Source organism: Streptomyces sp. NPDC048600 (assembly GCF_055587025.1).
Window position 1 is genome coordinate 1 of record NZ_JBVJGZ010000024.1, and the last position, 55,066, is coordinate 55,066.

Below are 55,066 nucleotides of genomic sequence, written 5' to 3' on the forward strand. Positions count from 1 at the left end.
TTGCCCTTCGCGTGCTGCTTCTCCACGGCACGAGCCGAGCCCGCGTGCGTCGCCTCCTGGACGCGACGCTGGAGATCCGCGAGCTTGCCCGCGGTCGTATGGAGATCGCGGTCGTTCGTCCGCGACGGCTCGACCGTCATAGTTCGCTTCCGTTCTGCGAGCGAGAGGAGACCGGTGTCGACGAGCTCCATCCCTGGCACTGAATTCTGTTATCACAGTACTTAGTACCGAACGGTCGGGCAAGGGGCATCCAGAGGTGTGACCAGCACGTCAGAGACGGGGCAGCCGGCGGGGCCCTGGGACCGCTATCAGGGCCCGACGCGCATCCGCTGGGTGCCGATGGCGGTCAGCAGGGCGAGCTTGCTGTCGGACTCGCTGCCGGGCGCGGCGCTGTACATGACGATGCGCAGGTCGCCGCGCTGGGTGCTGAGGATGTCGCAGTCCAGCTCAAGCCAGACCTCGGGGTGGGTGAGCCTCTTCGGACCCGCGTCGTGCTCGGCGATCTCGTGGCGCTGCCACAGCTCACGGAAGCGGTCGCTGCTCTCGTCGAGCCGTTGGACGAGCTTCCGCAGCGCCGGGTCGTCCGGGTACCGGCCCATGCTGCGGCGCAGGTCCGCGGCCATGGAGACGCCGAAGGCGTCCCGGCCCTCGGGGTCGTGGATCCTGCGCTCCGAGGCCTGGACGAAGTGCAGCCACAGGACGTTGCGCTGCTCCTCCCGCAGCTCGGAGGGGTCGCCCATCAGAGCCGCCCACATCCGGTTCCAGAGCAGCAGGTCCCACATGGCGTCGAAGGCGGCCATGGGCCGGTCGCCGGTGCGTTCCACGAGGCGGCGGAGACTGGCCGGAACGATGCGGTTGACGCGGCCGCCGCCGGTGGCGTGCCCCGCGAGGCGGAACAGGTGGTCCTACTCGGCGTCACTGAGCTGCAGGGCGCGGGCCAGCGAGGCGCACACCTGCGCCGAGGGCGTGGTGGCGCGGCCCTGCTCCAGCCGCACGATGTAGTCCGCCGACACCTCGGCCAGGACGGCCGGCTCCTCCCGCCGCAGGCCGGAGGTACGCCGCGCGGTACCCGTCGGCAGCCCCACGGTCTGCGGCGTCAGCCGCTCGCGCCACGCCCGCAGCACGGCGGCGAGCTCACCGGATGCAGTCATACGTCCATCGTCGCAGCCTGGCGCGCGGACAGCCTGGTACTGCCGTTACCAGGCGGCATCGCCGGCGCCATGCCCGTACAGAGCGGCCAGCCGCGGCAGCCGGCGGGCCATCTCGTCCCGGTCGTCGAAGTCGAAGGACCAGGCGGGGTCCAGTGGCGGGTACCGGACGGTGAACGCGCTCGCAGGGAGCTGATCACCGGTGGCACTGATGTGTGCGTCCCAGGGGATCCCCAGCACGCCCTCGTCCTCGAGGTCGAAGCCGTCGGCTGCGGCGGTCCGCACGACGGCCAGCTCGGCGAGGGTGTCCGGATCGGCGACCACGCGCTCGAAGGCCTGCCGCCCCTGGGCGATCAGCCAGCCGCGGAAGTAGTCGAAGCCGTCGTCGGAGCAACCGCCGTTGACGAGGTATGCGGCGGCCCACAACGGGTTGGTGCAGGAGTCGGCCATCAGGTCCCACAGCGTCTGCTCCGCGGCGCGGATGGTCCCGGCCGGACGGTCGGCGAGCAGCGAGGTGGCCCGGCGAACGACCGACTCGCTGTCGGAGGGGTCGACGACCTGGTCGCGGGCCGTCTCGATGAGCTGCCAGAACTCCTGCTTGTCCATGGTCGCCGAGCATGCCACCCGGCACTGACATCGGATGCTGTCGCTCAGGTGCCCCGATGCCGGTCCCGAGCCCTGCGGGGCCGCCCGGGGCGGGCGGGCCGCCCGCCCGAGGGCGAGCGGGCGGCCCTCCTTCTCACCTGCCGGGGCACTCCTTCCATGCCATGTGGTACACGGTGCTGATGTCGCCGTCGGTCGAGTCCATGGTCATGAAGCTGACCTTGTCCGGCGAGGTCGTCCCCGCGTTCACGCGGATCTCCGTGTTGATGTTGAAGTTGCGCTGGACCCCGCACGGCGCCCAGACGAGCTGCGCCCAGTCGGTGACGTCCGTGGCCTGCCAGTTGTCGTTGTAGGCGCCGTTGAAGGGATGGCTCTTGAACGCCGTCTGCGAGGACCCCTGGAAGTAGTACGAGGCCCGCTGGACGGCACTGGCGCCGGGCTGGAGCGAGGCGAAGCCTCGGTAGTCGGCGCTGGCGATGGCGTACGTGAAGCCGTGCGGGACGTGGACGATCAGGTTCAGCTGGCAGTTCTTGCGGAAAGCCGTGGGGGCGGAGTTGCCGCCGGCCTGGGCGAGGTATTCGCTGTAGGTCACCGTGAAGGCGGTGTTGTCCTCGGAGACGGCGACGGCCGCGGTGCCCGCGGGGCAGCCGGAGCCGTTCACCGTGGCGACGTCGATGACGATCTTGTCCGGGGGCGGGTCGACGATCCCGCTCGACGGGCTGTGCGCGGGCAGAACGGCGGCGGTGAGAACGGCAGCAGCAGCGCCGCTCAGGAGCAGCCCACCTGTCATGGTCTCTCCCCTTCGCTCGGATCGGTGGGGGGTGGAAGCGTCCGAGCTCTCCTCAGCGTGGACAACCAATGAAGGAGCTGTGAAGAACCGGAGCGTTCGCATCCTAGGAACGGCCCGGTTGCCCGCCCAGAGAGAACTCCGGCCATTCACCTCGGCCCGTTCACACCACGGCTCCCGACGGCAACACGGCCCGAAGGGCCGCCGCGTCGGGCCTTGCTCGCCTTGCCGGCGAGGCGCCCGCCGCGCTTCACGCCAGGCGGAATCCGGGAGACAGGCGTGAGCGCGTCAGGTGCACGCCGCTGCCGTGGATCAGGGACTACTCGTAGACGGTGGCAGCTCGCAGAGCTCGCGCGAAGAAGGTCCAGTCACCGTCGGCGGGCAGGTCGCGGCCGGTGTTGCTGTACCAGCCGTCCGCGTCGTCGATCCAGGCGGCCAGGGCCTCCAGGAAATTCCCGAGGTCCGCGTTCTCCCATGAGTCGCCCCCCTCGGCGTGGCTCCGGTGGAGGGCCCGGACGAAGGCCGCCAGGGCTTCTCTGCCGTCGACGTGTTCAGGAGAGGTGGTCATGAGTGGCACCTTGCCACCTCTCCGGACCATCTACCGTTTCTGGCGGGTCAGTTCGCACCTCCCAGCCGCGCACGACCGTCGCAGTCGGCCCGCCGAGACCGTCTCCATGAGGCCGATCGCCCAGCACATGGGGCAGCCGCGCAGGGCGATCAGGCCGACCGGGGCCAGGAGCAGGCTGATCGGGCCGGTGACCGGCAGCAGGGCCAGGGACGCGGCGAGCGCGCCGAACCCGACGGCGCCACGGGCCAGATGGCGTGGCACGGTGGCGCTGGCGAAGCCGCCCCGTGCGGGGGCGTCGGGCGGTGTCGTCGTGGCCGGGTCAGGCGTCATCGCCGGCTCCCGTCGTCCGCGCCGGTTCGTCGCGCAGCGACTCGCGGACCGTCGAACGGGCCCTGTGCAGCCGGGACTTCATCGCGGCGGTGCTCAGGCCGAGCCGGTCGGCGACCGTGCGGCCGGGCAGGCCCTGGATGTCCCGCATGACCAGCACCCGACGCTGGTCGGCGGGCAGGGCGGCGACCGCGGCGGCGACCCGTTCGGCCTCCAGGCGCAGAAGGACGTCCTCCTCGGCGGACCGCACCGGGTCACCGGTCGTGTCGGGTCCCTCGGAGTCGGCGGCCGGGCCGCGGTGGACCAGCGCACGCGTGCGGCGCAGGCACTCGTTGCGGACGATCCGGAACATCCATGACGCCAGCGCCCCGGAGGCGCGCAACATCCCGATCTTGCGGTACAGGATGATCAGCGCTTCCTGCGCGGCGTCCTCGGCGTCCTGGGGGGTGGCGCACAGCGTGTGCGCGAAGCGGTGCACGTGCGGGTAGGAGCCGTACACCAAGGCGGTCAGTGCCTCGACGTCACCGCGTTGCGCCGCGGTGACCAGGGGCGCGCCGGGCCAGGTGTGGTCAGCCACGCTGACGCCTCCGGCGGCGCAGCAGCGTGACGGTGCACGCGCAGATCAGCAGCGCGGCGGCCGCGACGATGACGACGGTGGTCATGGGTACCTCCCGTAGGTGCGGGGCGGACTCGTTCGTCCGCACACCTATGAGAGGCGGGGCGGCCGCAAAAGGATTCTCCCCGGGTCGTGGCTCAGTCCTCACCTCGTACGACGTTCGCGTCGGCCCCCTGCCGCGGCCGGGCGGCGTTGCCGTCGGTGATCGCGCGGACGCAGGTGCGGATGCTGTGCCCGCGCAGGCGGCGTGCCCTCGCCCAGCCCGTCTCGGGCGGGCGGGCGACGGTCGTGATGTCGGCTTCCACGGCCACTGCTGTTCATCTACTTTCCGATTCGACTGTCGAGGCCCGGTTCGTCTCCCGTGCCCCGGTGCTTGCCGCCCTCCCGGGTGTCCCGCCGGGCGCGGCACGAAACGCCGCGCCCAGCCGTGGCGGCCGGCCCGCGCGAAGGGGTGAGGCGGCCGTTCAGCCGCGCAGCCGCTTGCGCAGCGCGGGTTGTGAGGCGTGCTCCCACAGGGCGGGCAGCTCCCGCTCCCTCTTCTCCGCCACGGCTTCCTCCCTGCCGTACAGCAGGCCCCAGGTGAAGCCGGTCTCGTGCGCGGTGCGGGCGGCCGTGGCGAGGTCCCTGAGCGTGTCGCGGGCGACGACGCTGTCCTGGTGGTCGCCGAGGGCCTTCTGCACCGCCTTGGCGCGTTTGCCCAGGCGCCGGGCCGGGTCGCCGAGGGCGGGACGAGCCGCCTCCGCCGCGTAGCGCACCTTCTTCGCCGACTTGCGGGCCTCGTGCAGGGCCACGTCGCGCCCGGAGCCCGGCGGCAGGGACAGGGCCTCGGTCATGCGCCGGGCGAGGCGGTCGTACTCCTTGCGGACGGCCCTGGCCATGACCTTCTCCGCCTTCTTGCCCGCCTTGCCCCGCAGGGGCGGCCGCTCCACGAGCCCGGTGAGGGTGTCGAGCAGGGCCAGATAGCGGCCCGAGTGCAGGGCGTCGAGCGTGCGCCGGTGGTCCTCGGCGTGGCGGGCGACGTCCCACACCTGGAGCCGTGCGGCCACAGGGCCGAGGACCAGTTCCCCCGGAAGGGTCCCGACACCGTGGGAGATGCGCTCCATCAGTACTTCCTGATCGCGTTCGGGGCCCAGTTCACCGGCCAGCCACTTCAGCTCCCCGCGGATCTCGTCGGTGACCTCGCGGTCCAGGACGGAACGGTAGGAGCGCAGACAGCTGCGCAGGCGGCGGCAGGCGACGCGCATCTTGTGGACGGCGTCGGGCCGGTCCCGCCGCGCGGCGGGGTCGTAGGAGGCGAGGCTGTCGATCTGGGCGCGCAGGTAGGCGAGCACCTGGTCACCGGCCGGGCCCGTGGGCGGGTGCGGCGCGCCCGCCGGGGCGGCCGCCGTCTCCTCGACAGCCCGGGCGAGCTTCGACGGCGCCTGCGCACGGGCGAGGCCCCGTTCGCGCAGCATCTCGTCCACGGCGTCCAGAACCGCCGTGTCGGCCTCCTCCTCGGCCAGCTCCACTTCCAGTTCGCGCCACGCGGTACGCCCGCCCTGCGCGCGCAGGGACTCCGCGTGGACGGCGTCGACGCTCAGCTCCGCGCGGACGGTGCCCTCGGGGCGTTTGGTGTCCACGAGCGGCCACACCTCACGGTGTGTGCGCAACCGGACCACCGGAGTCAGCTCGGCGCCCCGGGTGCGGGACAGCGTCAGGTCCAGCAGTTCGCCGGGGATGTGCTCGGCGGGCGCCGTCCGGATCTCCTCCCGGCTGTCCCCCGGCAACGGCAGCTTCAGATGCCATCCGGCGTCGGCGCCGCCGCTCCTTCGCCGCAGGGTCACCGAGGAGCCGAGCAGCCGGAGGTCCTCGGTGTCGTAGTAGACCGCGTCCAGCTCCTCGGAGTGCGGGTCGGCGACCCGCGTGACCCCGTCCAGCCTCTTCAGCCCGGGCAGCCAGGAGATGTCCTCGAAGGGAGGAACGTCGTACTTTCGCTCTGTCTCGCGCGTCGACCCAACCATGACTCCCGGGTGGGCACTCCCCGGCCGTTCCAAACCACGGACCGGGGGGCGAGAGCCCGCTCCGGCCCCGGACGGCGCCCCGGACGCGGGCCGGCGGGGCTCACCGGCGGGTCCGAGCAGCACGCGACCGGCACCACGCGGGCGTGCCGGCGGCCCACCAGGACACGGGCCGCGTGCGGGGCGACGAGCCCCACGAGGCCGAAGGTGCCCGCGGCGGTCGCGCTGAGCAGCACACCGAGGACGAGGAGGGCGAGGCGGCCTCGCACCGGGTTCAGACCGAGGAGCCTCGGCGTGTCCTCGTCGAGCGGGACGAGGTCGAGCTCGGTGCGCCGCGCTTTCGCACCGCCCCCAGGACGTCAACCGCCCCTGGACGTCACCCGCCCGCGGCCGCGCGGGTTGCGGTCCTGGGCCGTTCGGCCCGGCGGAAAGGACGTCCAGGACCTGTCGGACCGTCCGCGGTCGTCCGAGTCTGGAAGAGGGCCGAGGTCGAAGGGCCGGCCCCGAGGTGCCTGTCCGAGCCCCGAGCCGAGGAGTGCCGCGTCATGGTGCGATACGTGTACGACTTCCGCGAGGGCCGTCGGGAGATGGCGGACCTGCTGGGCGGCAAGGGCGCGAACCTGGCCGAGATGACCCGGCTGGGCCTGCCGGTCCCGCCGGGCTTCACCGTAACCACCGACGCGTGCCGGGCCTATCTGGCCACCGGCACCGAGCCGCCGGGCCTGGCGGCGGAGGTCGACCGGCATCTCGCGGCGATCGAGGAGGAGGCCGGCCGGCGGCTGGGGCAGCGGGACGACCCGCTGCTGCTGTCCGTCCGCTCCGGGGCACGGTTCTCGATGCCCGGGATGATGGAGACGGTGCTCGACATCGGCCTCGGCGACGACTCCGTGGCGGGCCTGGCCAAGGTGTCGGGCAGCGACCGCTTCGCCTGGGACTCGTACCGCAGGCTCGTCCAGATGTTCGGCAGTACGGTCATGGGCGTCGACGCGGCTCTCTTCGCGGGCGCGCTGGCCCGCCTGAAGGAGGAACGCGGGGCGGCCGACGACACCCGGCTGGACGCGCACGACCTGGCCCGCCTCGTCGGGATCTACCAGCGGATCATCCTCGACGAGACCGGGGAGGAGTTCCCGCAGTCCCCCGCCGACCAGCTGCGCCGCGCGATCCTCGCGGTGTTCCGCTCCTGGAACGGCGACCGGGCCCGGCTGTACCGGCGGCGCGAGCACATCCCCGACGACCTCGGCACGGCCGTGACCGTGCAGCGCATGGTGTTCGGCAACCTCGGCCCCGACTCCGGCAGCGGCGTCGCCTTCACCAGGGACCCGGCCACCGGCCGGCCCGGCCTGTACGGCGACTATCTGCCCGACGCGCAGGGCGAGGACGTCGTCGCCGGCATCCGCAACACCATGCCGCTCACCGAACTGGAGCGGCTCGACCCCCGCTCGTACGCGGGCCTGCGCGAGCACATGACGACGCTGGAGCGGCACTACCGGGACCTGTGCGACATCGAGTTCACGATCGAGCGCGGCACGCTGTGGATGCTCCAGACCCGGGTCGGCAAGCGCACCGCCGAAGCCGCCTTCGCCCTGGCCGCGCAGCTGACCGACGAGGGGCTCATCACCCGCGACGAGGCCCTGGTGCGGGTCGACGGCGACGGGCTGGCCCGGCTGATGTTCCCGGCCTTCGACACGTCCGCCGCGGGTGAGCCGCTGGCCCGGGGCGTCGCCGCGTCCCCGGGCGCGGCTGTGGGCGCGGCCGTCTTCGACTCCGCCGAGGCGGTACGACGTGCCGCCGCCGGCGAGAAGGTGGTCCTCGTCCGCCAGGAGACCACCCCCGACGACCTGCCGGGCATGATCGCGGCGCAGGCCGTGCTCACCAGCCGCGGCGGCAAGACCAGCCACGCGGCCGTGGTGGCCCGCGGCATGGGCAAGGTCTGCGTCTGCGGCGCCGACGGCCTCGACGTGGACACCGTGGCGCGGCGCTTCACCACAGGGGGTGCGGCCGCGGTCGAGGAGGGCACCGTCATCTCCGTGGACGGCTCCTCCGGCGCCGTGTACGCGGGGGCCGTGCCGCTGGCCGACTCGGCGGTGATGCGGTTCCTGGAGACCGGCGAACGTTCGGCGGGCGTGGTCGACGCGGTGGCCGGTGCCCTCGAACACGCCGACACCGTAAGGCGGTTGGAGGTGCGGGCCAACGCCGACACCCCCGAGGACGCGGCCCGCGCACGGCGTTTCGGCGCACAGGGCATCGGGCTGTGCCGTACCGAGCACATGTTCCTCGGCGAACGCCGCAAGCTGGTCGAGCAGATGATCCTGGCCCGGGACGACGCCGGGCGCGAGCGGGCGCTGGCGGCGCTTCTCCCCCTCCAGCGGCAGGACTTCACCGACATCCTGGAGGCCATGGACGGCCTGCCGGTCACCATCCGCCTGCTGGACCCGCCGCTGCACGAGTTCCTGCCCGACCGCACCGAACTCGCCGTACGCGTCGCGTCCGCCGAGGCGCGCGGCGAGGAACCCGACCCGCACGAGCGGGAGTTGCTCGACGCCGTCGGCAGGATGCACGAGGAGAACCCGATGCTCGGCCTGCGCGGTGTGCGCCTCGGACTGGTCGTGCCGGGCCTGGTGGCCATGCAGGTACGGGCCGTCGCGGAGGCCGTCGTGGCCCGGACCCAGGCCGGGGGCGTACCACGCGCCGAGATCATGGTGCCGCTGGTCGGTGCGGTCGAGGAGCTGCGCATCGAACGCGCGGAGGTCGAACGGGCCCTGGCCGAGGTGTCGGAGGAGTCCGGGGTGCCCGTGCACTGCCCCGTCGGCACGATGATCGAACTGCCCCGGGCCGCGCTCACCGCCGGCCGCATCGCCGAGGAGGCGGAGTTCTTCTCCTTCGGCACCAACGACCTCACCCAGACCACCTGGGGCTTCTCCCGCGACGACGTCGAGGCGGCCTTCTTCTCCGCCTACCTCGACAAGGGCGTCTTCCCCGCCTCACCGTTCGAGACCCTGGACCGCGACGGCGTGGGACGGCTGGTCGGTATCGCCGTCGCCGAGGGCCGCGCGGCCCGGCCCGGCCTGAAGATCGGTGTCTGCGGCGAGCACGGAGGCGACCCCGAGTCCGTGCACTTCTTCCACACGGCCGGCCTGGACTACGTGTCCTGCTCGCCCTTCCGTGTCCCGGTGGCACGCCTGGAGGCGGGCCGGGCGGCGCTGTCGGAAACGGAGGGGAGCGACAGCAGGTGACCGGTCCGGTCCGTTCATGGCCGCCCGCCCACGCCCGCCCCGGCCCCGGACCCCGCTCCGGCGTACGGCTCCTCAGCTCGTCCCGGGCCGGACGATCACCACGGGGCAGCGGGCGTGGTGGGCCACGTGCTGGCTGACGGAGCCCAGCAGGGCACGGGCGAAGCCGCCGCGCCCCCTGCTGCCGACGACCAGTGCCTCGGCCCCCTCGGCCGCCTTGAGCAGCACGTCCACGGGGTTGCCGCGCACCAACAGCGGTCGCACCGACCCGGCGGACTCGGCTCCGAGGACGTTCTGCAGCTCCTGGGCCAGCGCCTGACGGGCGATGTCCTCGTCGACGTCGGCGTCCACGGCGGGAGCGGACCAGGTGTGCGCCCCGGGAAGATCCCAGGAGGCCACCGCGTCCACGGTGGCGCCCGTCAGCCCGGCGTAGCGGACCGCCCAGCGCAGTGCGGCCGCCGAGGACGGCGAACCGTCGACCCCCACCACGACCCGCGCCCCCGCAGCAGCCTCGTCCATCCGTCTCACCTCTCCTGTGGCCTGCACCTTCTTCCACGCTGCGCGACCCGGGGCGCGACCGCATCCCGGCGAAGGCCGTCACGGACCGCGCCCGGGGACCGGTGCGCCGGTCCGCCCCGGGACCCGTCCTCGGGCCCGGTCTCCTCGTCCCGGCTCGGCCAAAAGGGTGTGGCGAGTTGTGGGACGCGTGCTCCCCGGCACGCGCGTCGGGGCGGGAAGGGGTGTATCCAGAACGTATGGCCCCCGCACGCCCCAGCCGTCGCCTCCCGTCACTGGAGCCACGCCGTGCGCTGCTGGCCGTGCCGATCGTGCTGATCGTGCTGGTCACCGTGGTCGACATCCTCGCGCCGTCCAGGGTCCACCTCGGGCCGTTCCTCGTCGCGGCACCCGCCGTCACCGCCTCGTTCGCCGGGCCGCGCACGACCGCGTTCATGGGCGCGCTCGCCGTGCTCGCCCAGCTCGCCGTGGCGAGTGTCCGTACCAGTGCCGTCGATCTGAACCACACCTTCCAACTCATCACCCTCGTCCTGATGTCGGCATTCGTGACGTCCTTCGCCGCGCGCCGGGAACGCCACGAGAGGGAGGTGAGCCGGCTGCGTACGGTGGCCACGGCCGCCCAGGAGGTGGTGCTCAAGCCGCTCCCCCACCGGATCGGCCCGTTGCGCATCGCCTCGGTGTACCTGGCCGCCGAGTTCGAGGCGCAGATCGGCGGCGACCTGTACGCGGCGGCCCGCACGGAGCGGGGAACGCGGTTCATCGTCGGTGACGTCAGGGGCAAGGGCCTGGCGGCCGTGGGAGACGCCGCGCTGCTTCTGGGCGCCTTCAGGGGCGCGGCGCACCAGCAGGCCGATCTGCCGATGCTGGTGGCCTTCCTGGAGGGCACGGTCGCGTCCGACCTGGACGACCCCACGGCGGTGGACGCCGTGGCCGAGGACCGCGGCGAGGCGTTCATCACCGCCGTCCTGCTGGACGTCCCGGACGACGAGCCGGTGCTCCACCTGATCAGCTGCGGCCACCCGCCCCCGCTGCTCCTGCGCGGCGGCCGGGTCGGCACGCTGGACACGACCCGTCCGGCACCGCCCCTGGGCGTCACGGGCTTCACCGGCCCCGACTACCGCGCCGCGACGTTCACCTTCGAACACGGCGACATCGCCCTGCTCTACACGGACGGCGTCATCGAGGCCCGCGACGAGCACGGCACGTTCTACCCCCTCGAGGAACGCGCGGCCCACCTGGCCGACAAGGGCCCCGACGCCCTCCTCTCCCACCTCCGCAAGGACCTCCTCCGCCACGCAGGCGGCCACCTGGGCGACGACGCCGCGATGGTGGCTATCGCACGGGTGGATCCGTGGGGCGGGGATGCGTGACCGTCCGGCGCGGCCGCCGACCGTACGGCCGCCCCGTTCTGGTGTACTCAGACGTCGAGGTCCACGTCGGTCAGGGGGTAGGCGACGCAGGCGTGGGTGTGGCCGGACCTGGCGTCGGAGAGGCGTAGGCGGGCCTCTTCGGCCGTGTGGACGGTGCCTTCGAGGACGCGGACGCGGCACAGTCCGCATTCGCCGGAGCGGCAGGCCGACTCGGGGCGGATGCCCTGGTCCTCCAGGGCGTCGAGGAGGGGGCGGCCGCGGGTGGTGGTGAAGGTGCGGCCGCGCGCGGTCACGGTGACCTCGCCGGACGGGTCGGTGCCGCCGGGCCAGTGGGGCTGGGCGGTGGGGTCGGCCGGGGCGCCGTTCGCCTCGAAGCGAACGCGGCGGCGGGGATGGCCGAGCGCGGCGAGCCGGCCGAGCGCGTACGGGTAGAGGGCCTGGGGGCCGCACACGTACACCATGCGCCCGTCGAGCGGCCCGGCCAGAGTCCTGATCAGGTCGGCGGTGAGGAATCCGGTCGGTCCCGTCCAGTCGGGGTCCGGTTCGGTGACGACGTGGTCGACGCGGAGGTTCGGGTGGCCGGCGGCAAGGGTGTCCAACTCCTCGCGGAAGAGGATGTCGTCGGCCGACCGGGAGCCGTAGATCAGGTGGAAGCGGCGGTCGAGTCCACCGTCGACGATGTCACGGATCATGCTCATCGCCGGTGCGACGCCGGATCCGCCGGCGAGGAACACGACGTTCTCGCCGTGGAAGAGCGGGTTGTGGTGGAAGGTGCCCATCGGGCCGGTGGTGGTGAGTGCGTCCCCGGGCCGCACCGTGTCGACGAGCAGGTTGCTGATCCGGCCGCCGGGCACCCGGCGCACCGTGAGGTCCCAGTGGTCGTGGCGGGCGGGGCTGGAGGAGATCGCGTAGGGGCGATTGGTGCCGTCGGTGAGGACGCCGACGTACTGCCCCGCGAGGAAGGGCGGCAGGTCGCCGCCGTCGGTCCGTACGAGCCGGAAGGTGCTGGTGCTCGGTGTGTCGGTGCGGACCTCGGCGACGGTCAGGTGCAGCTGCTCGGGGTGCAGGGCGTCGACCCGGCGCGCGGTGTCGGCCGGGGGCCGCGGGACCCGGCCCGCGATGTCGGCCGCGACGTCCTCGTGGCCGTCGAAGAGCGGGGCGAGGGAATGCGTCACTGCTGTCTCCCGGATCGGTTCAGGCGGCCTTGCCGCGGATCAGTCGCCGGGCCACGCGGACCCCGGCTTCGAGGGTGGGCTGGAAGCCGCCCATCGCTGCCCAGGAACCGGCCAGATGCAGGCCCCGCACATGCGACTCGCGTTCGTTGTTCCGGTACAGCCAGCCCTCGGTGCGGTCCTGGTCGTAGCCGTAGAACGCGCCGCCGGGGTGGCCGAGGTAGCGGGCCATGGTGAGCGGTGTCGCCACGTCGACCTCCTCGATCGCGTCACGGATGCCGGGCGCGATCACCTCGACCCGGTCCAGGAGCTTCTCGGCGTAGCGGAACTTGGCGCGGGAGTACTCCGCGGCGGGTATCCGCTCCCAGACGTCGCCGTACTGGAGGGTCATGAGACTGACATGCGTCGCGCCGGCGGGGGCGAAGCCGATGGGGGCCACGTCGTAGGAGCTGACACAGATCCCTCGCGGGGCGTCGAGGGTGCGTGTCGCGGCGTACGTCGCCTCGTGGTCGAGGCCGGTGTTGACGAAGCTGGTGCTGGTGGTGAAGCCGAGTTCGGCCGGGGTGGCGTCGAGGCCCATGTGCAGCACGAAGCCCGAGACGCCGATCCGGCGGGAGGCGAGATCGTCGCGGACGGCCGTCGGGACGGCGGCCTCGCCGAGCATCGCGTACGTCAGCGGCAGCGAGGCGTTCGAGACCACGTCCTGCGCGGTGATCTCCTCGCCGTCGTCCAGCCGGACGCCCTTGACCCGGCCGCCCTCGCTGAGGATGCCGGTGACGGCCGTGTTGAACCGGATCTCGCCCCCGGCCTCGAGGAACACGTCCAGGAGCGCGCCGGACATCGCCTGCGAACCGCCCCTGATGTGCCAGGGCTTGAACTCCAGGTACGCGTAGAGGGTCAACGCGAGGTCCTGGAAGGCCAGTCGGGACGGCGGCTGCCCGAGGTACGACCAGTACGTCGCCAGCACCGACTTGAGCCCGGAGTCCTCGAAGTGCTCGTCCAGGACGTCCCGGACGGGCCGCAGCCCCTGCCGGAAGAGGACGGGGTCGAGCTCCTCGGCCGGCATCCTGCGGCGGGCCGCGATCTGCCAGAAGGTGACGTTCCTGACCAGGTCGAAGAAGCGCGTCAGCCGGTCGCGGTTGCCGGGGAACGCCGCCTCAAGCGCGTCGACGGCCGCCTCCCAGCCGGCCGGCACGGTCACGTCGTACTCCCCTGGCACGACCGCCCGGTACAGGTCGTGCTCCTCGACGAACTCCAGCCGCTCGGCGACCCCCAGCCCGTCGAGCAGGCCGCGCAGCGGTGCCTCCTCGCCCTCGCGCCCGATGCCGGACAGCTGGTGCAGGGCCACCTCGAACTCGAACCGGCCGCGCCGGAAGGAGGTGGCGCAGCCGCCCGGGACGTTGTGGCGCTCGACCAGCAGGGTGCGCACTCCGGCGCGCTGAAGGCTGGCGGCGGCGGTGAGTCCGGCGTTCCCGGCCCCGATCACCACGGCGTCGACGTCGGTCATACGCATGCACACCTCACTCAATCGAGTATTCAAAAAGTTGAGTATCAGTAGCTTGGAGCGTACGCCTCGCGATCCCCCACCGCCACCCCGCGGGCAGCTCGGCATGGACAACTTGTCCGGTGGTCGAGGTGAACGCGAGAAGACGGCCGGTCATGCGAGGCGTCGCACCGCCCGCCGGGCGCGGCCGACGAGAGCGGGACAGCGGACACGGTGGACACGGCGCACACGTGTGCTTCCCGCACGGCACATAGGATCACCACATGACCACATGGAGCCGCTGTCTGGACGCCGCGGGAATCCGTGAGCCGGAGTTGCGCGAGGCCTACGGCGCCCAACGTGCCCTGGTCAGGCGCTACCGCCGCAGCTCCTACATCGCGGCGCGGCTGCTGTTGCCGCCCGGTGTACAGCCCCATGTCGTGACCGCCACCGCGTTCATGCACCACGGGGACAATCTCCTGGACACCGGCCCGAAGCCGCAGCGGATCAGCGCGTGGGCGGACTGGGAGCAACGGGTGCGCAAGGCCCTGGACTCGGGCCGGTGCGACGACCCGCTGATCCGCGCGCTGCTGCACACGGCCTCGGCCCATCCGCGGCTCCGGACGGCCGTGGAGGCCTATCTCCCCACCGCGGTTGCCGAGTTGGAGTTCACGGGCTTCGCCACCGAGGACGAATACCGGGCGTACCTCGACGCCTACTCGGTCCCCGCCTTCATGCTGATCGGCGCCTTGCTGGGGCCGCAGGGCGACGACGCGGGGTTCCGTACGGCCTGCCGCACACTCATCGACGGAAGTCAGCGGCTGGACTTCGTCAACGACCTCGCCGAGGACCTGCGTGAGGACCACCTCGGCATCCCGGAGGAGACCCTCCGCCGCTTCGGCCTGACCGCGCAGGACCTCGCGACGGGCCACAGGAGTGAAGCCGTGCGAGAACTGATTATCCATCAGGTAGCCACGGCCCGTGCGTCCCTGCACGCGGCCAGGGAGGTGGCGACCCTGGCCGCCACCCCCTGCCGGTCCCTGCTGACAGCTGTGGTCGACATCGAACTGCTCACCGCGGACGCGGCCCTCGCCCGTGGCGCCGGGCTGCTGAGCGGTTCGGCCGGGCCACCGCTGACCGGCGTCCTGCGAACCCTGCTGCGCGCCCGGCGGAGTGCCTGACCTGAGAGCGAGTCGGCGGCCGGGAGTGCACCCGAGGGCCCAGGGCCCGGCGTTCACCGGGACGTCAGGCCCTGCGGACGTGCAGTGTGGAGGCGCCGAGGGAGAGCGGTGTGTGGCCGAGCAGTTGGAGACCGCACTCGCCCAGCAGCCGGGCGTAATGGTCCGCGGTGCGCTCGCGGCCGCCCGTGTTGCACATCATGTGGAGGTCCCACGCGGTGGCGAGGGACGGGGTCGCGTCGGCCGGCAGCAGGCGTTCCACGACGAGGAGGTCGGCGTGTGCCGGCATGGCGTCGGCGCAGTGACGCAGGATGCTCCGGCAGCGGTCGTCGTCCCAGTCGTGCAGGACGCGGGAGAGCAGATAGACGTCACCGTCCGGGGGTACGTCGGCGAAGTCGCCGGGGCGGTAGTCGCAGCGGCCCTCGGCGGCGGTGGCGGCGAGGCGGGTGCGGCCCGCGGCGAGGACCTGAGGGCGTTCGAGGAGGACGCCTCGCAGGGTGGGGTGGGCCGTCAGAACGCGGAGCAGGAGTTCTCCGGTGCCGCCGGCGATGTCGACGACGGTGCGCGCGCGGGCGCCCGGTACTCCGGCCGCGGAGGCCGCGGCGGTGAGGACCGGGTGGGCGGGAAGCCCGTCGAAGATGGGGGCGCTGGACACCATGGAGGCGTCGAACAGGGTGGCCAGTTCGGGATCGCGGGCGAAGTGGTCGAAGTGGTTCTCGCCGTAGAGGTGCTCGAAGCCGGGCTGCCCGGTGCGCACGGTGTGCACCAGGTGGGCGAAGGACTGGTAGAACGGGCCGCCGTACATCAGCGCCAGGGGCCGCATCGAGCCACGCGCCCGCGCGGTCAGCAGCTCACCGACACGGGTGAGACGAAGGCCCTGCGAGGTCCTCGACACCACACCCACCATGGCGAGATACCTCAACAGCGTCGCCAGGCTGTCCCGGTGGGCCCCGACGGCCTCCGCAAGGACGTCGATGTCCGCGCCGGGGTGCTCGTCGATGGCCTCCGGCAGCCGCAGTTGGGCGCACGTCGCCAGGGCCTGTGTGGTCCAGGCACCGGTGAGCAGCCGCAGGAGCGTTTCCGCTGACCGCTGTTCCTCCTGCCGCGAGGCGAGGTGCTCCGCCAGCACGTCACGGTGATCGCCGCTCGCGTACAACTCCAGTCGCCGGTACGGCGTCTTGGTGCCGGGAGGCGCGGTGAAGTAGAACACCGTGCCGTCCTCGTGCGGGTTGTAGCCGCCGCCGTCGGCCGCCGCGCCCAGCCGAACGAAGCTCGCCAACAGCCCGCGCAGCACCAGCGGATCGGGCCGCGTCACCTCGAAGGCGAGGTGCGCCTCGTGGTCCCGTCGGCGTTCGAGGGCGGCGATCCCGGCCAGCCCGGAACCCGGCGGAACGGTGAGCGCGAACACCTCCACCGCCCGCCGTTCCCCGCCGGGGCCGGACAGCGTGGGGCGGAGAATCCTTACGTCAAGATCAGCGGCAGCCCGCCCGTGACGGGCGGCGAGGCGTTCACGGACGACGACACTGGGCTGAGCCACCGCGTCGGCGTTCAGCCCGCACGCGGCGAGTCGCTTCCGCAGTGTGTGTTCGTCGGGCGGGAAGACCAGCACCGCGGCATGTGCGAAGCGGCACCGGTCCGTAAGGGCCCGCAGTTCGGGGCCGTCGAGGCCGGGCAGTACACGGGAGAGCAGGACGGCGGTGTCCTGCTCTCGGACGAACGCGGCCGTGGTGCTCAGCCGTGTCGCGTCGTCGGCCTCGTTCGGGGCGATGCTCGTCGCGGTCGTCGTGGGCGTCGTGGGCGTCGTCAAGGAAACCTCGCAGTGCATTCCAGGTCCGTATCGAAGGAGAAAGGTGCGCGGGTCGGGGCAGGCAAGTGCGCGGGCGCGCACGGGCATGCGCGGCCCCGGGCGGGCCAGGGGCGGAGGAAGGGGAGCAGTGAAGGGTGGTCGCGCGCGTCAGACGCCGACGTAGTTCTCGGCGAACCAGTCCTGGTGGGTGCGCGAGTCGCGCAGCGATGCCATGCGGGAGCGGCGCAGGCGCTCCTGGAAGTGCGAGGACTCCTCGGGATCCTGCGTTCCGTGCAGCAGGCGGATCATCCAGTGCGAGAACTCCTGCGCACGCCAGATATGTTCCAGGCATCGCTCCGAATAGCGGGCGAGCGGTTCGAGGTCGTGCCGGGTGAGCGCGTCGGTCAGGGCGCCGGCCAGGATCTCGGCCTCCAGCACCGCGAGGTTGGCGCCCTTGGCCGCGGACGGGCTGATCAGGCCCGCGGCATCGCCCACCAGGAACAGCGACCCGTACCGCAGCGGTTCGAGCACATCGGATTCGAGGTCGACGACCGCACGCTGCACGACCCGGCCCCTGACCAGGGGACCGTACTCGGATGCCCGCATACGCAGGGCGAGTTCGTCCCAGATCCGCTCGTCGCTCCACTCGTCGGCCAGGGTTCCCCGCGCGCACTGCAGGTAGTAGCGGGTGATCTCGGCGGAGCGGGCCATGTGCCCGGCGAATCCGTGCGGGTGGACGGCGTAGCCCACGGCGTCCAGACTCGGGGGCGCCTCGGCGAGCAGGCCGAGCCAGGTCACTCCGTGGTCGCGGCGATGACGGCGTACCGCGCCCGGTGGCAGCGAGCGCCGCCCCACCCCGTGCCGGCCGTCGCAGGCGGCGACGAACCGGGCCCGCCAGCGTGCGGGACGCCCGTCCTCCTCACGTACCGTCACCGAGGGTGCCGGGCCGTCCGCACCACGCACGGCGACCGCTTCGGTGCCGAAACGAATGCGCCCTCCGGCCGCGACGAAGCACGCCAGCAGATCGGAGACCAACTCGTGCTGCGGATGCACGGTGTGTGTCTCACCCCGGCCCAAGTACCGGTAGTCCAGGCGGAATCGGCCGTCCCCGGTACGGAACTCGCAGACGCTGTGCTCCTGTCCCCGCAGCCGGATCCCCTCGTCCAGGCCGTGCCGCTCCAGGACGCGCACGGTGTGCGCGGCGAGGTAGCCGGCCCGTGCCCGGTTCCGGATGTGCGCGCTCGCGGCGCGTTCCAGGACGACACAGTCGACCCCGTCGCGCTGGAGGAGGTTTCCGAGGACCAGCCCGGCCGGACCGGCACCGATGATGACCACGTCGGCTGAGTCCTGGGCGACCTGGGCGTACTGACTCTCTGTCACAACGGTGGATCATAAGCATCGATTACCGGATGGATCGCCGAAGATCACCCGAATGCCCCGTCTGATGAAAAACGACTTCTCCGCCGGTCAGTTGAGGCATGGCGTCGCCACCCCGGGCGCCCGGTCGGCCACGTGAGCCGTCAGCCGTGCCACACGTCCGCGACGGCCTCCCGAGACCTCCCCCGGCCGCGTCAGACCGTCTTCACCACCGTCCCCAGGCCTTCGAAGGCGGCCACCTCGTCCGGGGGTGCCGTGGTGTCGGTGACGAGGGTGTGGAGGAGGGTGGACGGGCCGACGTGGGCGTGGGCGGTGTGGCCGAGCTTGCTGCCGTCCGCGGCGGCGATGCTGCGGCGGCTGGAGGCGATGATCGCCTTCTTCACCGCGGCGTCGTCGAGGTCGTAGGCGGTCAGGCCGTCCGCCGCGGTCAGGCCGCAGCAGCCGAGTACGGCGGTGTCGAACCGCAGAGCGGAGAGGGACGCGAGGGTGAGGGGTCCCGTCAGGGCGCCCTCGGCCGCGCGGGGCTGCCCGCCGGGCACCAGGAGCGTGGTCGGGGTCGGCGAGTCGCCCAGGACGCGGATGGCCTGGAGGGACAGCGGCATCACGGTGACCGGCCGCCCGCGCAGCAGACGGGCGACCTCGAGGCAGGTGGTGCCACTGTCCAGGAGGACCGTCTCACCGTCGCCGATGAGCGCGGCCACCTCGGCGGCGATACGCCGCTTGGCGTCGACGGCCTCGTGGGCGCGTAGCGCGAAGGGCGGTTCCTCGCCCCGGAGCAGCACGGTGCGCGCCCCGCCCCGGACGCGTTCGAGTACGCCCTGCGCCGCCAGCGTGTCGAGGTCGCGCCGGATGGTCATCTCCGAGGCGCCGGTCAGTTCGGCCAGTTCCAGGACGGTGACGCTGCCCGAGTCCCTGACGGCCTGCGCGATCAGCCGGTGACGGTCTGCGTTGCTCATACCGCGATTGAAACACCCCCCACAATGATCGTTCAATCTGTTCGAAGTCACGCTGTTCGAACATGGAACTTGTTCGTTATGGTGGCGGCGTGAACAACCCAACGCTGCGAGCCGCCCGTGTGGCGACCTTCGCCTACTTCATCCTCAACGGCACCCTGCTGGGCCTGTGGGTGGTGCAGATCCCCGCGATCGAGGACCGCGTGGACATCAGTCACGCGACCCTCGGGGGCTTTCTGGTACTGCTCGGAGCCGGGGCCTTCGCCGGTATGCAGGTCGCGGGCCGGCTGGCCGACCGCCACGGCACACGGGTCGTGGTGCCCGCCGCCGGCGCTCTGTGCAGCGCGACCCTGGTGCTGCCCGGCCTCTCACCCGGCCCCTGGACGCTGGCGGGCGCGCTGCTGCTCTTCGGCTTCGGCAACGGCTGCCTGGACGCGAGCATGAACGCCCATGCCGTCCACGTGGAGAAGGCGTACCGGCGGCCCGTGATGTCGGCCTTCCACGCCACGTTCTCCGTGGGTGGCGTCATCGCCGCGCTGGCCGGCGCGGGTGCCGCGAGTGCCGGTGCGGGTCCCGCAGAGACGCTCGGCGCCGCGGCGGCCGTGGGGACCGTGATCGCCCTGGTCCCGGCGCGGGCGCTGCTGCCGGGCCCGCCGGAGGCCGACACGGCCGTCGTGCGCACGGACACCGCCATTGCGGAGACGCATGCCGCCGCCGCGGAGTCGGATGCCGGCGCCGCGGAGGACGACGGGCGTCCGGGTGCGAAGCGGCGGCCCGCCCCGGGGCGCATCTGGATTCTCGCCGTCCTCGCGCTGATGATCATGCTGTGCGAGGGAGCGGCCAACGACTGGAGCGCCCTGCACCTCAAGAGCGTCCTCGGCACGCCCGCGGGCGTCGCCGCCTTCGCCTACGGCACGTACGCGGCGACGATGACCATCGGCCGGCTTCTGGCCGACCGCGTCTCGGCCCGGTTCGGCCCGGTGGCCATCCTGCGGTACGGCTCGGTCACCGCCGCCGTCGGCATCACCGTCGCCGCCGTCTCGCCGTGGGTCTGGGCGGCGTTCGTGGGATGGGCCCTGTTCGGCCTGGGGCTGTCCGGCTGCATACCCCAGCTGTTCAGCGCGGCGGGGCACGCCGACCCCGCCGCGGCCGGGACCAATGTCTCGCGGGTCGCCGGACTCGGCTACCTCGGCATGCTGGCCGGGCCCGCCGTCATCGGCTGGCTGACCCACGTCACGGCACTGAACCACACGTTCCTGCTGCTGACGCTGCTGTGCGCGGTCACCGCCGCGAGCGCCGGAGTCCTGCGGACCGGCCCCGACCGTGCGCGGGAAACGGCGGGGAGCACTCACTGACCGGGCGGGGTCGCGCGGGGCACGTGGGCCGTACGAGTGACCGTCCTTCCCTTCACTCGTTTGACGCAACGCAAGAGCATCTCGTCATCGGGCCCGGAAGGCACGCACTCCATGCCCCTTCTCTCGTTCCGTCGGCAGGCCGGCACCTCGGCCGCCCCGGCGGTGCTGCATGCCGAATCGATTCTGGTCGAGCAGTACGCCGCCCTCGTACGGCTCGCTCATCTGGTCCTGCCCGCCTCGATGGGCCGCCATCGCCGGGTCCTGGTGGCACACGGCATCGTGCAACGCGCCCTGCCCGGCGGCCCCGTGGCACGCCACGGCCCGGCTGTGCCCGCGCCGCGCCGTGCCACGAGCCCGGCCGACGAGGCCCTGCGGCGGCTGCGCGTCCGGGTGGTGCGCGACGCCCTGGCCCATGCCCGGCGCGGGGCACGGCTCCCCCGGCTGCCCTTCGTGGTGGGGCTGCGGCTGTTCCCGAGCTCGGGTGGGGCGCAGGAGTCGGCGCTGGCCCCCGCCCTGGCCGAGCTCTCCGCGCCGGGCCGGGCGGCCTTCGCCCTGCGGCGGCTCGACGGGCTGCCCGAGGCGGCGGTCCGCGAACTGCTCGGCGCGGCCGGCACCGGTGACGTGGACGCCGCGCTTCGGGAAGCGGCCGGTCTCGACGCCGGGGCGGACGGGGGCGGTTCGCGGCTGTTCGACGCCTGCGCGATGCAGGCGGGCCCCACCGATCTGCTGCGCCGCAGACGTCTCGGCCGGCTGGCGGCTGCCGTGGGGGCGGCGCTCCTGGTCACCGGGGCGGTGCTGGCCGTGGCCCGGCCCGCGGGCACCGGCCCGGCGGACCCGGACACCGCTCGCACCGCGGTGGTCGCACCGGGCGAGCTCACACGCACACCGGCGGACGCCTGGGCCGACACCTCGCGGGTGGACTTCACCGCCTGGCCGCCCAGAGGAGGCCGCGTGCGGGACGAGGCCCTCCTGAACCGGGCCCTGACCGCCTGGTCCGCCCCGCGCGAAGGCACCCGCACGGCCTACGCTCCCGCCACCGCGCACGGCGCACCGGCCCAGCCCCCGCAGTTGCTGTACGCCGGTGAGGTCGCCGGCCGGGCCCTCGTCCTGCTCTTCGACGGACTGCGCCTCGCGCGCTACGGCGAGCCCCTGCGAGCGGCGGTCGGGAGCCCTGACGCCGGCACGGACACGCTCGACGTCGCCCGCGCCGACGACGCCGACGTGACCGGCGCGGCGGCGGTCACCCTCCACGTCCGGGACGGTGCGGCACGCTATCTCCTCGCTCCCTGGGTCGCGGAGGCCGCCACCAGGGACCTGTTCCGCCCCGACGTCCCGGCCCGTCCGCTGGGCATGTCGCCGTCCGGCGTCACGGAACCCGTGCGCGTCATCCCCACGAGCCCGGGCTGCCCCGCCGAAGGAACGGTGCTGCAACTGCGTTCCTCGGCACGGATCGTGGAGGACCACAGCTTCCTGCTGGCCGGGACCGGCGACCTGTCTCCCGTGCATCTCACCTACACCCCGCCGCCCGGCCACGGCACACCACCCGCCCGTCAGCCGCGCGAGGCGACCGGCCCGGCCGCCCTGGTGGCCTGGTCCCGGCTCGGCTGCCGACTCGGCTCGCTGCACGGCACCGGCGTCAGCGCCGTCAACGCCTGGGACTTCGCCGAGCAACGGCTGCCCGACGGCGGCGGCCCGGCGGTGTGGACCTGCTCGCGGGCCGACACCTGGCGGGGCGCCGGAGACGTGACACTGACGCTGCGCACGGCCGGAGAACCGGTGCGGGTGACGGGCACTCGGCGCTCGACAGCCGCGTGCAGCCGCTTCGGACAGCATGTGGCCACCGCCGCTCCCTGGCGCTCACCGTCCGGCCACTCCTACGTCCTCGCGGCAGGCAGCCGAGCCGTCACCGGGCTCACGGTCACCGGGGACGTGAACACCTCCCGCGACGGCCGCACCCTCGCGGTACGCGCCCCGAAGGACGCGGCGGCCCGGGTGACCGCGAGGCTGACGACGGGCGAGACGCTCACCGGAATCACCGGCTGAGCCCGGCCCGTCGGAGCCCGACCGGCCGACGGCGGGCGGAAGAGAACCGGGATCCGATGCTCCGCCTCACGCAAAGCACACATTCCCACCATTGCGTCATTCGAGGGATCGTGGCACAGCAGCGCAACCACGCACCCCCGGCCACGCGACTCAACGGGCAGACAGGCACACCAAGCAAGGGAGTACCGCCGTGAACGCAGCCAGCGACACGCTCGTCCCGACCGCGGACGTCTGGCCGATCTGCGACCCGTACCTCTACTCGTCCCCGGGCCACCCGGCCGATGGAGACACTCTCGGCCTCGCCGGATACGACGGAGGCGGCGACTTCCTGCTGCCTCCCCCGGACCCGGCCCAGCGTCTGAACATCCCGGTCAGCCCGGCGGACCAGCGCCGGCTGGACCTGCACGCGGCGCTCACCGTACGCGGCATCGCCCCCCGGCCGGGCGACCAGGACGCCATCGCCGCGATCAGCTCCCTCGGCGACACGATCACCGACTCCGTCCTCCGCTGGGTCACGAACCCCGACCGGCAGGGCCTGTCGTAGGGCCTGCGACGCCCCGGACGGCACGAGAACCCGGACCGGCAGGGCTGGTGGGGCCCCAGCCCGCCCTTCCAGACTCAGACTCAGAGTCCGGCTCTGTCCGTCGTCCGGGCGGGCCGCCGCATTCCCGTGAACGAGCCGGGTCCGCGACGATACGCTCCCCCACGAACACCGCCGCAGGGCGGTGAGACGCCTGTGGGGGGCAGCATGCGGAACGCCGACGACGTCCTCGTGGAACGGGTCGTGCTCATGGTCGACGCGTCGGCCCGGGTCGTGGCACCGGAGGAACACGAGGATCTGTTCGAGGAGTTCGCCGAGGACCTGCGCGCGAGCGGACGGATCCCCGGCGCGGACTCGGGGCCCGTCGACGAGGCGGACTCGGGCATCGCCGACACCCATGTGTTCCTCGGGATCGGCCTCACCCTGCTCGGTCAGATCGCGCTGAAGGTCGTGTCCGTCGCGACGGACATGGCCCTGGAGCGGGGCATCCGGGAGGCGGGCGCCTACGTCGTGAGGCTGTTCCGCCCGGAGACGGCCGACGAGGACGAACCCACCGACTCCGGCGGCTGCAACGACCGGGCCGACCAGGCCGACCGGGCCGACCAGGCCGGGAACGAGGCACCCGGCACGCCGGACGCGACGTCCGACGCCCTCGCACCGAACGCCGACGCCGACGCCGACGCCATCGCCGACGCGGTCGCCGCCCACTTCGCCGGGACGCCGGAGCTCGACACCGACGAACTGCGTCTCGTCGTCCGCTCGCAGCTCGAGGCCTGGTCCGCCGGCGAGTCCCGGCAAGCGGATCGGGCCTGACGTCCCATGGAGGAGGCGCAGGACCGCGCCACCGGCACCGTCGCCCCCCGGCCCGTGGACCGCTCGGCCCAACTGCGGCTGCTGCGCCGGGCACGCCGCCTCGCGTGGGGCGTGCTCCTCGCGCCGTACGCGCTGTTCCCGCTGTCCGTCGTGGCCGTCGCGGGGTCCGAGGTCTCGGGCTCCGGTCCTGTGGCCGTCGCCCTGGTCGTCCTCGCGATGGGCGCTCTGCCTTTCGTCGTGGTACTGGTTCTGGTCAACCAGGCGTGGCTGCGGCACTCGTTCGAGCATCGTCACCCGCGCGACGCGATCGACGCCGTGGACTGGTCCGACGACAAGTGGGACCGGGTCCGGGCGGTCTTCGAGGCGGCGGGAGTCGACGCGCGGCAGGTGCGGGCGATGACCGTCTGGGACGACCGTGCGAATCTGGCGGCGCGCCATGTGGCCCGTCCGACACCCGGGCGCCTGAGCCTCGCGATGTCCGACTGGAGTGCCGTACGCCGACGGCCGCTGATCACGGTCGGCGCGGTGCTCGGCGTGGGTGCGGCGGTGTTCGAGGACAGTCTCACGGATCTGATCGGCCCGTCGGTGGCGACCGGCCTTCTCGTCGCCCTGGGGCTGCTGATCGTGCCGCTCGCCTGGCGGCACATCTCCCATCAGGTCCGGCTGAACCTCCTGGATCCGCAGACCGTCGTACTCATCCCGAAACGGTGGCGCTCGCAGCTCAGGAGACGGCCGGAGGCGGCGGCGCAGCTGCTGCACGAGATCGCCCATGTCCGCCACAACGACCCGGTCGCGCTGCGCTTCCTCGCGGTGTGCCCGGGCGTGGCCACCGGTCTGGTGTTCTTCGGCACGGCCCCCGTCCTCGCGGCGGAGGGCGGTGAGGGTCTTCTGTTCGCGGTGTTCGCCGTCACGGCGGCGGTGGGCATGACCGCCGTGCGGCGGGCGGCGGCACTGGTGCCGGTCGTCCACGAACTGCGCGCGGACGCCACGGCGTGCCGGGACACCGTCATGACGTCCACACTGACCGACTTCCTTCAGGCGTTGCAGGACAAGCACCCCACCGAGGTGAAGGCGCTCCGTCTGGCCGCGCTCGCGGCCCGTGGACAGGTACCTGGCCTGTCGCGCCGGCTGGTGCCGCCGGTCGCCCTGATGACTCTGTGGGTCCTGACAGTCGCGGGTGCGGCCGTGGCGGAGCTCGTGGGCGTGGTGACTCTCGCGCCCTGACGCGGTGAGGTCTCGGTCGGGTGACTCGTTGCGGGCCGGGTCGGTGTCAGGCGGTGCGGCGGCGGTGGACTCGGGCCTCCCACGGCCTCAGGGTGACGCGGTCGGCGAGAGGTGAGGGGTCGGGGACGTTGGTGACGAGTGTGTCGCCGTGTTCCCAGCCGTCGGGCAGCTCGACGGTGAGTTCGTCCCCGCCGAAGTTGGCGAGCACCAGCAGTTCGGTGGCGGACGCGGCGTGGTGGCGGGTGAAGGCGTAGAGCCGCTCGTGGTCGGGGTGGAGCAGGCTGAAGTCGCCGTGGGTGACGGCGGGTTCGGTGTGACGCAGGTCGATCAGGCGGCGGTAGTGGTGGAGGACCGAGTCGGGGTCGGCGAGTTGGGCCTCGGCGTTGACCTGGGTGTGGTCGGGGTTGGCCGCGATCCACGGGGTGCCGGTGGTGAATCCGCCATGCTCGGTGGCGTCCCACTGCATGGGGGTGCGAGCGTTGTCGCGGCCGCGCTGCCGCAGGCCTTCGAGTACGTCCGCCTCGTCGGCGCCCAGGGCGAGCTGGTCGCGGTGGTGGTTGAGTGACTCGATGTCGCGGAAGTCGTCGATCGAGGCGAACGGGGCGTTGGCCATGCCCAGTTCCTCGCCCTGGTAGACGTACGGCGTGCCGCGGTGCAGATGCAGGACCGTGGCGATGAGCTTGGCGGAGCGGTCGCGGTGGGCGGGGCTGTCGTCGCCGAAGCGCGAGACCACCCGGGGCTGGTCGTGGTTGCTGAAGTACAGGCTGTTCCAGCCCCGCTCCCCCAGGCCGGTCTGCCAGCGGCTGAGGCTGGCCTTGAGGTCGGTGAGCCGCAGCGGGCGGACGTCGAACTTGCCGCCGGGGCCCTGGTCGAGGCCGACGTGCTCGAACTGGAAGACCATGTCGACCTCGCGGCGGGCGGGGTCGGTGAACAGCCTGGCCTCGTCCACGGTGACACCGGGCATCTCGCCCACGGTCAGCAGGGGACGTGTGCGTCCCGCGAACACCTCGCGGTGCATCTCGGCCAGGTGGTCGTGGACGCGCGGACCGCAGATGTAGTGCGCGCTGCCGTCGCCGTGGCGGCTGCCGCCGTGCACCGGTCCGTCGGGCAGGCCCGGGGCCTTGGAGATGAGGTTGATGACGTCCATGCGGAAGCCGTCGACCCCGCGGTCCAGCCACCAGCGCATCATCGCGTACACGGCCTGCCGGACCTCGGGGTTGTCCCAGTTCAGGTCGGGCTGTTTGCGGGAGAAGAGGTGCAGGTAGTACTCGCCGCTCGCCTCGTCGTACTCCCAGGCAGGGCCGGAGAAGAACGAGCCCCAGTTGTTGGGCTCGGCGCCGGGCGTGCCGGGCTGCACGCCCTCGCGGGGCGGGCGCCAGACGTACCAGTCGCGCCGGGGCCCGGCGGGGCCGCCGTCGCGGGAGGAGGTGAACCAGGAGTGCTCGTCGCTGGTGTGGTTGACGACCAGGTCCATCACCAGTTTCATGCCCCGCTCGTGCACACCGGCCAGCAGCCGGTCGAAGTCGGCGAGGGTGCCGAACAACGGGTCGATGTCCTGGTAGTCACTGATGTCGTAGCCGTTGTCGTCGTGCGGCGAGGGGTAGACGGGCGAGAGCCAGAGCACGTCGACGCGGAGTTCGGCGAGGTAGTCGAGTCGCTCGATGATGCCCTGGAGGTCTCCGACGCCGTCCGCGTCGGAGTCGGCGAAGCTACGGGGGTAGATCTGGTAGACGACCGCGTCGCTCCACCAGGAGTCGGCGGGTCCGGCCACGTTCTCGGGCACGTCACAACCTCATCGTGGGTCTCGGGAACCGGGTGTCCTCAGGACGAGGGTAGTCAAGGTCCGGCGGTGTCCTCCCGGCCGAGCGCGCGCTCCCGTCAAGGAAGGCTGTCGAGGACCAGCTTCTCGGCGAGGTGGAAGGCGAGGGCGTTCACCGGGGCGAGCGCGGCGCACAGCCAGTAACGGGCGACGCCCGCGCGTGCCAGGTGGACGGTGAGGTACGCGGTCAGCAGCACGCCGGCGGTGAGGAAGACCGACGCCTCGCCCCAGTAGCGCAGGGACAGCCCGAGCCAGAGCCCTTCTCCCAGTATCACCATCGCGACGGCCGCCCCCGCCACGGCCCGTACATCACCGTGCCCGTGCCGCACGGTCCACCCGGCCCAGCCCAGCAGCGGCCCCCCGGCCAGCCCCGCCGCCGCCCACACGAGGGCGGTGCCGAGCCCGCCGGAGCCGAAGGTGCCACCGAGCGCGGAGGCCGCGTAGTAGCCGACGCAGGCGAGCAGCATCATCAGCGGGCCGCACAGGACCGCCAGGGTCCGAGGCCGGATCAGCGCACCCGCCACCGCGGTCCAGACGATCCACGTCGACACCGAGTTGGTGGCCCGCTCCAGGAACGGGACCGTCCCGTGCAGGCCGTACGTCGCCGATCCGAGCAGCAGGCCGAAGGCGGCGGCCGCAGCGAGGACCAGGGCAGGGGTGTCCCGGCGGGACGTGATCACAGCAGTCATGCCGCGGAACTATACTCACTGCGTATACGCGCGGTGTATACGTGACGGGCACTCCTGGGCGGAGCGTCCGCCGGCACTCACTCACCGTGCCCGTGCGCTGTCCATGGCCGGTGACGGCCTGATTCGGGAGACGAACTCGGGGCATCCGCTCTGGTGTCGATCCGAAGGGTCGGCCTTGGTGTCGATCCGAAGGGTCGAGCCGTCGAGATGACGAACCGGGAGGAGTGACACACATGACCGTGACCAGTGGGCCGACCGCCGCGGCGAGACGCGCGGCCCGAGGGGACGCCGTACGCGTGGCCGCCCGGGCGGGTTTCGTGGGGCGGGGTGTTCTCTACCTGCTCATAGGAGTGCTCGCGGTACGCATCGGTCTGACGGGCGCGCGCGAGCAGGCCGACCGGGGCGGAGCGCTGGCGGAGGTCGCTTCGGCGCCGCTCGGAGCCGTCCTCCTGTGGGCCCTGGGCGCGGGTCTGGCCGGTATGTCGCTGTGGCGGCTGTCGGAGGCGCTGTTCGGTGCCGCCGGGCCGAAAGGCGACAGCAAGGGCAAGCGGCTGATGGCCGGTGTCAGGTTCGCTTTCTACGGCATGACGTCGTTTCTCGTGCTGTCCTTCGCCGCGGGCTACCGGGGCAGCGGCGCGGGCGAGACCGACCGGCAGAGCCAGGACATCACCGGCCGGCTGCTCGGGCTTCCGGGCGGGCCCTGGTGGACCGGGGCGGTGTCCGCAGCCGTGCTGGGCGCGGGGCTGTGGATCGGCGGCCGTGCCGCGCTGCGGAAGTACCGCGAGCACCTGGCGTGGTCCCGCCTGTCGCACCGGCAGCGGCGCTTCATGGACGTGACAGGTGTCGCGGGCGGAGTGGGCCGGGGACTGGTCATCGCCGCCGTCGGATTCTTCGGTGTGAAGGCCGCCCTCACGTTCGACCCGGCCGAGGCCAAGGGGATGGACGACACCATCCGCTCGTTCGCGCACACACCGGCCGGTCCCTGGCTGCTGATCGCCGTGGCGGCCGGGCTCGTGCTGTTCGGCGTGTTCTCGTTCGGCCAGGCCGCGTGGCGCAAGGTGTGAGCCGGGCCCTCACGTCCCGTGCTGCCGGGCCGCGTGGAGAAGGGGCCGCGCCGCGCCCTCACACACCTTGGCGCGAAGCCCGTACCCGACCCCGCGCGCACATGGCACGGTTCATGACTCGCGCCGGGGCAGCCTCCAGCCGGGACGCGGGAAGTGGCAGGTGTAGCCCTCGGGGTAGCGCAGCAGGTAGTCCTGGTGCTCCGGCTCCGCCTCCCAGAAGTCACCTTCCGGCTCCACCTCGGTGACCACCTTGCCGGGCCACAGTCCGCTGGCCTCGACGTCGGCGATGGTGTCGAACGCCTCACGCTGCTGCTCGGCGTCGGTGTAGTAGATCGCGGAACGGTAGCTGCGGCCGATGTCGTTGCCCTGGCGGTCCCTGGTGGTGGGGTCGTGGATCTGGAAGAAGAACTCCAGCAGGTCGCGGTAGGTGGTGACCGACGGGTCGTAGAGCACCTCGATCGCCTCCGCGTGGTCACCGTGGTTGCGGTAGGTGGCGTTCGGGGTGTCACCCCCGGTGTAACCGACGCGTGTGGCGACCACGCCCGGCTGCTTGCGGACGAGGTCCTGCATCCCCCAGAAACAGCCGCCTGCCAGCACGGCTTTCGCGGTCCGGTCAGACATGAGCACTCCAACTGTCAGCGGTACGGCGGTCCGTGCCCGCACCTGGTGTTCGGAACATTTCGACGAGCACTCACCAGCGTAGTCGCACACTCAGGGCCCGCGTCCGGCCACGGTCCGCGAGAACAGTCGGCCACACCCACGGGGGATATCGGCCAGGACTCTGAGCGCGACCACGTCGTCATCCGTACTATCGCTGACACATGACTGTGCGGTAGTAACTTGTACAGCTCATTCAGCACCAGGAAGAAGAGCGATGGCGTTAGACATCGCATATGTCTCGGGCTCACCGACCGCTGGCCGTGGCGCCCGGAAAGGTGGGAGCAGCATGTCCGAATCGCTACTTGGAACCACTGATGTGGCTTCGCAGTACGGCGCGCAGGTGGCAGAGGACCTCGAGCGCAACGTCAAGGAGCAGGAGCGGCTCAGTGGTGAGATCGAGTCTCTGCAGGCGCAGTTGACCGCCCTGCGCAGCGCGCACACGATTCTGGTGAACCTCCGGTCGGTGCTCGGTGAGGACTCGCAGAAGGTCTCGCCGTCCGCGCCCGAGTCCGCCGCGAAGGTGCCGACACCTCGCCGCAGGACCGCTTCCGCTCCGGCCGCCACCGAGCGGAAGAAGAAAGCCACGGCGGGCTCGCGCAAGCGGCCTGGCACGGCCAAGGCCACGAAGCCGGCCGCGGTCACGGCGGTGAAGGACACCTCCGCGAGCAGCACAGCGGCGAAGGCGAGCCCGAAGACCAAGGCGAGCACCGCCAAGAAGAGCACCGCCAAGGCAGCGGCGACGGCGTCGGCCGCGCCCAAGCTCGTCGACCTGGTGCGCGACCATCTGACCGCGCAGAGCGAGCCGCGTTCCGCCGCCGAGGTCGCCGCCGCGCTGGAGAAGGCGCAGCCCGAGCGCACCATCAAGGTGACCGTCGTGCGCTCCACGCTCGAAGGGCTCGTGGCCAGGAACCAGGCTCAGCGCAGCAAGCAGGGCTCGTCCGTCTTCTACACCACCCCCGACAGCGCCGACACGGCCGAGTCCGCGCAGCCGGCCGAGCAGGCCCCGCAGGCCGAAGAGGCCACACAGCAGTCCGACTGACGAGTCGTCAGGCCGAAGGGGACGGCCGAGGGCGGCCGACCGCGGGGCCGGCCCAGAGGCACGGCGACCACGTGCTTCTGGGCCACCGGCCCGTCACAGTGTCACAGGCTTGTGCGCAGACGGCTCCCAGTGCGTCCGAGCTGGTGAAATCCCCGCTCGCATAGGGCACGATCACCGGGACGTTCCGACTCCCGGGGGGCACCTCATGGCCTACGCAGCTCGCTCACGCCGTACCACCGCCGTACTCGCCGCCGTCTCGCTCGGCCTCGTGGCCCTGACCGCGTGCGAGGGTGACACCGACGCGGCCGCGCCCAGCGCCTCGGTGAGCTCGCCCGCCGCCGGTGACACGGGCGCGGACAAGGGCTCCGGGACGCCGTCGACGTCCGACCCCGGTGACGGTGGCACGGGAGGCGGTGACACGACCGGTGGGGGCTCGACCGGCGGCGGTGGCACCTCCGCACCGACCGAGCCGGGCTCCGACGACGGTCAGGACGGCGGCGTGGGCATGTGCGAGACGACCGACCTGACCTATGTGGTCACCGTCGCCTCCAAGCCCGTCAACCACGCGCTGCTGACCGCGACCAACAAGAGCGCCGACTCCTGTCTGCTTCCGGCCAACGAGCTGGTGCTCACCATCCCGACGCTCGATGGGGCCGCCGGGCACATGGGCCCCGAGGGCAAGGACTGGATCCTCAAGACCGGTGAGACCGCCTACGCCGGCATCCTGTTCTCGCACGCCGACACCGCGGGCGGCAAGAGCGCCGACAAGGTGGAGATCGCCCTCACGGCCGCCGAGAGCCCGGCGACCGTGTCGATCGGCGGCGGTCCCGTCAACGTCAACGACCCCGAGGTCACCACCTTCTTCGGCACCGCCGAGGACGCGCTCACGTACTGAGTCCCTCGCGCCGACGCCCGTCCCGGCCGCGTTCGCGGAGGTAGTCCTCCAGCTCCGCCGCCCCGGTCAGCATCGCCCGTCCGCGGGCGGACAGCCGGCCGTGCCAGTCGCGCAGTGCGGCCTGCAGCGGGTCCGGTCCGCCGGCCGCCCGCACCTGGGCGAGCAGCGGGGCGATGCGTTCCAGCGGGTGGCCGCCCCGCCTGAGCTGATGGGCCAGGCGGGCGTCGCGTACGTCGGCCTCGTCGTAGACGCGGTATCCGGTGCGCGGATCGCGGCGGGGTCGCAGCAGACCGGCGCGCTCCCAGGTGCGCAGGGTCGCGGGCCGGAGGCCGAGTCCGGCTGCCAGGAGACCGATGAAGGTGCTGCCCGGGCCGGACGCCGGAGGTGACTCAGGCACCGGGCCGGACCCGGACGCGGCCATGGCCGCCTCCAGGTCGCGCAGAGCGTCCTCCACGGCCCGCAGGGTCCGCCGGTCGTCGAGGAGTTGGGCGTGGCTCTCGTCGATGAGACGGAGTGCCTCGTCGACCGCGTCCTCGTTCACGGCCCGCATGACCGACGCCGCCGCCCGGTGGCCGTGGCCGGGCAGCAGGGCGAGGAACGCACGCAGGGCGGCCGCGTGCAGGGCGGTGTAGGTGCGGTAGCCGTGCGAGCGGCGGCGGGGAGGATTCCGGCCTCCTCGTAGTTCCTGACCGCCTGGGTGGACAGACCGTGCGCGCGGGCCAGGTCACGCCCTTGACCGTCGTCCCCGGCCTCGATGACCCAGCTGCCGCGGGACTGGACCTGGTAGACGCCGGGTCCCGGCAGGCGCAGGGGCAGGTCGGTGTCGCCCTTGCCACGCGCCGCCTCGGCCCACTCGACGAGGTCGTCGTCCAATGCCACCAGCCGTACGTCGCCGCGCCCCCGGTGCCGCAGCACAGCCGGGCCGCCCGGGCCGACGTAGCGTACGAGGTCGCCTCCGCGCCCGAGGACGCTGTCAGTGAACTCCGGTATGGAGTCGACGGGTTCGGCCCAGGCCTGCCACCCGGCCCCGACCGTGTCCCGCAACTCCACCTGGAAGCCGACCACTTCACGGCCGCCCGAACGGCTCAGCGGCACCCCCGCCGCCGCGCCCCGCGCCCGAACAAACCCCCGAGCCCCGCCCAGGAACGCCTGCCCTCGGCCATATGACCACCCCCTTCGTGGTGATCGTAGGGCGGAGCCGGCGGGGTGACCCTGTACGGGGTCGCGGACATTTCGGGGGCTGCGGCAGGGGCTGACGGCGTCACCGAGCCGGAGCGGGCCGCACCCGCGGGGACCTGTCGGCCTCCGGTGCGGCCCTACGCGAAGTCGTACACCGCGAAGTCGGCGATCGGGACGTACCCGAGGCGCCGGTAGAGGGCGTTGCTGGTGGGGTTGGCCGCGTTGGTGAACAGCACGACGTCCGTGGCGCCCGCGGCCAGCGCGGCACGGCTGACCTCGACGGTCACGGCACCCGCGTAGCCGCGGCCGCGCAGGCGGGCCGGGGTGTAGACGGGGTCGACCCGGATCTGGCCGCCGACCATGGGGTTCACGCCCGCCATGGAGACGGGCGTGCCGTCCGGGGTCTCCCAGAAGGTGTAACGCTTCTCGGCGAAGCGGGTGCCGGACCAGGTGGTGGCGTCGATGGTGACGTTCTCGCCGACGTCCGCGGCGAACTCGCGGCACCAGCGCATGAGGTGTTCTTGGTCCCGCTCGCCCAGGCGCCGGCCCCGCCCCGCGGGGAACGGCTCCTGCGGGGTGAGGGTGCCGAGGCGGTGGAGGCGCAGCCGGACGCGGACGCCGGCCGTCGTGCCTGTGCGCCGCCGCCAGGCTTCGGCGAAGGCGGCCGCCGTGTCCTGGTCCGCGCTGACGTAGGGCACGGTGTTGCCGAGGGACAGCAGACGGGCGGCCAGGGTGTCGGCCTGCTCGGGGGTGAGCGCGGTGACGCTGAGGCCGCGGCCCGGGAGGCGGTAGAAGGCGGCGGTGACCTCGCCCGCCTGCTCCAGCCGGCCGTACAGGACGGGTCCGGGGCCGTAGGCGGCGGAGCCCTCGGTGCGCAGCTTCTCGACCGTCGTCAGCTGTGTGGTGTGCAGGGCGGGGCGTGAGCGCAGGAACGCTTCGGCTCCGGCGAGGAAGTCGTCGAGGTCTTCGGTCAGGTGGCAGTCGTCCGCGCGCATCGCCTCATCATTTCTCACGGCCTCGGCCGCGGGGAAGGCGGCTTCCCAACCGGTGCCCTGACACAGGGGCGCGGCTCGCGCGGCCTGGCGAACTCCCCCTGCCGGGAGGGTGGTTCAGCGAGCGGGCGTCTCGACCGCTTCCGCGGCCTCGGCTGCCGTGTAGGACGAGGCGAAGGTGAAGGCCCGCGGCGAGGGGCCGTGGGCCTGGAGGTGCGCCAGGCGCCCCAGAGCCTCGCCGACGGTCGGGATGTGACCGGCTGGGACCCACCAGAGCACCAGGTGCGCCTCGACGTGCCGCTCGAACCACTCGCGGCGCCGCCGCATCACCTCCAGGTGCCCGCTGCGGTAGGTGAAGTCCCACAGGGCCTCCTGGCTCTCCCACACCGACATGTTCACGATGACGTCCTCGCCCGCCGGCCGCATGCCCGTGGCGTCGGGCTGCCCGTCCTCCGCGAGCCGCCAGACGAAGCCGGGGGTGCCGTCGGCAGCGGCGTTGACCGGGTCGAGCAGTTCCACGAACGACGCCATGCGCGGGTCGTCGAGCGGGTGACGGAGGGTGGCGACGTTGATCTGGGCGAGGTGCGCGGCGGGCGCGGCAGCGGTCATGCCCCCATCCCAGCACGCCCTGATTTCTATGTCAATGAATGTTGTTTTTAGAAGTCTCGACCACCACACAGCACTCTCCCGGCCGGGCGTCCATGCGGGCACGGACGGCGCCGTCCGTGCCCAGCAGCCCTTCCAGCAGCGCGAGATTCATCCCGCACACCAGGGGCGGGAAGCGTTCGGCGACGGCGTGGAACGGGCAGTTGCGCATGCGGACGACGGGCTCGCCCACCGCGGCCGCCCCTTCGGCACCGACGATCGGATCACCCGCCCCGGCCGCCCCTTCGGCACCTTCCAGACGCGGTTCGTAGCCACGGGCGGCCAGCATCCGCATCGCGTCCTCGAGGCCGCCGCACGGCTCCCCGGAACCGCGCAGGGCCTCGCCCCGGCGGCGTGCGGCCGCGCAGAGCCCGGCGTCCAGGCCGGCCTCCTCGGCGGCCTCGGCGAGCAGTTCGGCGGCCGTACGGTAGTCGCGGGCGGGCAGCGACACCGTCCGCTCGGCGCGGGCCCGCGTGTACACCTTCGCGGGGCGGCCGGCGCCGGGCCCCGAGCGGCCCGTGAGGCGGCGGCTGCCGCTCTCCAGCAGTCCCGCCTCGGTGAGCCGGTCCAGATGGTGCGCGGCGAGCGTGCGCGCCACCCCGGCCGCCTCTGCGGCCTCGTTGCGGCCGACCTCACGGCCCTGGGCCGCCACGTACTCGTACAGACGGCGCCGTACCGGATCCTGGAGCGCCGCGATCGCGTCGATGTCCTTCACCCGGCCATTCTAGGAACAACGCAGGTTGGAGATAGAAGCCCGCCCGTCCGCCTCAGCGCCCGAACACGTCCTCGGTCCCCGGCTCGCTGTCCAGCGCCCGACGGTCGAAGATCAGCATGCCGGCGAAGAACAGCGCTCCCAGGGCGATCAGGCCGCCCACGATGACGACGGGCGTCAACGCCTCCCGCGGCGACACGAGCACGAACAGCGCGAACAGCGTCCAGACCAACGCGGCGACGGCGACGGGCAGTTCGAAGCGGCCGAGGTCGAAGGCGCCCTTCTTGCGGGCCAGCCGGCGGCGTACGGCCAGATAGAGCACGATCGTGGCGCCGTAGATGAGGGCGGGGAGGATCGTCGAGGCGGTGATCAGCTCCAGCAGCGCGTCGCCCGGCAGGGTGACCATCAGGAAGACACCCAGCGCGAGGATCAGGAGCGTGGCCGGAATGGGCGTCTGCGTACGGGAGTCCACCCGGCGCATGAGGCGGTACGCGGGGAAACGCGCGTCGCGCGCCATCGCGTAGACGAGTCGTGAGCACGAGACCATCACCACGATGCCGGCGCCGAAGAACGCGAAGGTGATCAGGACCAGCAGGGCGCTCTCCGCGGTGGAGCCCAGGCGTTCGCGCATGATCGCCGCGACCGGTGAGCCGTCGGCGGTGACGGTCGGAACGTCCTCGATCGCCACGGTGAGCGTGATCAGGAAGAGCATGCCGAGGGCCCCGGCCGCCACGACGGAGCCCACGATCGCGCGGGGAACGCTGCGGTGGGGGTCACGGGCCTCCTCGGCGAGGTTCGCGGCGGAGTCGAAGCCGACGAGCGTGGCGAGCCCCATGATCATCGCCAGCATCAGGCCGCCGCCGATGGCGAAGTAGTCGGAGGTGTTCTCGGCGACGCCACGGGAGCCGAGGTTGGCGGCGGAGCCGTCGTCGGTGACCGCCACGACGATCACCAGCGCGACCGCCACCACCACGACGAGCGCCAGCTCCAGCCCGACGGCGGCCGAGTTGATCCAGCTGACCAGGCGCGTGGACGCGATGGCCAGCAGGGCCTGGACGAGCAGCACCACCAGCGTGATGCCGCGGGCGACGTCCTCGTCGGGCCGCATGTCGAACAGCGGCATGAACGCCTGGCTCGCCAGCGCGTCGTCGATCGCCACCACGGCGATCCCCAGATAGCAGAACGTCAGCCAGCCGAACCACCAGCCGACCCGCGGACTGCTCAGCCGCGACGCCCACTGGTACGACGAGCCGCTGAGCGGGATACGGGCGGCGAACTGGGCCACCACCAGCGCCACCAGGGTCTGCCCCACCGCCGCCAGCGGCCACAGCCAGATGCCGACCGGGCCCGCGGTGCGCAGGACCTCGTCGAAGGTCCCGAAGATCCCGACGGCCACCGAGATGAACGCGAACGAGATCGCGAACACCTGGAACGATCCGAGGGTCCGTTTCAGCTCCTGCCGGTAACCCCCGGCCTCGAGGGAGTCCTCGCCGTCCTGCCCGCCCGCCGAAGCCTGTGCCGTCCCGGTCATCTCGCCTCCGTCCGGCCCCTCCGGACCGGCCCCCGATGGCGCGGCGGAACGACCTGGTCCAGTTTCCCGGTCCCGCCGCGCGACCGCTGGTCAAGCGGCCGGGACACGGGGCCGAGTGCCCGGATGGACGTACCGGCGAGGGCGTTGAGGGGCGGGCGCCTGGTGCTCCCTCGACGTCAGGCGGACTCCTCTCCGGCGGCGCGTTGCAGGCCGGCGAGCTTGTCCGGGTTGACCTGGAAGCGCAGATGCCGGATGTGGCCGTCGACGATGTCGTACGTCAGGGCGCCGATCGGGGTGTCGCCGAGGGTGACGATCAGGCCGAGTTCGCCGTTGAGGGTCGTCGATGCGGTGCGGGCGCCGGCGGAGCTGGGCTTGGCCATCGCGCCGAGCAGCCAGCGGGCCACGTGGTCGGGGCCGTACAGGGGGCGGCGGGCGGCGGTGACCTTGCCTCCGCCGTCGTTCCACAACGTGACGTCCGGGGCGAGGAGTTCCATCAGGGCGTTGAGGTCGCCGCCGTTCGCCGCGGCGAGGAACTTCTCCGTGACCCGCTCGCGCACGGCCGCGTCGGAGTCACCGTGGGGGCGGCGGGACTGCACGTGATTGCGAGCGCGGTGCGCGATCTGACGCACCGTCGGCTCGGGGCGGTCGATGAACCCGGCGATCTCGGCGTGCGAGTACCCGAAGACCTCGCGCAGGACGAAGACCGCGCGTTCGGCCGGGCTCAGCGTTTCCAGCACGACGAGCATGGCGGTCGAGACGGTGTCGGCCATCTCGGCCTCCTGGGCGGCGTGGGGAGCGGTGAGCAGGGGTTCGGGGAGCCAGGGGCCGACGTAGGTCTCGCGGGTCGCCCGTGCGGAGGTGAGCCGGTTCAGGGACAGATTGGTGACGGTGCGCACCAGGTAGGCCTTGGGGTGCCGGACGGTGTCCCGGTCGACGGCGTGCCACTTCAGCCAGGTGTCCTGCAGCACGTCCTCGGCATCGGTGACGGTACCCAGCATCTGGTAGGCGGTGCCGAACAGCAGGCGGCGGTGTTCGATGAAGGGGTCGGACGCGGGGTCGGTCGCGTGATCCGTCACGCGATCGGCCGGCCGGGCGGTGGCACGGGCGCCCGGCCGCGGGGCGCTCTCGGCCGGGCGGGGTTCGTTGTCCATGATCCACATCGTTCTCGGTGGCGGGTGGGGGCGCAAGGGTGTTCGGGTGCTTCCGGGGCCTGGGCGGTGCTCGCGCCGTGGGTGTTGCCGACGGCTCGGCCGGTGCCGCGCCGGGGGCTCGGTCGATGCGGTGCTGCCGCCGGACCCCGGGCTCAGCCGTTGGCGCGCGTGGCCCGGCCGCCCTTCGACAGGGTCACCACGACGTTCACCCTGCGGCTCAGCTTCATGAACGGCACCGGGCTGCCGCTCACGCTCTCCTTGTACATGACCGCCGCGCGCCCCTTCAGGTACCAGCGCTTCGGGGTGTCGTCGGCGTGGGTGAACTGGATGACGGCGTCCCTGCGGCCGAGGCTGACCGGCTGGTGGAAGTAGCCGAACCGGAACGGCTTCACCGTCCTGCCGCGCAGTCGGCGGGTGACGGCGTCGGCCACGTACGTGGCGGTGGGCAGCCCGCTCTGGCAGGTGCCGTGGATCCGGCCCCACGCCTGCCGCACCGCGGCCGCGTCGCCGATGGCGTAGATCTCCGGATGGGAGACCGAACGCAGTGTCGCGTCGGTGACGATCAGGCCGCGCTCGTCGGTGACGATGCCGGCCTCGGCGGCCAGCGGCGACACGCGCACCCCCGCCGTCCAGAGCGTGAGGTCGGACCGCAGGTGCTCACCGCCGCTCAGCCGGACCGCGTCGGGCAGCACCTTCGTCACCTGCTCACCGGTCCTGCGGACGATGCCGAGCCGGTCCAGTGCGCGGGTGAGGTGCGCCCTGGCCCGCTCCCCCATCATCGCGCCGGGTTCGGTGGAGCTGATCAGGGTGACGGTCACACCCGGGTGGCTCTCGGCGATCTCGGTGGCCGCCTCGATGCCGGTGAGCCCGCCGCCGGCCACGGTGACCGTGCCGCCGGCCGCGGCCAGCTCGGTCACACGCCCCGCGAAGCGGTGCGCGGCCCGCGGGTCGTTCAGCGTCCAGGCGTGCTCGGCGACGCCCGGCACCCGGGTGGTGTCGGTGGCGCTGCCGAGCGCGTAGACGAGCGTGTCGTAGCGCAGCACCGCACCGTCGTCGAGAGTCACCTGCCGCTCCTCGGGGTCGATCGACGCGGCCGCGGCGCGGCGGAACTCCACGCCGGTACCGGCGAGCACCTCGGGAATGCGGTGGTCGGCCAGCGTCTGGCCCGCGGCGATCTGGTGCATGCGCAGCCGCTCGGTGAACCGCTCCGACGGGTTGACCAGGGTGATCCGCACCTTCCGCCCACGAGTGCGGTGGGCCAGCCGGGCGGTGGCCAGCATGCCGGTGTACCCGGCGCCGAGGACGACGATCTCGTGGCGTGCGACGGCGTTCATGGTGTGCTCCAACGGTTGGGGTGGATGCGATGTCGCCCATGGGACAGACCGGGGCGCCGATCCGTGACAGCCCTCGATGTGACGCCGGTCACACTCCGGAACCGGCCCTGACGCTCATGGCCCGGCTCCCCCGGCCGGGCCCCGTTAGGCTGCACCCGGCACGTGAGGGACAGGAGGCAGCCGTGGTCGGGACGACGTTGGCCGAGGTGATGACCGAGCTGGCCGGGCTCGAGGATCCGAAGGCCCGGGCGGTGAACGAGCGGCACGGCGACGATCACGGCGTGAACCTCGGCAAGCTCCGCGCGCTCGCCGAGCGGCTCAAGACCCAGCAGGAGCTCGCGCGGCAGCTCTGGGCCACGGGCGACACCGCGGCACGGCTGCTGGCGCTGCTGATCTGCCGACCGAAGGCGTTCGAACGGGACGAGCTGGACGGCATGCTGCGCGAGGCCCGCACCCCGAAGGTGCAGGACTGGCTCGTGAACTACGTGGTCAGGAAGAACCCGCACGCCGAGGAACTGCGCCGGGCCTGGTTCACCGACGCCGATCCGGTGGTCGCGAGCGCCGGCTGGGCACTGACCACCGAACGCGTGGCGAAGAAGCCCGAGGGCCTCGACCTCCCCGGGCTGCTCGACGTCGTCGAGTCGGAGATGAAGGACGCCCCGGATCGCCTGCAGTGGGCGATGAACCACTGCCTGGCCCAGATCGGGATCGAGCACCCCGAGTACCGCGCCCGCGCGCTGGAGATCGGCGAGCGCCTGGAGGTGCTCAAGGACTACCCGACGTCCCCGGGCTGCACGTCGCCGTTCGCGCCGGTGTGGATCAACGAAATGGTGCGGCGGCGGGAATCCGTCTGAACCACGGGAACGGGGCTCAGGGCATGGGAGGCAGGCCGGGAGACACCGACCGGGCGCGGCGGGCGTTCGTCCACGAAGCGGTCGTTCTCATGGCGGCGGACGGTGATGCGCGCGCCCCGGGGGCCGCGATCACCGCCGCGCTGTGCGGGCACTGGCGGCACGAGCCGCCCTGCCCCCTCGCGCCCCATCACACCTCCGCGCGACGCCACGGCGGCGAGGTCCGGCTGCGGGTGCTTTTCGCCGCCGCCCCCGCCGCCGAGGCCGAGGTCCGCCGCCGGATCGAGGCGGCCCTGTCCTGGGGCCACCTCGCCGGCCCGGACGGTGCGACCACGCGCTGGGAGCTTCGCGAAGCACGGCCTGGCTCGGTCGGCGAGGACGAGGCCGATCACGCCCGGCGGCTGCTGTCGACCTGAGCCACCCGGACGACCCGGCCGGGCACGGGTGCGCCTGAGTGACTGTCAGGAAGCACTATTCGTAAGGACGTTGCCCCTTCCGCCCAGAGCGCAGTTGTTCAGCAGCGTCGTCGAGTCCGCCCCCGCGGGCAGGGCGATCGTGCCGGACGCCGGGGGGCGGTGGCCCTTCGTGAGCCAGGTCTCCAGTGCCGTGAATGCCGTGCGGTGGCAGGGTGTGAGGGGGCGGAGGCGGTTCGGGAACATGTCGGTGAGGGCGTCGGTGTGGGTGCCGCCCTCGACACGGTAGTAGCGGTGCAGCGGGGCGCGGCCGGCATCACGGACCATGCGGGCGTAGACGTCGGAGTCCTGGGTGATCGGGAGCAGGACGTCCAGGGTTCCGTGGATGGTGATCAACGGTCTGGCGATGCGTCCGGTCAGGGCGATCTTCCGGACGGCCCGGCGGACCTCGGCGGGGCGGGACGCGTAGTCGTAGTCGGCGTCGCAGGCGGGTGTGCCGCTCGTGCAGTACGGGGTGCCGGCCTCGGTCGCCCCGTCGAAGCCGGGGTCGAGCTCCTCGCGGTAGATGCGCTGGGTCAGGTCCCAGTAGATCTTGTGGTGGTAGGGCCACAGGAACTCCGACCCGGCCGGGTAGCCCGCCGCGTGCAGGGCGTCCTGCGCCCGGCCTGCGTCCTCGCCGCCGGCGGCGTAGGCGGGATAGGCGCGCAGCGCGGGCGGCAGGAAGTCCAGGAGGGTGGGGCCGTCGGCGCGCCAGAGGGTTCCTTCCCAGTCGACTCCCCCGTCGTAGAGCTCAGGATGGTTCTCCAGCTGCCAGCGCACCAGGTATCCGCCGTTGGACATGCCCGTCACCAGGGTGCGCGCGGGCGGGCGGTGGTAGTGCCGGGCGACCGTGGCGCGGGCGGCGCGGGTCAGCTGGGTGAGGCGGTCGTTCCACTCCGCGATCGCGTCGCCCGGTGCCTCGCCGTCACGGTGGAAGGCGAGGCCGGTGTTGCCCTTGTCGGTGGCGGCGTAGGCGTAGCCGCGGGCGAGCACCCAGTCGGCGATGGCCCGGTCGTTGGCGTACTGCTCGCGGTTGCCGGGGGTACCGGCCACCACCAGGCCGCCGTTCCAGCGGTCGGGCAGCCGGATGACGAACTGGGCGTCGTGCTGCCAGCCATGGTTGGTGTTGGTGGCGGAGGTGTCGGGGAAGTAGCCGTCGATCTGGACACCCGGGACTCCGCTCGGGACGGCGAGGTCCTTCGGTGTCAGGCCCGCCCAGTCGGCCGGGTCGGTGTGTCCCGAGGCGACCGTGCCGGCCGTGGTCAACTCGGCCAGACAGGAAGCCTGTTGGTGCTCGGCGCCCGGCACGCGCGGCTGTGTCCGGGATACGCAGTGAGGTGCCGCGCCGGTGGTGTCGGCCGTGCTCCCCGGCGCGGCCGCGGCCGGCACGGGACTGAGCACGAGGGCGGCCAGGGCGAGAGCCGTCGGTATCCCTCTCTGCCGGGAGCGAGAGGGGGAGTTGGGTGTGGGACGACGCATCTGTGTGCCTCCGGAGTGGCGTGCTGGGATGCGCGGGAGGCTATGGCGCGGACGCGGCGCGCCCTATGGGTGCGGGCACCATCGTCCGGCCTCCGTCGGTGGTCGCCGACACCACCGTGCCGCTGTCGCCCACGACTTGACTCACTCCAGTCGCGCCGTGCACCGGGTCCCATACCCCGTCGGTCTCCGGCCCGGCCATGGATGCCCGTCACACAGGCCCCGGCTCAACCCTGGCTGCCCCGCCCATGCCGCCCTCACCGCGACGCCCGGATGATGCACGCCACATCGATCCCGGGAGATCCGGCGTCGTCGAGCCGCAGAGCATCACTCAGTCATCACCCCGCCATCACCCAGTCATCGCATCAGGAGGCAGTCGTCATGGGACAGTCGCACCCTCCGCACCGGTTCGCCAGGAGCCGCGGATTCCTCGAGCGCGTCCGCCGCCGGCTCATCGTCGGGGCCGGAGCACTGGCCCTCACCGGTGGCCTGGTCGCCGTCGGCCCGCCCGCGCACGCCGCCGGACTGACCCAGGTCACCGGCTTCGGCACCAACCCCGGCAACCTGTCCATGTACACCTACGCACCCGACGCGCTGCCGTCCGGCGCCCCGCTCGTAGTCGCCCTGCACGGCTGCACGCAGAGCGCGAGCGACTACTACGCGAACTCCGGCTGGCCGAAGTTCGCCGACCGCTACGGCTTCGCCCTGGTCTTCCCGCAGACGAGCGGTGCCAACAACGCCAACTCCTGCTTCAACTGGTTCGAGCCGGGCGACAGCAGGCGGGGACAGGGCGAGGCGCTGTCGGTCCGGCAGATGATCGACAAGGCCGTCTCGCTGTACGGCGGCGACAGCCGGCGAGTGTTCGTCACGGGCCTGTCGGCGGGCGGCGCCATGACCGCCAACCTGCTCGCGGCCTACCCCGACGTCTTCGCCGGCGGCGCCGTCGACTCCGGCATCCCGGCCTCCTGCGCGACGAGTGTGTCGGCCGCTTACACGTGCATGTACAGCCCACCGGACAGGACCCCCGCCCAGTGGGGCGACCTGGTGCGCGCCGCCGCCCCCGCGGGCACCGGCACCTGGCCCCGTGTCGCCGTCTGGCAGGGCACCGCCGACACCACCGTCCGGCCCGCCAACGCCACCGAGCTGCGCGACCAGTGGACCGATGTGTGGGGCACCGGCCAGACACCCTCCCGCACGGAGAGCCTCGGCGCGGCCACCACCCTGTCCGTCTACGACGACCCCTCCGGCCGGCCCGCCGTCCAGGTCTACTCCGTCTCCGGCATGGCACACGGCCTCGCTGTCGACCCGGGCAGCGGCCCCGAGCAGTGCGGCACCGCGGGCACGTACTACCTCGACACCATCTGCTCCAGCTACCACACCGCCCGCTTCTGGGGGCTGGACGGCGGCGGGCAGAACCCCGGTTCCCTGCCCGCGCCCACGGGGCTGAAGGTCACCACGACGACCGGCACGACCGCCGCCCTCACCTGGACCGCCGTGCCCGGCGCGGCCTCGTACCACGTCTTCCGCGGCGGCACGAAGGTGGGCAGCACCGCCTCGGCCGCGTACACCGACACGGGTCTCGCCACCGGGACGACGTACACCTACACCGTGGCGGCCGTGGACGCGGCGGGCACGGCGGGCACACTCTCCTCCGCGGTGACAGCGACCACCACCGGCCACACCCCCACCTGTCACACGGCGAGCAACTACGACCACACGGTCGCCGGACGCGCCTACCAGAGCGGCGGCTACACCTACGCCCAGGGCTCCGGCCAGGCGATGGGTCTGTGGAACACGTTCACCACCCACACCCTCCAGCAGACCGCGCCCGGCCACTACGTCGTGGCGGACGACGGCTGTCCGGCGTGAGAGACAGCAGGTGACTCACCGTCAGCCCGGTCGCGGCATTAATTCGGTGGGGCGTCGGCCCACTTGTGTCCTACGGTTTGCAACAGCTCAGGTGCGCAGGCGACGGATACTTCGAATTGGGATCGAGTGGCCGCAGGTTCGAGTCCTGCCACCGGTTTCGGCCGGTGTAGCTCAGTTGGTAGAGCACTATGTGCCGTCGCCGATCTGATCTCTGAGCCCATAACTTCACAGCACCTCCCGGTGCGCGGGCCGCGGCTCCTTCCTGTAAAGAACACGCCGCTGCCCATTCTGAACTCGGGAGGCACGACGCAGGAGTGCCCGGTGCGCAGGCAGCGGATACTTCTCCTTCCAAGAGAGTGACGCGGGTTCGAATCCCGCCGCCATCCATGGGGTGGTGTCGTCCAGCGGCCCAGGACACTTGTGTGACCGCCGCCGATCCGATCTCGGGCACCCTCGCGTCGTCGTCTCCCTCCTTTTTTGGGGGGTTTCCTTTTCATGTCCCGTTTCAACCGCCGCGCGTCCCGCACGGCCGCCCAGTCCCCGGTCACCACGACCGGTGAGCGCACCGCCACCTTCGAGGGCGGAGCCGCCTTCGTGCGCGACGCGCGCAGTGACCTGTTCCTGCTCGCGGTCGTCAACATGGTCGGCCAGGACACCTTCTACGAGAAGGCGGGCGCCCGGGACGACCGTTTCCGCGGCCTCGTACGGCAGCTCGCCGTGGAGGACCCCCGGTGGACGGCCGGTCTGCTCGGCTGGCTGCGCGGCTCGGCGAACATGCGCAGCGCGGCGCTGGTCGGCGCGGCCGAGTTCGTGAAGGCACGCGTCGACGCGGGACTCGACGGTCACTCGCGCCAGGTCGTGGCGTCGGTGCTCCAGCGGCCCGACGAGCCGGGCGAGTTGCTCGGGTACTGGGCGCAGTCGTACGGACGCCGGCTGCCCAAGCCGGTCAAGCGCGGCCTCGCCGACGCCGTGCGGCGCATGTACAACGGCAAGGCGCTGCTGAAGTACGACACCGCCTCGAAGGGCTACCGCTTCGGCGACGTCCTCAACCTCGTGCACGCCGCGCCGGACCCCGACAAGCCGTGGCAGGGCGAGCTGTTCCGGTACGCGCTCGACCGCCGTCACCACCCCGAGACCGCGGTCGCGCCCGCGTCCGACCGGACGCTGACCGCGCATCGGGAGCTGATGGCGCTGCCCGTCGCCGAACGGCGCGCGGTCGTCACCGGGCCGGACGGCGTGGAGCGGCTGAAGGCCGCCGGTATGACGTGGGAGGCGCTGGCCGGATGGCTCCAGGGCCCGATGGACGCCGCCGCGTGGGAGGCCGTCATCCCGTCGATGGGCCTGATGGCCCTGACCCGGAACCTGCGGAACTTCGACGAGGCGGGTGTATCCGACGCCGTGGCCGCCCAGGTCGCGGCGCGGCTGGCCGACCCGGAGGAAGTACGCAGGTCGCGGCAGTTCCCGTACCGGTTCCTGTCCGCCTACCGGGCCGCGCCGTCGCTGCGCTGGGGTCACGCCCTGGAGCGGGCGCTGGCCGCGTCCACGGCGAACATCCCGGCCCTGCCCGGCCGCACCCTCGTCCTGGTCGACACCTCGGCGTCCATGACCGGCCGGGTGTCGGCGCGCAGCGAGATCCGGCATGTGGACGTCGGCGCCCTGTTCGCGGTGGCCCTGGCCGCGCGCGGCTGCGAGGTCGACCTGGTGGGCTTCGCGAACAGCGCCTTCCGGCACCCGCTCGTGCGGGGCGGCTCGGTGCTGCGGCAGGCGGACGAGTTCTGCGCGCGGGTCGGCGAGGTCGGTCACGGCACGGAGACGGTGGCCGCGCTGAAGGAGACGTACGCCGGGCACGACCGGGTGGTGATCGTCTCCGACATGCAGGCCTTCGCCTACCCGGGCCACTCGGTGCGGGGCCTGTCGGTGTCGGAGGCGGTCCCGGCCGGGGTCCCGCTGTTCGGTCTCAACACCTCCGGCTACGGACCGGCCTCGATCGACACCGGCAAGCCGAACCGCTACGAGGTCGGCGGCTTCTCCGACCAGCTGTTCACCCTGGTCGACCTGCTGTCGCGGGGACGTGACACGGGCTGGCCCTGGGAGGGCTGACGCCTGCCCGGCCCCTTCCCGCCGCCATCCGCGGCGGCCGGGAAGCGGCCGGACGGGTCACCGGCGCGGCGCGCTCCGCGCCTTCCGGGCGCCGGGCACCCGGGCGGTTAGCGTGCGGTCATGGCACTCGGCCTGCTCCTCGCACTCTGCGCCTCCGTCCTGATGGGAACGGCGACCGTCTTCCAGGCCCTCGGCGCCCGGGCCGTCGCCGCCCGCGGACCGGGAGCGGCGGTACGGGCCACCTGGCAGTGGCCGTTCCTCGTGGGGATCGTCCTCGACACCCTGGGTTTCGGGGCCGAGTTGCTCTCGCTGGACTCGATCCCGCTGTTCCTGGTGGAGGCGGCGGTCGCCGGGTCACTGGCCGTGACCGCGGGGGGCTCGGCCGTCATGCTGCACGTCCGGCTGCGGCGCGCGGAGTGGGTGGCGGTGGCGGCGGTGTGCTGCGGGCTCGCGCTGATGGCGGTCGCGGCCGGCCGTGAGCGGGGCGGGGACGGTGACAGCACCCTGCGGCTCGCCGTGCTGGCGGGCTCCGTCGCGCTCGCGGTCGTGGGCCGGCTGATCAGCGCCCGTTTCGGCGGTGAACGCCATCGGGCCGCCGTGCTGGGCGGTCTCGCGGGCCTCAGCTTCGGGCTGGTCGCCGTCGCCGCGCGGCTGCTGCCCGGCCTGGACGTGCCGGAAGTCCTCACCGACCCGGCCGCCTACGCGGTGGTCTGCTCCGGCATCACCGGCTATCTGCTGCTGATCGAAGCCCTCCAGGCGGGCGCGGTCACCGCCGCCACGGCGGCCATGGTCATCGGCGAGACGGTCGGGCCTGCGGTCTTCGGCGTCGTCTGGCTCGGCGACACCACCCGGCACGGCCTCGCCCCGGTCGCGGTGACCGGTTTCGCGCTGTCCCTCACGGGCGCCCTGGCACTGGCCCGCTTCGGGGACGCGGAACAGCCCGCCTCGTAGCCGTCGGCAGCTCGTCCCTTGGCCGCGTGCACGAACCGTAGAACCGTCCGTGCGCGGTCCCGCACTTTCGGGCGTTCCGCCAGTACGCCGGTGCGCGCGTCCGCGGGAAGACTTCCTGTCAGACGCCGCGGCGGTCCCAGGGCGCGGGGACGGGGCCGCGGCACGACGGGGAGGACGGCACGATGGCTGTGCAGCTGTACGACGAGATCGGCGAGGCGTTCGAGGGGTTCAAGACCCTGCCGCTGGCGCGGTACGTGGAGGTGCCCGGGTTCCTGGCGCTGGCCGGGGACGTGCGCGGCAGGTCGGTGCTCGACCTGGCCTCCGGTACCGGCTTCTACAGCAGGGAGTTCAGGAGGCGGGGCGCGGCGGAGGTGTTCGGCGTCGACATCTCCGGTGAGATGGTCGCCGTGGCACGGCAGTTGGAGGAGCGGGAGCCGCTCGGGGTGCGGTACGAGGTCGGGGACGTCGCCGAACTCGACGTTCCCGAGGCACACTTCGACATCGCCACGGCCGTGCAGTTGCTCAACTACGCCGACGACGTGGCCACCATGGAGCGGATGTGCCGGGCCGTGCACCGGAGTCTGCGGCCCGGCGGGCAGTTCTTCCTGCTCAACCAGACGCCCGAGTACCGCTTCGAAGGGCCGCCGCTGGACAAGTACGGCTTCCGCAGCGAGCTGACCGGGGAGGAGTCGGGGACCGGTCCCCGGGTGCAGATCAGCGCGCTGCTGGAACCGGAGAGCATCTCGTTCGTCACCAACTGCCCGCGTCGCGAGGTCTATGAGCACTGTCTGCGGGCGGCCGGGTTCGGCGAGGTGACCTGGGTGCCGCTGGAGGTGTCCGACGCCGGGGTACGCGAGTTCGGTGCGGGCTTCTGGGAGGACTACTACGTCGATCCCCCGCTGGTGACGCTGCGCTGCCGGGCCTGACCACCGACGTCGCGATGAGCCCCCCGAGCGGCGGAGACTCCGCTCGGGGACCTGGCCCGGCGGTGTCCCGCCGTCAGCCGAAGTCGGGGATGAGGTGGTCCGGGGCGAGGGTCGCGGCGATGCGCTGGGCGATGGTGTGCGCGGAATGGCCGTCCGCGGCGTTCGGGTTCTGTGTGGTCGAGACGGCGATGGCGAGGCGCTCGGACGCGAGGTAGTTCATCGAGGCGGAGTAGCCGAAGAACAGCGGGTGCTGCGAGACCCAGTCGCCCAGGACGATCACACCCATGCCGTAGTGGGTGGCTTTGGTCTGCGCGAGGCAGACCGTCGCCGGGCACGTGGCGGTGGGGCGGCCGAGGCCCACCGTCCCCGGGTTCAGCAACTCCCGGCGGGAGGCCGGGGAGAGCAGTTCACCGGAGCCGATGGCGGAAGCCGAGCGGGCCAGGTCGCAGATGTCGGTGGTCTGCACCGCGCCGGGCGCGGTGGTCCAGGAGGGGTTCCAGAAGGTGGACTCCTCGTACGTCCCGCGCTCGGCGGTGAAGGCGTGCAGGACAGGCGTCGGAATGTCGGGCGTGAAGCTGTTGCGGGTCTCCCGCAGGCCGAGCGGGCCCGTGATCTGGCGCCTGAGCAGGACGTCCAGCCGGGTGCCGGTGATCTTCTCCAGGGCGGCGCCCAGAAGGAGGAAGTTGGCGTGCGAGTAGCTCCAGTTGGTGCCCGGGGCGTACCACGGCTCCTGGCCGGTCGAGATGGCGACGAGTTCCTCGGGCGTCCACTGGCGGAACGGGTTGTCGACCACGGCCTGCTGGAACCCGGGGTCCCGGACGTAGTCGCGCAGACCGGTGGTGGAGGCGGCCAGCATGCGCAGGGTGATGCGGTCGCCGTCCGGGGCGTCGGGCAGCCAGCGCGAGACGGGGTCGTCGAGGCCGGCCCTGCCCTGGTCGACCAGGCGCAGAAGTGCCGTGCCCATGTAGCTGATCGCGATGTTGCCGTTGCGGAAGTGCATCGCGGGCTCGGCCGGCACTCCCGTCATCGATTCGCCGAGCGCGGTGGTGAGGACGTCACGGCCGTCGAGCGTGACCCGCAGGATGACGGACTTGAGGTCCATCTCCGCCTTGGCCTGCTCGGCGACGCGCAGGATGTCGCCCGCCGGGCCGCGCTCGGGTACGTGCCGGGAGGCCACGCAGGGGCGGTGGTGGCCGCCGGGTCCTGCCGTGCCGCCGGTGGCGGTGGCCGGGACGCCGAGGGCGATGAGCGCGGTGAGTGCGGTGACCGCGGCGATGCGCGGCCGTGACGTGGAACGGGCTGGTCTCATGGCCGGAGTATTGGCCGGGAGCGGCGGCCCGGCGGCCCGCGGACGGCCGACCCGCGCGAACATCACCCGTCCTGCCCGCGCGGCCGCCGCACGCCCTTCCCGGGCGCCGCACCCCGGCCTCGCACACCGTGCGCCCCACCGGCCCCCGTCGCACGCTGGCTCCATGGCTACCGAACATCCCGTCGCCGTGTACCCGCCCTCCGGGGACGGAGGCCGGCGCGTCCGCATCAACGGCCGCTTCGTCGGTATCGCGTACGGCGTGCTGGACGTCGCCGCCTTCGTCCAGGAGGCCGGGCTCCAGGACTGGGACGAGATGGACGTCGTACGGTCCGAGCTCATCGAATGGCGGGGCGGCGGGCCGGACGCCTGGAAGGTCTGACGCACGGGTTCGCCCCCGAGGCGGTACGGCTCAGCCCTGCGCCTGTCCCCGCTCCTGCTCCTCCTCCGGCTTGTGGCCCCAGACGGTGAGCATTCCGGCGGAGAGGGCGGCGCATTCCTCGGAGCCCAGGTAGAGGATGCCCGCGTCGATCGCCGCGTCGTCGACGAGGCCGGTGGCGAGCATCGCCGCTCGGCTCCGCTCCCAGGTGTCCGCCCAGAAACGGCTGAGCGGGCTGCCCGGCACCAGCGGCGGCACATGGATCTCGGCGGCGACGGGCCGCAGCCCGGCCCCGCGCAGCAGGTCCGGGTAGGCGGGCACCCAGGAGACGTCGGTGCCGATGGTGTCCTTCAGGCCCTGCCACATCGCCCGCATCACCTCGGTGTACGGCGTGGTCGGCGTACGGTCGCTCGTCAGGTCGACCGCGTCGCTGAGCACCAGGACGCCACCGGGCTCGACCAGCTCCGCCAGCGCGCTGATCAGGCGTTCGCGCTCGGGCAGGTGCATCAGGAGGAAACGCGCGTGGACGAGCCGGAACCGCCCGGAGACGACGGTGCCGGGCGCGGTGATGTCCCCTTCCAGCACGTCGAGCCCGGGTGCGGGCCGCTCGGCGAGGAACCGTACGTCGCGGTCCACGGCGAGCACGCTCTCCACCCCGGCCTCCTCCAACAGCCGGCGGGAGACCGTGCCCGTGCCGGCTCCCACGTCCAGGCAGCGCCATCCCGGGCCGACTCCCAGCTCCCGGAGCCTCGCCATGGTGATGTCGTCGTAGGCGAGGGCTCCGTAGTCGATGCGCTCGCCCTCGCCCTCCTGCTCGGGGCGGAAGACGGCCTCGCCGTAGCGTCCGCCGTCCGGAGCCTCGCCCTGCGGTGCGGTGGTCATGGCGTCACCGCCACCGGCGTGGCGTCGAGGGTGTCGCCGGGCCCGGGGCACGGGAGCGGCGGGGCGTCGAACGGTTTCATGACCGGACCTCTTCACGCGCTGGAGTGATGCGGGGCCGCCCGTTCCCCGGGCCGCCGGTCCACCGATCCTCCATGGGCCGCCCGCCACCCGGCCGAGGCGCGCCGCGCCTGATCCGATCGGCCCAAGCCGACCCGCGCCACCGCCTCCGGCCCGCACCGGGCGACCGGGGCACCGGGCGCGGTGCCGCCCGCTCACTCGTTCGGCCCCGCCGAAAAGGGGGAGGCGTACGGCCGTCGGCTTTCGCAGAATGACCGGCATGACCTCCCTGCACATGAACCCGTTGTTCAGCCGCCTCGCCGACGCGGAGCGGATCCTCGTCGCGGGCGCGGGCGGTGGATTCGACATCTACTCCGGCCTGCCGCTGGCCCTGTCGCTGCTGCACCAGGGCAAGGAGGTCCATCTCGCGAACCTCTCCTTCAGCGCGCTGGAAGGGCTTCCTCTCGACGACTGGGCGGCCGAGGACCTGGCCGTCGTCACGCCCGGATCGGCCCCGCACCAGAGCTACTTCCCGGAGCGGACCCTCGCGCAGTGGCTGCGGCTGCACGGGTACGAGCCCAGGGTCTACGCCTTCGCCCGGACCGGCGTGCGGCCGCTGCGCGCCGCCTACCGGGCGCTCGTCGCACTGCACGACATCGACGCCGTGGTGCTGGTCGACGGTGGCACGGACATCCTGATGCGCGGTGACGAGGCGGGACTCGGCACTCCGGAGGAGGACATGGCGAGCGTGGCGGCGCTGGCCGCGCTGGACGACGTGCCGGAGCGGTTGGTGGTGTCGGTCGGCTTCGGGGTGGACGCCTACCACGGTGTGAACCATGTGCAGGTCCTGGAGAACATCGCCGCGCTGGAGCGGGACGGCGCGTACCTCGGCGCCTTCTCCCTGCCGCGGGCCACACGGGAGGGCGCGCTCTATCTCGACGCCGTGGCCCACGCCCAGCAGCACACCCCCGAGTATCCGAGCATCGTCAGCGGTTCCGTCGCGGCCGCGGTGCGCGGCTCGTTCGGCGACGCGCAGTTCACCGAACGCACCCGGGGCACCGAGCTGTTCGTGAACCCGCTGATGTCCCTCTACTTCGCCTTCGACCTCCCGGGCCTGGCGGCGCGCTGCCTGTACCTCGACCTCATCGAGGACACCCACCTGATACGCCAGGTCCACTCGCGCATCGCCGAGTTCCGCGACACCGTGGTGACCCGGCCGCCGCGGCAGTTCCCGCACTGACGACTACTGGGCCTGGGCGCCGTGTCGGGCGAGGGCCTGTCGGCGTCGTTCGAAGTCGGGGATCTCGCCGGTGATGTACTCGGCGGTGACGGGCCGGTTGTACTGGGCGGTGACGCCGAGCAGCGCGCAGGACCGGGCCACGCTCTCGGGCGAGGGGTCGGCGGCCCGGGCGCGCTCGGCGGCCCAGACGTCGTAGACCCGCCAACGCAGATAGTGGCGGCGCAGGTTGGACGTGCCGACGGGCCTGCCGCCCCGGCCCGTCAGGCCCTTGGTGGCGAGCAGCGCGGAGAGTTCCTCGCCGCTGGGCTCGGCGCCGTTCTCGTCCCGGTACGCGGCCCAGGCCAGGTAGTAGCGGTCGGCGGCGGTCAGTTCCGTGCCCTCGTCCGACGGGGACCCGGCGGCGGGGGCGTCCGCCTCGGCCGCCGGTGCGGACGGTTCGGTGGTCCCGCTCGCCCCGCCGTCCCCGTCAGGGGTCTCGTCGCCCTGTTCGCGGTCCAGGATGCCCGCGAAGTAGTCGGCGATGTCGTCGCCGGTGATGGGCCGGCCGTCGGCGCCCGTGATGCCGTCGCGCTGGTACACGTACGTGGCGAGTTTCTCGGCGTCGGGGGAGGTGCCCGTGTCCCGCGTGTAGGACCGCCAGGCCTCGTGGAAGTAGTCGAACCACTCGTCGGTGGGCTCCTGTTCCGCGGGCGCGGACAGAGGTTCCTCGGCCGGTGCGTACCGTTCCTTGAGGGCTCTGAGCAGCGGCTGCACCTGCTCGTCGGCGAGGGGTGCGCCGGCCGCGGTGGAGATGCCGTAGGTGTCGCGGAGCCAGAAGGCCCATTGCGCGGCGGTCGGTTCGATCTTGAACTGGTCCAGGAAGGCGGTGTAGGCGTCGGCGAACCGTTCCACACCCTCGTCCGTGGTCGCGAGGGCGGGGCGCGGGCGCGCGGTGGCCGGTGCAGCCGCGCGCGCGGGCTGCTGCTCCGGGCCGCCCGCGGCTACGGGCGCGGGCCCTGCGGTGAGGGGCGCGGCGCCGCCGGTGAGGGGCGCGGGCCGCGCCGCCGTGCTCTCGGAGGCGGTCTCGTGCCGCTCGGGCGCCATGATCTGCTCGGCCGTGTGCCGGACACCGCGGTCGTCGAGCCCGGCGGCGGCGAGGCCGGCGGGGGCGGTCTCGGCGAGGGGGACGCCGTAGCGGGCCAGGCGCAGCGGCATCAGGGACTCGACGGGGGCCTTGCGGCGCCAGGCGCGGCCGTAGCGGGAGCGCAGGCGGGCCTGGTAGACGAGGCGTTCCTGTTCGAGCTTGATGACCTGGTCGTAGGAGCGCAGCTCCCACAGTTTCATGCGGCGCCAGAGCAGGAAGGTGGGCAGCGGGCTGAGCAGCCAGCGGGTGAGGCGCACGCCCTCCATGTGCTTGTCGGCGGTGATGTCGGCGATGCGGCCGATGGCGTGCCGGGCGGCCTCGACGGAGATGACGAACAGGACCGGGATCACCGCGTGCATGGCGGTGCCGAGCGGGTCGGGCCAGGCGGCGGCGCCGTTGAAGGCGATCGTCGCGGCGGTCAGCACCCAGGCCGTCTGCCGCAGCAGCGGGAACGGGATGCGGATCCAGGTCAGCAGCAGGTCGAGGGCGAGCAGGACGCAGATGCCGGCGTCGATACCGATCGGGAAGACGTAGGAGAAGCTCCCGAAGCCCTTCTTCACGGCCAGCTCGCGCACGGCCGCGTACGACCCCGCGAAGCCGATACCGGCGATGATCACGGCACCGAAGACCACCACACCGATGAGAACGCGGTGCATCCGTGTCAGCTGTATGGGCGCGGCCACCCGTCATCCCCTCCTGCGGTTCGGAGGGTTCACCCTGTCATGCGGGGGTGCCGGACGCATCGGCCGGGGGGTGTTCGGGTCCGTGCGACGCGCGTACGGCCGGGCTGTCACTCGTTCGCGTGAAAGACCTTACGCCACGCCGAGCGGCCGCATGACCTGGGTGTCCTCGGGGATGACCAGGTCAGCGATGGCGGAGCAGGTGTCACAAGGGAGCCCGTTCGTGAGCGATGTCGTCTTCGTCGCAGATTTCACCTCCGATCGCCAGTGGGTTGCGGGGCGTTCATGGGCCTATCCGGACGGAGGCCCCACCAACCCGGGCGACAACAAGCTCGATTACCTCACCTCTGATCCCAGCTACAGCCGTACCGGCACCTTCCGTGCCACCCGTCGGCCGGACGGGCTGTGGGACGCCGGTCTGCTCACCACCGAGGAGAGCCCCGAGGGGTTCATGGTGCGCACCGGCGACCGGCTGGAGACCCGGGTGCGGCTGCCGGTCGGGATGGGGGCCTGGCCGGCGATCTGGACCTGGCGGGACGGGGGCAACGAGGTGGATGTCTTCGAGTACCACCCGGACAACCCGGATCTGCTGGAGCTCACCAACCACGTCCGCCGCAGCGGGAGTTACGTCCGCAACAGCGCGGTCCGGCCCGGTGCCGTGATCAGTCTGAGCGTGACGTTCGGGCGGCGCAGTGTGGTGTGGCTGCTGAACGGCAGGCAGGTCTTCGCCGACCAGCGCGGTGTCGGCTCGGGCTGGCACGCCTATCTCATCGTCAACCTGTCGGTCTGCGCGGGCCGTTACCACCCGAAGCCCGATCCCGACGCGCGCGAGCTGTCGTACGGGGTGGAGAGGCTGACCGTGCGCCGCCCAGTGGTGCCGGGGCTGTGAGTCGGCGGTCGCCGGACCCAGAGCCGTGCCGTGCGACGTCGGATGCCACACCTGTGACGGCGGCCTCGGATGCCGGACGGGTGCGGGCGGGCTCGGATGCCGGACCGGAGGCCGCGTCGGTGAGCCGGGCGTCCACCGGCTCACCGAACAGCGGGGTGGAGGAGATTCGGAACAGCGGATCGTCGAGAGCCTCACGGACGTCTGCCGGGATACGGTGGTCGCCGAACGCGGCTGCGAGGATCGCGACTTGGGGGTGGGGGCTCCCGAGTCCTGCGGGCGGTGCGGCTACTGGAGCGGGGCCGGGCGGTCGTAGACGTTGTCCGGGGTCACGATCTCGGTGATCGCCCGGGCGACCAATGAGGACGGCTCCTGGCCCTGGTAGGTGATGTCGGTGTTGAGCATGAGCACGAGGGTCGCCTTGCGCGAGGGCAGGTAGACGGTCACCGTCTCGTAGCCGGGGATGGAGCCGTTGTGGCCGATCCAGCCGCCGCTTTCGAAGATGCCGAGGCCGTAGCTGGTGCCGGGGTGGCCCGTCGGGAGCATCCTGAGCCGTTCGGCCTGGGTCTGCGGGCTCAGCAGGGTGCCGGTGGCGACGATCCTCGCCCAGCGGCGCAGGTCGTGCAGGTCCGAGATCATGGCCCCGGCCGCCCAGGCCCAACTCGGGTTCCAGTCCGTGGCGTCGGTGACCTCACCGGTCAGGGTCTGGTTGGTGTAGCCGCGCGGGTGGGGGTCGGGGATGGCGGCGTCGACGGGGAAGACGGTGTGGCGCAGCCGCGCCGGGCGCAGGACCCGCTGCTCGATGAAGTCCACCAGGCTCCGGCCGCTGACCTTCTCGACGACGAGGCCGAGCAGGACGAGGTTGGTGTTGGAGTACTGGAACTGTGTGCCCGGGTCGAAGGTGTTGTCGTGCTTGAACCCGTACGCGAGCACCTCGTGCGGGGTGAACACGCGCTGCGGGTCGCTCAGCAGGTCGTGCTGGAAGTCGGGGTCGTCGGTGTAGGGGAAGAGGCCACTGCGCATCTCGGCGAGCTGGCGCAGGGTGATGTTCTCGCCGTTCGGCACATGGTCGACATAGTCGGAGATCGGGT

Annotated in this window: 49 protein-coding genes and 2 pseudogenes (1 of these 51 cut by a window edge); 20 read left to right on the plus strand and 31 right to left on the minus strand. The window is 72.5% G+C overall.

Annotated features, from left to right (window positions below):
* Positions 1-308 precede the first annotated feature (308 nt).
* From ACZ6SQ_RS27870 to ACZ6SQ_RS27915, 10 genes and pseudogenes are all read right to left on the minus strand, one after another.
* Complete coding sequence (locus ACZ6SQ_RS27870; RefSeq protein ID WP_469566975.1) at positions 309-899, minus strand: MmyB family transcriptional regulator; 591 nt, start codon at positions 897-899, stop codon at positions 309-311.
* A gap of 6 nt (positions 900-905) precedes the next feature.
* Positions 906-1,151: a helix-turn-helix domain-containing protein gene (locus ACZ6SQ_RS27875; protein ID WP_469566716.1), complete on the minus strand. Its 246-nt coding sequence runs from the start codon at positions 1,149-1,151 to the stop codon at positions 906-908.
* A 45-nt stretch (positions 1,152-1,196) separates the two neighbouring features.
* On the minus strand, positions 1,197-1,754 hold the full coding sequence (locus ACZ6SQ_RS27880) for a DUF4240 domain-containing protein (protein ID WP_469566717.1): 558 nt from the start codon (positions 1,752-1,754) through the stop codon (positions 1,197-1,199).
* A gap of 133 nt (positions 1,755-1,887) precedes the next feature.
* The gene (locus tag ACZ6SQ_RS27885; protein WP_469566719.1) at positions 1,888-2,541 is read right to left on the minus strand and encodes a DUF4360 domain-containing protein; all 654 of its coding nucleotides are present in this window, start codon (positions 2,539-2,541) and stop codon (positions 1,888-1,890) included.
* A 316-nt stretch (positions 2,542-2,857) separates the two neighbouring features.
* Positions 2,858-3,106, minus strand: a complete 249-nt coding sequence (locus ACZ6SQ_RS27890) for a DUF7660 family protein (protein ID WP_469566721.1) — start codon at positions 3,104-3,106, stop codon at positions 2,858-2,860.
* A 30-nt stretch (positions 3,107-3,136) separates the two neighbouring features.
* Positions 3,137-3,436 carry a hypothetical protein gene (locus ACZ6SQ_RS27895; protein ID WP_469566724.1) on the minus strand — a complete coding sequence of 100 codons (300 nt, stop codon included), beginning with the start codon at positions 3,434-3,436 and terminating at the stop codon, positions 3,137-3,139.
* Positions 3,426-4,010, minus strand: a complete 585-nt coding sequence (locus tag ACZ6SQ_RS27900) for an RNA polymerase sigma factor (RefSeq protein ID WP_469566726.1) — start codon at positions 4,008-4,010, stop codon at positions 3,426-3,428. Before ACZ6SQ_RS27900 ends, ACZ6SQ_RS27895 begins: the two co-directional genes overlap by 11 nt.
* 176 nt (positions 4,011-4,186) lie before the next feature.
* A complete protein-coding gene (locus ACZ6SQ_RS27905; protein ID WP_469566727.1) occupies positions 4,187-4,360 on the minus strand; it encodes a hypothetical protein in 174 nt (57 codons plus the stop codon).
* Positions 4,361-4,513: 153 nt separating this feature from the next.
* Entirely contained in the window at positions 4,514-6,049 is a 1,536-nt protein-coding gene (locus tag ACZ6SQ_RS27910) for a CYTH and CHAD domain-containing protein (RefSeq protein WP_469566729.1), read from the minus strand.
* Positions 6,050-6,171: 122 nt separating this feature from the next.
* Positions 6,172-6,390 (minus strand): annotated as a pseudogene (locus ACZ6SQ_RS27915) (iron chelate uptake ABC transporter family permease subunit); the annotation flags it as partial.
* Between the two features lie 201 nt (positions 6,391-6,591).
* On the opposite strand from ACZ6SQ_RS27915, the gene ppdK reads away from it, so the two are divergent.
* A complete protein-coding gene (gene ppdK / locus ACZ6SQ_RS27920; RefSeq protein WP_469566731.1) occupies positions 6,592-9,279 on the plus strand; it encodes a pyruvate, phosphate dikinase in 2,688 nt (895 codons plus the stop codon).
* Between the two features lie 72 nt (positions 9,280-9,351).
* Here the strand turns inward: ppdK and ACZ6SQ_RS27925 are convergent, their stop codons facing one another.
* Positions 9,352-9,795 carry a universal stress protein gene (locus ACZ6SQ_RS27925; RefSeq protein WP_469566734.1) on the minus strand — a complete coding sequence of 148 codons (444 nt, stop codon included), beginning with the start codon at positions 9,793-9,795 and terminating at the stop codon, positions 9,352-9,354.
* Between the two features lie 236 nt (positions 9,796-10,031).
* On the opposite strand from ACZ6SQ_RS27925, the gene ACZ6SQ_RS27930 reads away from it, so the two are divergent.
* Positions 10,032-11,162 (plus strand): PP2C family protein-serine/threonine phosphatase, encoded by a 1,131-nt coding sequence (locus tag ACZ6SQ_RS27930; protein WP_469566736.1) that lies wholly within the window; start codon positions 10,032-10,034, stop codon positions 11,160-11,162.
* Positions 11,163-11,209: 47 nt separating this feature from the next.
* Here the strand turns inward: ACZ6SQ_RS27930 and ACZ6SQ_RS27935 are convergent, their stop codons facing one another.
* The gene (locus ACZ6SQ_RS27935; protein WP_469566738.1) at positions 11,210-12,337 is read right to left on the minus strand and encodes a 2Fe-2S iron-sulfur cluster-binding protein; all 1,128 of its coding nucleotides are present in this window, start codon (positions 12,335-12,337) and stop codon (positions 11,210-11,212) included.
* A 19-nt stretch (positions 12,338-12,356) separates the two neighbouring features.
* Positions 12,357-13,847, minus strand: a complete 1,491-nt coding sequence (locus ACZ6SQ_RS27940) for a phytoene desaturase family protein (protein ID WP_469566739.1) — start codon at positions 13,845-13,847, stop codon at positions 12,357-12,359.
* 254 nt (positions 13,848-14,101) lie between these two features.
* Between ACZ6SQ_RS27940 and ACZ6SQ_RS27945 the strand changes: the two genes are divergently transcribed.
* Entirely contained in the window at positions 14,102-14,998 is an 897-nt protein-coding gene (locus ACZ6SQ_RS27945; protein ID WP_469566741.1) for a squalene/phytoene synthase family protein, read from the plus strand.
* A gap of 64 nt (positions 14,999-15,062) precedes the next feature.
* Here the strand turns inward: ACZ6SQ_RS27945 and ACZ6SQ_RS27950 are convergent, their stop codons facing one another.
* From ACZ6SQ_RS27950 to ACZ6SQ_RS27960, 3 genes are all read right to left on the minus strand, one after another.
* The gene (locus ACZ6SQ_RS27950) at positions 15,063-16,802 is read right to left on the minus strand and encodes a methyltransferase (RefSeq protein ID WP_469566743.1); all 1,740 of its coding nucleotides are present in this window, start codon (positions 16,800-16,802) and stop codon (positions 15,063-15,065) included.
* 147 nt (positions 16,803-16,949) lie between these two features.
* Positions 16,950-18,161 carry a 4-hydroxybenzoate 3-monooxygenase gene (locus ACZ6SQ_RS27955; protein ID WP_469566745.1) on the minus strand — a complete coding sequence of 404 codons (1,212 nt, stop codon included), beginning with the start codon at positions 18,159-18,161 and terminating at the stop codon, positions 16,950-16,952.
* A 191-nt stretch (positions 18,162-18,352) separates the two neighbouring features.
* Positions 18,353-19,114 (minus strand): DeoR/GlpR family DNA-binding transcription regulator, encoded by a 762-nt coding sequence (locus ACZ6SQ_RS27960; RefSeq protein ID WP_469566747.1) that lies wholly within the window; start codon positions 19,112-19,114, stop codon positions 18,353-18,355.
* Between the two features lie 62 nt (positions 19,115-19,176).
* On the opposite strand from ACZ6SQ_RS27960, the gene ACZ6SQ_RS27965 reads away from it, so the two are divergent.
* The 5 genes from ACZ6SQ_RS27965 to ACZ6SQ_RS27985 all read left to right on the plus strand — a co-directional run bounded on the left by ACZ6SQ_RS27965 (position 19,177) and on the right by ACZ6SQ_RS27985 (position 25,087).
* A complete protein-coding gene (locus tag ACZ6SQ_RS27965) occupies positions 19,177-20,466 on the plus strand; it encodes an MFS transporter (protein WP_469566749.1) in 1,290 nt (429 codons plus the stop codon).
* Between the two features lie 111 nt (positions 20,467-20,577).
* The gene (locus ACZ6SQ_RS27970; RefSeq protein ID WP_469566751.1) at positions 20,578-22,509 is read left to right on the plus strand and encodes a hypothetical protein; all 1,932 of its coding nucleotides are present in this window, start codon (positions 20,578-20,580) and stop codon (positions 22,507-22,509) included.
* Between the two features lie 190 nt (positions 22,510-22,699).
* Positions 22,700-23,053 carry a hypothetical protein gene (locus ACZ6SQ_RS27975; protein WP_469566753.1) on the plus strand — a complete coding sequence of 118 codons (354 nt, stop codon included), beginning with the start codon at positions 22,700-22,702 and terminating at the stop codon, positions 23,051-23,053.
* A gap of 204 nt (positions 23,054-23,257) precedes the next feature.
* A complete protein-coding gene (locus ACZ6SQ_RS27980) occupies positions 23,258-23,863 on the plus strand; it encodes a hypothetical protein (protein WP_469566754.1) in 606 nt (201 codons plus the stop codon).
* A gap of 6 nt (positions 23,864-23,869) precedes the next feature.
* Positions 23,870-25,087: a hypothetical protein gene (locus tag ACZ6SQ_RS27985; protein WP_469566756.1), complete on the plus strand. Its 1,218-nt coding sequence runs from the start codon at positions 23,870-23,872 to the stop codon at positions 25,085-25,087.
* A gap of 46 nt (positions 25,088-25,133) precedes the next feature.
* Here ACZ6SQ_RS27985 and ACZ6SQ_RS27990 read toward each other — a convergent pair whose 3' ends face one another.
* Together ACZ6SQ_RS27990 and ACZ6SQ_RS27995 are read right to left on the minus strand one after the other, a co-directional pair.
* The gene (locus ACZ6SQ_RS27990; protein ID WP_469566758.1) at positions 25,134-26,870 is read right to left on the minus strand and encodes an alpha-glucosidase; all 1,737 of its coding nucleotides are present in this window, start codon (positions 26,868-26,870) and stop codon (positions 25,134-25,136) included.
* 95 nt (positions 26,871-26,965) lie between these two features.
* Positions 26,966-27,595: a DUF6518 family protein gene (locus ACZ6SQ_RS27995; protein WP_469566760.1), complete on the minus strand. Its 630-nt coding sequence runs from the start codon at positions 27,593-27,595 to the stop codon at positions 26,966-26,968.
* A 233-nt stretch (positions 27,596-27,828) separates the two neighbouring features.
* Between ACZ6SQ_RS27995 and ACZ6SQ_RS28000 the strand changes: the two genes are divergently transcribed.
* Positions 27,829-28,659 carry a DUF1206 domain-containing protein gene (locus ACZ6SQ_RS28000; RefSeq protein ID WP_469566762.1) on the plus strand — a complete coding sequence of 277 codons (831 nt, stop codon included), beginning with the start codon at positions 27,829-27,831 and terminating at the stop codon, positions 28,657-28,659.
* Between the two features lie 111 nt (positions 28,660-28,770).
* On the opposite strand, the gene msrA is transcribed toward ACZ6SQ_RS28000, so the two are convergent.
* Entirely contained in the window at positions 28,771-29,280 is a 510-nt protein-coding gene (msrA, locus tag ACZ6SQ_RS28005) for a peptide-methionine (S)-S-oxide reductase MsrA (protein ID WP_469566764.1), read from the minus strand.
* Between the two features lie 379 nt (positions 29,281-29,659).
* Between msrA and ACZ6SQ_RS28010 the strand changes: the two genes are divergently transcribed.
* Positions 29,660-30,358 carry a hypothetical protein gene (locus tag ACZ6SQ_RS28010; protein WP_469566766.1) on the plus strand — a complete coding sequence of 233 codons (699 nt, stop codon included), beginning with the start codon at positions 29,660-29,662 and terminating at the stop codon, positions 30,356-30,358.
* Between the two features lie 205 nt (positions 30,359-30,563).
* Positions 30,564-31,253, plus strand: a complete 690-nt coding sequence (locus ACZ6SQ_RS28015) for a DUF4232 domain-containing protein (RefSeq protein WP_469566768.1) — start codon at positions 30,564-30,566, stop codon at positions 31,251-31,253.
* Here the strand turns inward: ACZ6SQ_RS28015 and ACZ6SQ_RS28020 are convergent.
* The 7 genes and pseudogenes from ACZ6SQ_RS28020 to ACZ6SQ_RS28050 all read right to left on the minus strand — a co-directional run bounded on the left by ACZ6SQ_RS28020 (position 31,243) and on the right by ACZ6SQ_RS28050 (position 38,797).
* Positions 31,243-32,009 (minus strand): annotated as a pseudogene (locus ACZ6SQ_RS28020) (TioE family transcriptional regulator). The gene ACZ6SQ_RS28015 and the pseudogene ACZ6SQ_RS28020 overlap by 11 nt on opposite strands.
* 560 nt (positions 32,010-32,569) lie before the next feature.
* Positions 32,570-33,427, minus strand: a complete 858-nt coding sequence (locus ACZ6SQ_RS28025; protein ID WP_469566770.1) for a GNAT family N-acetyltransferase — start codon at positions 33,425-33,427, stop codon at positions 32,570-32,572.
* 114 nt (positions 33,428-33,541) lie between these two features.
* Entirely contained in the window at positions 33,542-34,033 is a 492-nt protein-coding gene (locus ACZ6SQ_RS28030) for a DUF3291 domain-containing protein (RefSeq protein ID WP_469566772.1), read from the minus strand.
* Positions 34,034-34,064: 31 nt separating this feature from the next.
* The gene (locus tag ACZ6SQ_RS28035) at positions 34,065-34,784 is read right to left on the minus strand and encodes a helix-turn-helix transcriptional regulator (protein ID WP_469566773.1); all 720 of its coding nucleotides are present in this window, start codon (positions 34,782-34,784) and stop codon (positions 34,065-34,067) included.
* A gap of 52 nt (positions 34,785-34,836) precedes the next feature.
* Positions 34,837-36,312, minus strand: a complete 1,476-nt coding sequence (locus ACZ6SQ_RS28040) for an APC family permease (RefSeq protein WP_469566775.1) — start codon at positions 36,310-36,312, stop codon at positions 34,837-34,839.
* 176 nt (positions 36,313-36,488) lie between these two features.
* A complete protein-coding gene (locus ACZ6SQ_RS28045; protein ID WP_469566778.1) occupies positions 36,489-37,463 on the minus strand; it encodes an RNA polymerase sigma-70 factor in 975 nt (324 codons plus the stop codon).
* 152 nt (positions 37,464-37,615) lie between these two features.
* Complete coding sequence (locus ACZ6SQ_RS28050) at positions 37,616-38,797, minus strand: NAD(P)/FAD-dependent oxidoreductase (protein WP_469566780.1); 1,182 nt, start codon at positions 38,795-38,797, stop codon at positions 37,616-37,618.
* Between the two features lie 209 nt (positions 38,798-39,006).
* On the opposite strand from ACZ6SQ_RS28050, the gene ACZ6SQ_RS28055 reads away from it, so the two are divergent.
* Together ACZ6SQ_RS28055 and ACZ6SQ_RS28060 are read left to right on the plus strand one after the other, a co-directional pair.
* Complete coding sequence (locus tag ACZ6SQ_RS28055) at positions 39,007-39,651, plus strand: DNA alkylation repair protein (protein ID WP_469566977.1); 645 nt, start codon at positions 39,007-39,009, stop codon at positions 39,649-39,651.
* A gap of 23 nt (positions 39,652-39,674) precedes the next feature.
* A complete protein-coding gene (locus ACZ6SQ_RS28060; RefSeq protein WP_469566783.1) occupies positions 39,675-40,064 on the plus strand; it encodes a hypothetical protein in 390 nt (129 codons plus the stop codon).
* 45 nt (positions 40,065-40,109) lie between these two features.
* On the opposite strand, the gene ACZ6SQ_RS28065 is transcribed toward ACZ6SQ_RS28060, so the two are convergent.
* Positions 40,110-41,579, minus strand: a complete 1,470-nt coding sequence (locus tag ACZ6SQ_RS28065) for a 3-hydroxybutyrate oligomer hydrolase family protein (RefSeq protein ID WP_469566786.1) — start codon at positions 41,577-41,579, stop codon at positions 40,110-40,112.
* A gap of 378 nt (positions 41,580-41,957) precedes the next feature.
* On the opposite strand from ACZ6SQ_RS28065, the gene ACZ6SQ_RS28070 reads away from it, so the two are divergent.
* The 4 genes from ACZ6SQ_RS28070 (at position 41,958) to ACZ6SQ_RS28085 (ending at position 47,422) form a co-directional block, all read left to right on the plus strand.
* A complete protein-coding gene (locus tag ACZ6SQ_RS28070; RefSeq protein WP_469566788.1) occupies positions 41,958-43,445 on the plus strand; it encodes an extracellular catalytic domain type 1 short-chain-length polyhydroxyalkanoate depolymerase in 1,488 nt (495 codons plus the stop codon).
* A gap of 495 nt (positions 43,446-43,940) precedes the next feature.
* Positions 43,941-45,545, plus strand: a complete 1,605-nt coding sequence (locus tag ACZ6SQ_RS28075) for a TROVE domain-containing protein (protein WP_469566790.1) — start codon at positions 43,941-43,943, stop codon at positions 45,543-45,545.
* A gap of 120 nt (positions 45,546-45,665) precedes the next feature.
* Positions 45,666-46,496, plus strand: coding sequence for a DMT family protein (locus ACZ6SQ_RS28080; protein WP_469566792.1), 831 nt, complete (start codon positions 45,666-45,668; stop codon positions 46,494-46,496).
* A gap of 182 nt (positions 46,497-46,678) precedes the next feature.
* A complete protein-coding gene (locus ACZ6SQ_RS28085; RefSeq protein WP_469566795.1) occupies positions 46,679-47,422 on the plus strand; it encodes a class I SAM-dependent methyltransferase in 744 nt (247 codons plus the stop codon).
* 73 nt (positions 47,423-47,495) lie between these two features.
* Here the strand turns inward: ACZ6SQ_RS28085 and ACZ6SQ_RS28090 are convergent, their stop codons facing one another.
* Positions 47,496-48,731 (minus strand): serine hydrolase domain-containing protein, encoded by a 1,236-nt coding sequence (locus ACZ6SQ_RS28090; protein WP_469566797.1) that lies wholly within the window; start codon positions 48,729-48,731, stop codon positions 47,496-47,498.
* Between the two features lie 163 nt (positions 48,732-48,894).
* Between ACZ6SQ_RS28090 and ACZ6SQ_RS28095 the strand changes: the two genes are divergently transcribed.
* On the plus strand, positions 48,895-49,110 hold the full coding sequence (locus ACZ6SQ_RS28095; RefSeq protein WP_469566799.1) for a hypothetical protein: 216 nt from the start codon (positions 48,895-48,897) through the stop codon (positions 49,108-49,110).
* 30 nt (positions 49,111-49,140) lie between these two features.
* Here ACZ6SQ_RS28095 and ACZ6SQ_RS28100 read toward each other — a convergent pair whose 3' ends face one another.
* Positions 49,141-49,989 carry a methyltransferase domain-containing protein gene (locus tag ACZ6SQ_RS28100; protein WP_469566801.1) on the minus strand — a complete coding sequence of 283 codons (849 nt, stop codon included), beginning with the start codon at positions 49,987-49,989 and terminating at the stop codon, positions 49,141-49,143.
* Between the two features lie 337 nt (positions 49,990-50,326).
* On the opposite strand from ACZ6SQ_RS28100, the gene ACZ6SQ_RS28105 reads away from it, so the two are divergent.
* The gene (locus ACZ6SQ_RS28105; RefSeq protein ID WP_469566803.1) at positions 50,327-51,286 is read left to right on the plus strand and encodes a DUF1152 domain-containing protein; all 960 of its coding nucleotides are present in this window, start codon (positions 50,327-50,329) and stop codon (positions 51,284-51,286) included.
* Between the two features lie 3 nt (positions 51,287-51,289).
* Here ACZ6SQ_RS28105 and ACZ6SQ_RS28110 read toward each other — a convergent pair whose 3' ends face one another.
* The gene (locus tag ACZ6SQ_RS28110) at positions 51,290-53,065 is read right to left on the minus strand and encodes a DUF2637 domain-containing protein (protein WP_469566980.1); all 1,776 of its coding nucleotides are present in this window, start codon (positions 53,063-53,065) and stop codon (positions 51,290-51,292) included.
* Positions 53,066-53,312: 247 nt separating this feature from the next.
* Between ACZ6SQ_RS28110 and ACZ6SQ_RS28115 the strand changes: the two genes are divergently transcribed.
* Positions 53,313-53,978, plus strand: coding sequence for a LamG domain-containing protein (locus ACZ6SQ_RS28115; RefSeq protein WP_469566805.1), 666 nt, complete (start codon positions 53,313-53,315; stop codon positions 53,976-53,978).
* Between the two features lie 285 nt (positions 53,979-54,263).
* Here the strand turns inward: ACZ6SQ_RS28115 and ACZ6SQ_RS28120 are convergent, their stop codons facing one another.
* A protein-coding gene (locus ACZ6SQ_RS28120; protein ID WP_469566808.1) for a serine hydrolase domain-containing protein crosses the window boundary here: on the minus strand, positions 54,264-55,066 show its 3' portion. 400 nt of this gene lie beyond the right edge of the window; the window shows 803 of its 1,203 coding nt (coding positions 401-1,203); its start codon lies beyond the right edge, outside the window; the stop codon is at positions 54,264-54,266.

Bases quoted from the DNA above. Each gene is read 5' to 3' on its own strand.
- ACZ6SQ_RS27875 (WP_469566716.1), bottom strand. From the start codon at position 1,151: ATGACTGCATCCGGTGAGCTCGCCGCCGTGCTGCGGGCGTGGCGCGAG.
- ACZ6SQ_RS27880 (WP_469566717.1), bottom strand. From the start codon at position 1,754: ATGGACAAGCAGGAGTTCTGGCAGCTCATCGAGACGGCCCGCGACCAG.
- ACZ6SQ_RS27885 (WP_469566719.1), bottom strand. From the start codon at position 2,541: ATGACAGGTGGGCTGCTCCTGAGCGGCGCTGCTGCTGCCGTTCTCACC.
- ACZ6SQ_RS27890 (WP_469566721.1), bottom strand. From the start codon at position 3,106: ATGACCACCTCTCCTGAACACGTCGACGGCAGAGAAGCCCTGGCGGCC.
- ACZ6SQ_RS27895 (WP_469566724.1), bottom strand. From the start codon at position 3,436: ATGACGCCTGACCCGGCCACGACGACACCGCCCGACGCCCCCGCACGG.
- ACZ6SQ_RS27910 (WP_469566729.1), bottom strand. From the start codon at position 6,049: ATGGTTGGGTCGACGCGCGAGACAGAGCGAAAGTACGACGTTCCTCCC.
- ppdK (WP_469566731.1), top strand. From the start codon at position 6,592: ATGGTGCGATACGTGTACGACTTCCGCGAGGGCCGTCGGGAGATGGCG.
- ACZ6SQ_RS27925 (WP_469566734.1), bottom strand. From the start codon at position 9,795: ATGGACGAGGCTGCTGCGGGGGCGCGGGTCGTGGTGGGGGTCGACGGT.
- ACZ6SQ_RS27930 (WP_469566736.1), top strand. From the start codon at position 10,032: ATGGCCCCCGCACGCCCCAGCCGTCGCCTCCCGTCACTGGAGCCACGC.
- ACZ6SQ_RS27940 (WP_469566739.1), bottom strand. From the start codon at position 13,847: ATGCGTATGACCGACGTCGACGCCGTGGTGATCGGGGCCGGGAACGCC.
- ACZ6SQ_RS27945 (WP_469566741.1), top strand. From the start codon at position 14,102: ATGACCACATGGAGCCGCTGTCTGGACGCCGCGGGAATCCGTGAGCCG.
- ACZ6SQ_RS27960 (WP_469566747.1), bottom strand. From the start codon at position 19,114: ATGAGCAACGCAGACCGTCACCGGCTGATCGCGCAGGCCGTCAGGGAC.
- ACZ6SQ_RS27965 (WP_469566749.1), top strand. From the start codon at position 19,177: ATGGAACTTGTTCGTTATGGTGGCGGCGTGAACAACCCAACGCTGCGA.
- ACZ6SQ_RS27970 (WP_469566751.1), top strand. From the start codon at position 20,578: ATGCCCCTTCTCTCGTTCCGTCGGCAGGCCGGCACCTCGGCCGCCCCG.
- ACZ6SQ_RS27980 (WP_469566754.1), top strand. From the start codon at position 23,258: ATGCGGAACGCCGACGACGTCCTCGTGGAACGGGTCGTGCTCATGGTC.
- ACZ6SQ_RS27985 (WP_469566756.1), top strand. From the start codon at position 23,870: ATGGAGGAGGCGCAGGACCGCGCCACCGGCACCGTCGCCCCCCGGCCC.
- ACZ6SQ_RS27995 (WP_469566760.1), bottom strand. From the start codon at position 27,595: ATGACTGCTGTGATCACGTCCCGCCGGGACACCCCTGCCCTGGTCCTC.
- ACZ6SQ_RS28000 (WP_469566762.1), top strand. From the start codon at position 27,829: ATGACCGTGACCAGTGGGCCGACCGCCGCGGCGAGACGCGCGGCCCGA.
- msrA (WP_469566764.1), bottom strand. From the start codon at position 29,280: ATGTCTGACCGGACCGCGAAAGCCGTGCTGGCAGGCGGCTGTTTCTGG.
- ACZ6SQ_RS28015 (WP_469566768.1), top strand. From the start codon at position 30,564: ATGGCCTACGCAGCTCGCTCACGCCGTACCACCGCCGTACTCGCCGCC.
- ACZ6SQ_RS28025 (WP_469566770.1), bottom strand. From the start codon at position 33,427: ATGCGCGCGGACGACTGCCACCTGACCGAAGACCTCGACGACTTCCTC.
- ACZ6SQ_RS28030 (WP_469566772.1), bottom strand. From the start codon at position 34,033: ATGACCGCTGCCGCGCCCGCCGCGCACCTCGCCCAGATCAACGTCGCC.
- ACZ6SQ_RS28040 (WP_469566775.1), bottom strand. From the start codon at position 36,312: ATGACCGGGACGGCACAGGCTTCGGCGGGCGGGCAGGACGGCGAGGAC.
- ACZ6SQ_RS28045 (WP_469566778.1), bottom strand. From the start codon at position 37,463: ATGGACAACGAACCCCGCCCGGCCGAGAGCGCCCCGCGGCCGGGCGCC.
- ACZ6SQ_RS28050 (WP_469566780.1), bottom strand. From the start codon at position 38,797: ATGAACGCCGTCGCACGCCACGAGATCGTCGTCCTCGGCGCCGGGTAC.
- ACZ6SQ_RS28055 (WP_469566977.1), top strand. From the start codon at position 39,007: ATGACCGAGCTGGCCGGGCTCGAGGATCCGAAGGCCCGGGCGGTGAAC.
- ACZ6SQ_RS28060 (WP_469566783.1), top strand. From the start codon at position 39,675: ATGGGAGGCAGGCCGGGAGACACCGACCGGGCGCGGCGGGCGTTCGTC.
- ACZ6SQ_RS28065 (WP_469566786.1), bottom strand. From the start codon at position 41,579: ATGCGTCGTCCCACACCCAACTCCCCCTCTCGCTCCCGGCAGAGAGGG.
- ACZ6SQ_RS28070 (WP_469566788.1), top strand. From the start codon at position 41,958: ATGGGACAGTCGCACCCTCCGCACCGGTTCGCCAGGAGCCGCGGATTC.
- ACZ6SQ_RS28075 (WP_469566790.1), top strand. From the start codon at position 43,941: ATGTCCCGTTTCAACCGCCGCGCGTCCCGCACGGCCGCCCAGTCCCCG.
- ACZ6SQ_RS28080 (WP_469566792.1), top strand. From the start codon at position 45,666: ATGGCACTCGGCCTGCTCCTCGCACTCTGCGCCTCCGTCCTGATGGGA.
- ACZ6SQ_RS28085 (WP_469566795.1), top strand. From the start codon at position 46,679: ATGGCTGTGCAGCTGTACGACGAGATCGGCGAGGCGTTCGAGGGGTTC.
- ACZ6SQ_RS28090 (WP_469566797.1), bottom strand. From the start codon at position 48,731: ATGAGACCAGCCCGTTCCACGTCACGGCCGCGCATCGCCGCGGTCACC.
- ACZ6SQ_RS28095 (WP_469566799.1), top strand. From the start codon at position 48,895: ATGGCTACCGAACATCCCGTCGCCGTGTACCCGCCCTCCGGGGACGGA.
- ACZ6SQ_RS28100 (WP_469566801.1), bottom strand. From the start codon at position 49,989: ATGACCACCGCACCGCAGGGCGAGGCTCCGGACGGCGGACGCTACGGC.
- ACZ6SQ_RS28105 (WP_469566803.1), top strand. From the start codon at position 50,327: ATGACCTCCCTGCACATGAACCCGTTGTTCAGCCGCCTCGCCGACGCG.
- ACZ6SQ_RS28110 (WP_469566980.1), bottom strand. From the start codon at position 53,065: ATGCACCGCGTTCTCATCGGTGTGGTGGTCTTCGGTGCCGTGATCATC.